This is a genomic window from Tsukamurella sp. PLM1 (assembly GCF_023168325.1).
In the GTDB taxonomy this organism is placed as follows: domain Bacteria; phylum Actinomycetota; class Actinomycetes; order Mycobacteriales; family Mycobacteriaceae; genus Tsukamurella.
The window spans coordinates 2,160,131-2,214,895 of the sequence record NZ_AP025688.1 but is presented as its reverse complement, the minus strand read 5'-3'; the positions used below and the strand labels follow the sequence as shown (position 1 = coordinate 2,214,895).

Annotated in this window: 50 protein-coding genes, 1 tRNA gene and 14 pseudogenes (2 of these 65 only partly in view); 20 read left to right on the top strand and 45 right to left on the bottom strand. The window is 70.7% G+C overall.

Annotation, left to right across the window (positions count from 1 at the left end):
* Together cbiE and MTP03_RS11520 are read right to left on the bottom strand one after the other, a co-directional pair.
* On the bottom strand, nt 1-276 hold the beginning of the coding sequence (cbiE, locus tag MTP03_RS11525) for a precorrin-6y C5,15-methyltransferase (decarboxylating) subunit CbiE (RefSeq protein ID WP_248488468.1). Its footprint begins 864 nt before the window's first position; 276 of the gene's 1,140 nt are visible here — the first part of the coding sequence; it begins with the start codon at nt 274-276; its stop codon lies off the left edge, out of view.
* Nucleotides 273-1,066, bottom strand: a pseudogene (locus MTP03_RS11520) (SDR family NAD(P)-dependent oxidoreductase). Before MTP03_RS11520 ends, cbiE begins: the two are co-directional and overlap by 4 nt.
* A 37-nt stretch (nt 1,067-1,103) precedes the next feature.
* On the opposite strand from MTP03_RS11520, the gene MTP03_RS11515 reads away from it, so the two are divergent.
* On the top strand, nt 1,104-1,493 hold the full coding sequence (locus MTP03_RS11515; RefSeq protein WP_248488467.1) for a pyridoxamine 5'-phosphate oxidase family protein: 390 nt from the start codon (nt 1,104-1,106) through the stop codon (nt 1,491-1,493).
* Here MTP03_RS11515 and MTP03_RS11510 read toward each other — a convergent pair.
* Nucleotides 1,490-2,932, bottom strand: a complete 1,443-nt coding sequence (locus MTP03_RS11510; RefSeq protein ID WP_248488466.1) for a sugar porter family MFS transporter — start codon at nt 2,930-2,932, stop codon at nt 1,490-1,492. The genes MTP03_RS11515 and MTP03_RS11510 overlap by 4 nt on opposite strands.
* A 19-nt stretch (nt 2,933-2,951) precedes the next feature.
* On the bottom strand, nt 2,952-4,067 hold the full coding sequence (locus MTP03_RS11505; RefSeq protein WP_248488465.1) for a Xaa-Pro peptidase family protein: 1,116 nt from the start codon (nt 4,065-4,067) through the stop codon (nt 2,952-2,954).
* Nucleotides 4,068-4,129: 62 nt separating this feature from the next.
* Here MTP03_RS11505 and MTP03_RS11500 point away from each other — a divergent pair, with 62 nt between their 5' ends.
* Complete coding sequence (locus tag MTP03_RS11500; RefSeq protein ID WP_248492134.1) at nt 4,130-5,050, top strand: 5'-3' exonuclease; 921 nt, start codon at nt 4,130-4,132, stop codon at nt 5,048-5,050.
* Nucleotides 5,051-5,079: 29 nt separating this feature from the next.
* Here MTP03_RS11500 and MTP03_RS23120 read toward each other — a convergent pair whose 3' ends face one another.
* The 9 genes and pseudogenes from MTP03_RS23120 to MTP03_RS23675 form a co-directional block, all read right to left on the bottom strand.
* Nucleotides 5,080-5,769 (bottom strand): DUF4333 domain-containing protein, encoded by a 690-nt coding sequence (locus MTP03_RS23120; RefSeq protein ID WP_305852758.1) that lies wholly within the window; start codon nt 5,767-5,769, stop codon nt 5,080-5,082.
* 67 nt (nt 5,770-5,836) lie between these two features.
* Nucleotides 5,837-8,581: pseudogene (locus MTP03_RS11490) on the bottom strand (DEAD/DEAH box helicase).
* Nucleotides 8,568-9,572 (bottom strand): twin-arginine translocase subunit TatC, encoded by a 1,005-nt coding sequence (gene tatC, locus MTP03_RS11485; RefSeq protein WP_248488464.1) that lies wholly within the window; start codon nt 9,570-9,572, stop codon nt 8,568-8,570. The pseudogene MTP03_RS11490 and the gene tatC overlap by 14 nt, the downstream one beginning before the upstream one ends.
* Before the next feature lie 13 nt (nt 9,573-9,585).
* Nucleotides 9,586-9,837 (bottom strand): Sec-independent protein translocase subunit TatA, encoded by a 252-nt coding sequence (tatA, locus tag MTP03_RS11480; protein ID WP_248488463.1) that lies wholly within the window; start codon nt 9,835-9,837, stop codon nt 9,586-9,588.
* Nucleotides 9,838-9,932: 95 nt separating this feature from the next.
* A complete protein-coding gene (locus MTP03_RS11475) occupies nt 9,933-10,910 on the bottom strand; it encodes a YafY family protein (protein WP_248488462.1) in 978 nt (325 codons plus the stop codon).
* Nucleotides 10,907-11,875 carry a YafY family protein gene (locus MTP03_RS11470; protein ID WP_248488461.1) on the bottom strand — a complete coding sequence of 323 codons (969 nt, stop codon included), beginning with the start codon at nt 11,873-11,875 and terminating at the stop codon, nt 10,907-10,909. The genes MTP03_RS11475 and MTP03_RS11470 overlap by 4 nt, the downstream gene beginning before the upstream one ends.
* An 81-nt stretch (nt 11,876-11,956) precedes the next feature.
* Nucleotides 11,957-13,313, bottom strand: a pseudogene (pafA, locus tag MTP03_RS11465) (Pup--protein ligase).
* A gap of 25 nt (nt 13,314-13,338) precedes the next feature.
* Nucleotides 13,339-13,665: a hypothetical protein gene (locus MTP03_RS23680; protein ID WP_371820734.1), complete on the bottom strand. Its 327-nt coding sequence runs from the start codon at nt 13,663-13,665 to the stop codon at nt 13,339-13,341.
* Nucleotides 13,666-13,787: 122 nt separating this feature from the next.
* Nucleotides 13,788-13,904: pseudogene (locus tag MTP03_RS23675) on the bottom strand (TetR family transcriptional regulator); the annotation flags it as partial.
* Nucleotides 13,905-14,018: 114 nt separating this feature from the next.
* Here MTP03_RS23675 and MTP03_RS11455 point away from each other — a divergent pair.
* Nucleotides 14,019-14,522 (top strand): SDR family NAD(P)-dependent oxidoreductase, encoded by a 504-nt coding sequence (locus tag MTP03_RS11455; RefSeq protein WP_248488459.1) that lies wholly within the window; start codon nt 14,019-14,021, stop codon nt 14,520-14,522.
* Nucleotides 14,519-14,677 carry a hypothetical protein gene (locus tag MTP03_RS11450; RefSeq protein ID WP_248488458.1) on the top strand — a complete coding sequence of 53 codons (159 nt, stop codon included), beginning with the start codon at nt 14,519-14,521 and terminating at the stop codon, nt 14,675-14,677. Before MTP03_RS11455 ends, MTP03_RS11450 begins: the two co-directional genes overlap by 4 nt.
* Before the next feature lie 3 nt (nt 14,678-14,680).
* On the opposite strand, the gene MTP03_RS11445 is transcribed toward MTP03_RS11450, so the two are convergent.
* From MTP03_RS11445 to MTP03_RS11415, 7 genes and pseudogenes are all read right to left on the bottom strand, one after another.
* Nucleotides 14,681-14,794: a methionine/alanine import family NSS transporter small subunit gene (locus MTP03_RS11445; RefSeq protein WP_248488457.1), complete on the bottom strand. Its 114-nt coding sequence runs from the start codon at nt 14,792-14,794 to the stop codon at nt 14,681-14,683.
* Nucleotides 14,791-16,344: a sodium-dependent transporter gene (locus tag MTP03_RS11440; protein ID WP_248488456.1), complete on the bottom strand. Its 1,554-nt coding sequence runs from the start codon at nt 16,342-16,344 to the stop codon at nt 14,791-14,793. Before MTP03_RS11440 ends, MTP03_RS11445 begins: the two co-directional genes overlap by 4 nt.
* 28 nt (nt 16,345-16,372) lie before the next feature.
* Nucleotides 16,373-16,870 carry a CPBP family intramembrane glutamic endopeptidase gene (locus MTP03_RS11435; RefSeq protein WP_248488455.1) on the bottom strand — a complete coding sequence of 166 codons (498 nt, stop codon included), beginning with the start codon at nt 16,868-16,870 and terminating at the stop codon, nt 16,373-16,375.
* Complete coding sequence (locus tag MTP03_RS11430; protein WP_248488454.1) at nt 16,870-17,238, bottom strand: hypothetical protein; 369 nt, start codon at nt 17,236-17,238, stop codon at nt 16,870-16,872. The genes MTP03_RS11435 and MTP03_RS11430 overlap by 1 nt, the downstream gene beginning before the upstream one ends.
* Before the next feature lie 70 nt (nt 17,239-17,308).
* Nucleotides 17,309-17,992 (bottom strand): proteasome subunit alpha, encoded by a 684-nt coding sequence (gene prcA / locus MTP03_RS11425; protein ID WP_248488453.1) that lies wholly within the window; start codon nt 17,990-17,992, stop codon nt 17,309-17,311.
* Nucleotides 17,988-18,758, bottom strand: a pseudogene (prcB, locus tag MTP03_RS11420) (proteasome subunit beta); the annotation flags it as partial. The gene prcA and the pseudogene prcB, both read right to left, overlap by 5 nt.
* Entirely contained in the window at nt 18,755-18,949 is a 195-nt protein-coding gene (locus MTP03_RS11415) for a ubiquitin-like protein Pup (RefSeq protein WP_068569600.1), read from the bottom strand. The gene MTP03_RS11415 and the pseudogene prcB, both read right to left, overlap by 4 nt.
* A gap of 72 nt (nt 18,950-19,021) precedes the next feature.
* Between MTP03_RS11415 and MTP03_RS11410 the strand changes: the two genes are divergently transcribed.
* Entirely contained in the window at nt 19,022-19,408 is a 387-nt protein-coding gene (locus MTP03_RS11410) for a hypothetical protein (protein WP_248492005.1), read from the top strand.
* Nucleotides 19,409-19,512: 104 nt separating this feature from the next.
* Here the strand turns inward: MTP03_RS11410 and MTP03_RS11405 are convergent, their stop codons facing one another.
* The 8 genes and pseudogenes from MTP03_RS11405 to MTP03_RS11365 all read right to left on the bottom strand — a co-directional run bounded on the left by MTP03_RS11405 (nt 19,513) and on the right by MTP03_RS11365 (nt 28,195).
* Nucleotides 19,513-20,202: a hypothetical protein gene (locus MTP03_RS11405; protein WP_248492003.1), complete on the bottom strand. Its 690-nt coding sequence runs from the start codon at nt 20,200-20,202 to the stop codon at nt 19,513-19,515.
* A 43-nt stretch (nt 20,203-20,245) separates the two neighbouring features.
* Nucleotides 20,246-20,703 (bottom strand): annotated as a pseudogene (locus MTP03_RS11400) (nitroreductase/quinone reductase family protein).
* 11 nt (nt 20,704-20,714) lie between these two features.
* Nucleotides 20,715-21,098 carry a type II toxin-antitoxin system VapC family toxin gene (locus tag MTP03_RS11395; protein ID WP_248491999.1) on the bottom strand — a complete coding sequence of 128 codons (384 nt, stop codon included), beginning with the start codon at nt 21,096-21,098 and terminating at the stop codon, nt 20,715-20,717.
* Nucleotides 21,095-21,331 (bottom strand): type II toxin-antitoxin system Phd/YefM family antitoxin, encoded by a 237-nt coding sequence (locus MTP03_RS11390; RefSeq protein WP_248491995.1) that lies wholly within the window; start codon nt 21,329-21,331, stop codon nt 21,095-21,097. The genes MTP03_RS11395 and MTP03_RS11390 overlap by 4 nt, the downstream gene beginning before the upstream one ends.
* Nucleotides 21,332-21,376: 45 nt before the next feature.
* Nucleotides 21,377-22,867, bottom strand: coding sequence for a depupylase/deamidase Dop (gene dop, locus MTP03_RS11385; protein WP_248491994.1), 1,491 nt, complete (start codon nt 22,865-22,867; stop codon nt 21,377-21,379).
* Nucleotides 22,868-22,920: 53 nt separating this feature from the next.
* Nucleotides 22,921-25,531, bottom strand: a pseudogene (locus MTP03_RS23670) (ATP-binding cassette domain-containing protein).
* Nucleotides 25,532-25,608: 77 nt separating this feature from the next.
* Nucleotides 25,609-27,256, bottom strand: a pseudogene (arc, locus tag MTP03_RS11370) (proteasome ATPase).
* A gap of 111 nt (nt 27,257-27,367) precedes the next feature.
* A complete protein-coding gene (locus MTP03_RS11365) occupies nt 27,368-28,195 on the bottom strand; it encodes a tRNA (adenine-N1)-methyltransferase (protein ID WP_248491993.1) in 828 nt (275 codons plus the stop codon).
* Between the two features lie 64 nt (nt 28,196-28,259).
* Between MTP03_RS11365 and MTP03_RS11360 the strand changes: the two genes are divergently transcribed.
* The gene (locus MTP03_RS11360) at nt 28,260-29,090 is read left to right on the top strand and encodes a thioesterase family protein (protein ID WP_248491992.1); all 831 of its coding nucleotides are present in this window, start codon (nt 28,260-28,262) and stop codon (nt 29,088-29,090) included.
* A 19-nt stretch (nt 29,091-29,109) separates the two neighbouring features.
* Here the strand turns inward: MTP03_RS11360 and hisG are convergent, their stop codons facing one another.
* Nucleotides 29,110-29,955, bottom strand: coding sequence for an ATP phosphoribosyltransferase (hisG, locus tag MTP03_RS11355; RefSeq protein WP_248491991.1), 846 nt, complete (start codon nt 29,953-29,955; stop codon nt 29,110-29,112).
* A gap of 23 nt (nt 29,956-29,978) precedes the next feature.
* Nucleotides 29,979-30,242 (bottom strand): phosphoribosyl-ATP diphosphatase, encoded by a 264-nt coding sequence (locus MTP03_RS11350; RefSeq protein ID WP_248491989.1) that lies wholly within the window; start codon nt 30,240-30,242, stop codon nt 29,979-29,981.
* 293 nt (nt 30,243-30,535) lie between these two features.
* Between MTP03_RS11350 and MTP03_RS11345 the strand changes: the two are divergent.
* Both MTP03_RS11345 and MTP03_RS11340 read left to right on the top strand, forming a co-directional pair.
* Nucleotides 30,536-30,643 (top strand): annotated as a pseudogene (locus MTP03_RS11345) (alpha/beta-hydrolase N-terminal domain-containing protein); the annotation flags it as partial.
* 67 nt (nt 30,644-30,710) lie between these two features.
* Complete coding sequence (locus MTP03_RS11340; protein WP_248491987.1) at nt 30,711-32,156, top strand: alpha/beta-hydrolase family protein; 1,446 nt, start codon at nt 30,711-30,713, stop codon at nt 32,154-32,156.
* 503 nt (nt 32,157-32,659) lie between these two features.
* On the opposite strand, the gene MTP03_RS11335 is transcribed toward MTP03_RS11340, so the two are convergent.
* Nucleotides 32,660-33,313 carry an HAD family phosphatase gene (locus MTP03_RS11335; RefSeq protein ID WP_248491986.1) on the bottom strand — a complete coding sequence of 218 codons (654 nt, stop codon included), beginning with the start codon at nt 33,311-33,313 and terminating at the stop codon, nt 32,660-32,662.
* A gap of 122 nt (nt 33,314-33,435) precedes the next feature.
* Here MTP03_RS11335 and MTP03_RS11330 point away from each other — a divergent pair, with 122 nt between their 5' ends.
* On the top strand, nt 33,436-35,151 hold the full coding sequence (locus tag MTP03_RS11330) for a bifunctional UDP-sugar hydrolase/5'-nucleotidase (protein WP_248491985.1): 1,716 nt from the start codon (nt 33,436-33,438) through the stop codon (nt 35,149-35,151).
* A gap of 129 nt (nt 35,152-35,280) precedes the next feature.
* On the opposite strand, the gene MTP03_RS11325 is transcribed toward MTP03_RS11330, so the two are convergent.
* The 4 genes and pseudogenes from MTP03_RS11325 to metH form a co-directional block, all read right to left on the bottom strand.
* The gene (locus MTP03_RS11325) at nt 35,281-35,466 is read right to left on the bottom strand and encodes a hypothetical protein (RefSeq protein WP_248491983.1); all 186 of its coding nucleotides are present in this window, start codon (nt 35,464-35,466) and stop codon (nt 35,281-35,283) included.
* Entirely contained in the window at nt 35,463-35,747 is a 285-nt protein-coding gene (locus MTP03_RS11320; RefSeq protein ID WP_371820967.1) for a methyltransferase, read from the bottom strand. Before MTP03_RS11320 ends, MTP03_RS11325 begins: the two co-directional genes overlap by 4 nt.
* Nucleotides 35,675-35,890, bottom strand: a complete 216-nt coding sequence (locus MTP03_RS23665; RefSeq protein ID WP_371820946.1) for a hypothetical protein — start codon at nt 35,888-35,890, stop codon at nt 35,675-35,677. The genes MTP03_RS11320 and MTP03_RS23665 overlap by 73 nt, the downstream gene beginning before the upstream one ends.
* A gap of 40 nt (nt 35,891-35,930) precedes the next feature.
* Nucleotides 35,931-39,531: pseudogene (gene metH / locus MTP03_RS11315) on the bottom strand (methionine synthase).
* Between the two features lie 26 nt (nt 39,532-39,557).
* Here metH and MTP03_RS11310 point away from each other — a divergent pair.
* Nucleotides 39,558-40,443, top strand: a pseudogene (locus tag MTP03_RS11310) (PAC2 family protein).
* Between the two features lie 44 nt (nt 40,444-40,487).
* On the opposite strand, the gene MTP03_RS11305 reads toward MTP03_RS11310, so the two are convergent.
* Both MTP03_RS11305 and mshC read right to left on the bottom strand, forming a co-directional pair.
* Nucleotides 40,488-40,799 (bottom strand): hypothetical protein, encoded by a 312-nt coding sequence (locus MTP03_RS11305; RefSeq protein ID WP_248491982.1) that lies wholly within the window; start codon nt 40,797-40,799, stop codon nt 40,488-40,490.
* Nucleotides 40,800-40,824: 25 nt separating this feature from the next.
* Nucleotides 40,825-42,069 carry a cysteine--1-D-myo-inosityl 2-amino-2-deoxy-alpha-D-glucopyranoside ligase gene (gene mshC / locus MTP03_RS11300; RefSeq protein WP_248491981.1) on the bottom strand — a complete coding sequence of 415 codons (1,245 nt, stop codon included), beginning with the start codon at nt 42,067-42,069 and terminating at the stop codon, nt 40,825-40,827.
* Between the two features lie 272 nt (nt 42,070-42,341).
* On the opposite strand from mshC, the gene MTP03_RS11295 reads away from it, so the two are divergent.
* From MTP03_RS11295 to MTP03_RS11275, 5 genes are all read left to right on the top strand, one after another.
* Nucleotides 42,342-43,235: a TIGR04222 domain-containing membrane protein gene (locus MTP03_RS11295; RefSeq protein ID WP_248491980.1), complete on the top strand. Its 894-nt coding sequence runs from the start codon at nt 42,342-42,344 to the stop codon at nt 43,233-43,235.
* 109 nt (nt 43,236-43,344) lie between these two features.
* The gene (locus MTP03_RS11290; RefSeq protein WP_248492391.1) at nt 43,345-43,581 is read left to right on the top strand and encodes a hypothetical protein; all 237 of its coding nucleotides are present in this window, start codon (nt 43,345-43,347) and stop codon (nt 43,579-43,581) included.
* Entirely contained in the window at nt 43,509-44,258 is a 750-nt protein-coding gene (locus MTP03_RS11285) for a TIGR04222 domain-containing membrane protein (protein ID WP_248492131.1), read from the top strand. Before MTP03_RS11290 ends, MTP03_RS11285 begins: the two co-directional genes overlap by 73 nt.
* Entirely contained in the window at nt 44,255-45,136 is an 882-nt protein-coding gene (locus MTP03_RS11280; RefSeq protein ID WP_371820945.1) for a DUF692 domain-containing protein, read from the top strand. Before MTP03_RS11285 ends, MTP03_RS11280 begins: the two co-directional genes overlap by 4 nt.
* Nucleotides 45,133-45,324 carry a hypothetical protein gene (locus tag MTP03_RS11275; protein WP_248491978.1) on the top strand — a complete coding sequence of 64 codons (192 nt, stop codon included), beginning with the start codon at nt 45,133-45,135 and terminating at the stop codon, nt 45,322-45,324. The genes MTP03_RS11280 and MTP03_RS11275 overlap by 4 nt, the downstream gene beginning before the upstream one ends.
* On the opposite strand, the gene MTP03_RS11270 is transcribed toward MTP03_RS11275, so the two are convergent.
* The 4 genes from MTP03_RS11270 to dapA form a co-directional block, all read right to left on the bottom strand.
* Nucleotides 45,283-46,068 carry an SCO1664 family protein gene (locus MTP03_RS11270; protein ID WP_248491976.1) on the bottom strand — a complete coding sequence of 262 codons (786 nt, stop codon included), beginning with the start codon at nt 46,066-46,068 and terminating at the stop codon, nt 45,283-45,285. The genes MTP03_RS11275 and MTP03_RS11270 overlap by 42 nt on opposite strands.
* Nucleotides 46,068-46,652 (bottom strand): DUF3090 domain-containing protein, encoded by a 585-nt coding sequence (locus MTP03_RS11265; RefSeq protein WP_248491975.1) that lies wholly within the window; start codon nt 46,650-46,652, stop codon nt 46,068-46,070. The genes MTP03_RS11270 and MTP03_RS11265 overlap by 1 nt, the downstream gene beginning before the upstream one ends.
* Nucleotides 46,649-47,308, bottom strand: coding sequence for a histidine phosphatase family protein (locus MTP03_RS11260; RefSeq protein WP_248491974.1), 660 nt, complete (start codon nt 47,306-47,308; stop codon nt 46,649-46,651). The genes MTP03_RS11265 and MTP03_RS11260 overlap by 4 nt, the downstream gene beginning before the upstream one ends.
* A 97-nt stretch (nt 47,309-47,405) precedes the next feature.
* On the bottom strand, nt 47,406-48,290 hold the full coding sequence (dapA, locus tag MTP03_RS11255; RefSeq protein ID WP_248491973.1) for a 4-hydroxy-tetrahydrodipicolinate synthase: 885 nt from the start codon (nt 48,288-48,290) through the stop codon (nt 47,406-47,408).
* 70 nt (nt 48,291-48,360) lie between these two features.
* Here dapA and MTP03_RS11250 point away from each other — a divergent pair, with 70 nt between their 5' ends.
* On the top strand, nt 48,361-49,224 hold the full coding sequence (locus MTP03_RS11250; RefSeq protein WP_248491972.1) for a LysR family transcriptional regulator: 864 nt from the start codon (nt 48,361-48,363) through the stop codon (nt 49,222-49,224).
* On the opposite strand, the pseudogene MTP03_RS11245 reads toward MTP03_RS11250, so the two are convergent.
* Nucleotides 49,211-50,040: pseudogene (locus MTP03_RS11245) on the bottom strand (undecaprenyl-diphosphate phosphatase). The gene MTP03_RS11250 and the pseudogene MTP03_RS11245 sit on opposite strands and share 14 nt — an antisense overlap.
* 62 nt (nt 50,041-50,102) lie before the next feature.
* Here MTP03_RS11245 and MTP03_RS11240 point away from each other — a divergent pair.
* From MTP03_RS11240 to MTP03_RS11230, 3 genes and pseudogenes are all read left to right on the top strand, one after another.
* Nucleotides 50,103-51,113: a hypothetical protein gene (locus MTP03_RS11240; RefSeq protein ID WP_248491970.1), complete on the top strand. Its 1,011-nt coding sequence runs from the start codon at nt 50,103-50,105 to the stop codon at nt 51,111-51,113.
* A gap of 8 nt (nt 51,114-51,121) precedes the next feature.
* Nucleotides 51,122-51,376, top strand: coding sequence for a DUF5703 family protein (locus MTP03_RS11235; protein ID WP_248491969.1), 255 nt, complete (start codon nt 51,122-51,124; stop codon nt 51,374-51,376).
* Nucleotides 51,377-52,449: pseudogene (locus MTP03_RS11230) on the top strand (quinone-dependent dihydroorotate dehydrogenase).
* Here MTP03_RS11230 and MTP03_RS11225 read toward each other — a convergent pair.
* Together MTP03_RS11225 and MTP03_RS11220 are read right to left on the bottom strand one after the other, a co-directional pair.
* Nucleotides 52,446-52,982, bottom strand: coding sequence for a YbhB/YbcL family Raf kinase inhibitor-like protein (locus tag MTP03_RS11225; RefSeq protein ID WP_248491967.1), 537 nt, complete (start codon nt 52,980-52,982; stop codon nt 52,446-52,448). The pseudogene MTP03_RS11230 and the gene MTP03_RS11225 overlap by 4 nt on opposite strands.
* 26 nt (nt 52,983-53,008) lie before the next feature.
* A pseudogene (locus tag MTP03_RS11220) lies at nt 53,009-54,348 on the bottom strand (M20/M25/M40 family metallo-hydrolase).
* A 103-nt stretch (nt 54,349-54,451) separates the two neighbouring features.
* Between MTP03_RS11220 and MTP03_RS11215 the strand changes: the two are divergent.
* Nucleotides 54,452-54,537 (top strand) — tRNA-Leu (locus tag MTP03_RS11215).
* Nucleotides 54,538-54,576: 39 nt separating this feature from the next.
* Here the strand turns inward: MTP03_RS11215 and MTP03_RS11210 are convergent.
* Nucleotides 54,577-54,765, bottom strand: partial view of a hypothetical protein gene (locus tag MTP03_RS11210; RefSeq protein ID WP_248491966.1) — the 3' portion only. The gene runs 66 nt beyond the window's last position; only the last 189 of its 255 coding nucleotides appear in the window; its start codon lies beyond the right edge, outside the window; its stop codon occupies nt 54,577-54,579.

Sequence of the window (54,765 nt, the reverse complement as noted above, 5' to 3'; positions counted from 1 at the left end):
GTCGAGATCGGGTCGCCTGCGGGCAATGGTCGCGCCGACGCCGTAGAACATGGGGTCCCCGCTCGCGAGCACGTGCACCCCGTCGGCGAGCGCGTCGATAGCGGGCAGCAGCGGCGACGGCCACTCGCGGGCGTTCTCGGCGATGCCCTTGGGTAGGTAGTCCAGCTGGCGCCGCGCGCCCAGGATCACCGTCGCGTCGTCCATCAGCGCGCGCCGGGCGCGGTCGGTCAGGCCCGGCCAGCCGTCGGCGCCGATGCCGACCACGGTCACCGTCATCGCGGCATCCTGCGCCAGACGGGCTGCGGCACGAACCGCAGCGCGGCATAGAGCGGACGCAGGACCTGCGGGATCCACACGGTGCGGCGGCCGCGCCGCAGCGCCTGGACCGTGGCCTCGGCGACCTCGGGCGCGGTCCGGCTGAACGGTGCGGGTGTCACCCCGGAGGCCATGAGCTCGCGCGTCATCGCCCCTACGATGAACCCCGGTCGCGCCAGCAGCACCTGGATCCCGGTGCCGTGCAACGAATCGGTGAACCCCTGTACGAACCCGTCGAGGCCGGCCTTGGTACTGCCGTAGACGAAGTTCGCCTTGCGGACCCGCACCCCGGCCACCGAGGAGAAGGCGACGATCGCGCCCCGTCGGGCACGCCGGCCGGGCCCGCGTCCTGGGCGCGCAACAGCTTCGCCAGGCCCAGGAGGATGGAGACCTGCGCGACGTAGTCGGTCTGGGCGATCTGCACGGCGTGCGCCGGATCGGCCTCGGCGCGGGCCTGATCGCCGAGGATCCCGAAGGCCACGATCGCGACCCCGACCCGCCCGAACCTGTCCGCGACCTCCGCGAGGAACCGGCCGTGCTCGGCGGTCACGTCGGCGTCGAACTCGACCGGGAACACCCCGGTCGCGCCGGCGTCGCGGAGGACCGCGGTCTGGGCCGCGAGGTCCGTGGACCGCCGCGCCGCGAGGACCACGTCGCGGCCCGGCGCCAGCCGGCGCGCCACCTCCATGCCGACCTCGCTCCGGCCGCCCAGAAGGAGCACCGCGCCGTCGGGGATCCTGTCCGCACTCACCGGTTCAGCCTAGTGCCCGCCGTTCTAGGCTGGCGGCATGCCCGTCCTCACCGTCGCCGCGCGCGAATTCGTCACCGAGCGTCACCTCGCCACCCTGAGCACCGTTCGCCCCGACGGCACGCCGCACACCGTGGCCATCGCGTTCACCTACGACGCCGAGACCGGCATCGCCCGCGTCATCACCTCGGGTGACAGCCAGAAGGCGCGCAACGCGGGCAGGGGCGGGTACGCCGCGCTCACCCAGGTCGACGGTGCGCGGTGGCTCACTCTGGAAGGGCCGGCGCGGTTGCGCACGGACCAGGAGTCCGTGCGAGACGCCGAGGCCCGTTACGCGGTGCGGTACCGCCCGCCGCGGGAGAACCCGAAGCGCGTGGTCATCGAGATCGAGGTGCGCCGGGTGCTGGGGTCGAGCGCGATGCGCGGCTAGCGCGCGAGGCTGCCGTCCATGTCCTCGAGGGTTCTGCCCTTCGTCTCGGGGACGAACCGCGCCACGAAGATCAGCGAGAGCAGGGCGAACGTCGCGTACAGGCCGTAGGCCAGCGTGAGGTTGCCCTCCATCTTCGGGAACGTGACCGTGATGGCCCAGTTCGCCGCCCACTGCGCGGCCGCGGCGAGCGACAGGGCGGCGCCGCGGATCCGGTTCGGGAACATCTCGCCCAGCAGCACCCAGACCACCGGTCCCCAGCTGACGCCGAAGAAGATGACGAAGAGGTTGGCCGCGATCAGTGCGATGACACCGGCGGCGCCGGCCAGTTCCGGCTTGCCGTCGACGATCTCGGCGGTGCTGAAGCAGACGGCCATCGTCGCGAGCGAGACCGTCATGCCGATCGAGCCGATCAGCAGGAGCGGGCGGCGGCCGATCCGGTCGACGAGCAGGATCGCGACGATCGTGACGAGCACGTTGACGATGGACGTGAACACGCTGATCTGATTGGACTGCGACTCCTCGAAGCCGACGGCCTGCCAGAGCATGTTCGAGTAGTAGAAGATCACGTTGATGCCCACGGCCTGCTGGAAGATCGACAGCAGCAGGCCCACCCAGACGATCGGATAGATGCCGCCGCCGGGTCGCACCAGGTCCTTCCAGGAGTGCTTCTCCTCGCCCGCGAGGCTCTCCTCGATCCGGGTGACGGTGATGTCGAGGTTCTTCTCGCCGAGGAGCGCGGTGAGCACCTTGCGGGCTTCGGGAATGCGGTGCCTGGCCACGAGGTAGCGGGGCGACTCGGGAATCAACGTGGACGCCACGCCGTAGACGATCGCTGGGATCGCCATGACCAGGAACATCCACCGCCAGGCCTCCATGCCCAGCCATAGGTCGTTCGACGCGCCGCCGGCCAGGGACGCGAGCAGCCAATCCACCAGCAGCGACAGGAAGATTCCCAGCACGATCGCCATCTGCTGCAGGGAACCCAGCCGCCCGCGGATCCGGGCCGGCGACACCTCCGCGATGTACGCCGGAGCGATCACCGACGCCACGCCCACGCCGACGCCGCCGACCACGCGGAACAGGATCAGGATCCAGGTGTGGGTGGCGAACGCGCAGCCCACCGCACTGAGGAAGAACAGCACCGCCGCGATCTGCATGACGCGCAACCGGCCTATCCGGTCGGCGATCCGGCCCGCGGTCATCGCGCCCGCGGCGGCGCCCAGCAGCGCCGACGCGACGGCGAAGCCCAGCGCGTAGCCATGGATACCGAACCTGCCCTCGATCGCCTTCGTGGCGCCGTTGATCACGGCGCTGTCGTAGCCGAAGAGCAGGCCTCCCATCGCGGCCACGATCGCGATCTGGACGACGCGGCCGCTGTTGCCCTCGCCCTCCGCGTAGAGCGAAGGACCGTCGGAGATAGTGCCGCCGCCGTGCGCCATGAGGCCTCCCGGATTGTGCCTAGAGGATCGTCAGCCCGTGCGGTCTGGTATTGACCGGCGCACAACCGTCCTCGGTGACGACGACGATATCCTCGATCCGCGCTCCCCACAGCCCACTGAAGTAGATTCCCGGCTCGATCGAGAACGCCATGCCCGGCTCGACCGGAAGATCGTTGCCCGCAACGATGTACGGCTCCTCGTGCACCGACAGCCCGATGCCGTGGCCGGTGCGGTGGAGGAAGTACTCGCCCAGCCCGGCGGCGGCGAGCACGTCGCGCCCCGCCGCGTCGATCGCCTCCGCGGTCGCGCCGGGGCGCACCGCGTCGACGGACGCCCGCTGAGCCCGTTCGAGGACCGCGTACTGCTCGGCGAGGTCCGCGGCCGGCTCGCCCATCGAATACGTGCGGGTGCAGTCCGAGTTGTAGCCCGACGGCAGCGGTCCGCCGATGTCCACCACCACGATGTCGCCCTGCTCGATCACGCGGTCCGACACCTCGTGGTGCGGGTCGGCGCCGTGCGGGCCCGAGCCCACGATGACGAACGCCGCCGCGGTGTGGCCCTCCTCGACGATCGCGGCCGCGATGTCGTCGGCCACCGCGCGCTCGGTGCGGCCGACCCTGAGGATCTCGGGCACTCGGGCGTGCACGCGGTCGATCGCGGCGCCCGCGGCGCGCAACTCCTCGATCTCCGCCTCGTCCTTGAGCATTCGCAGCCGGCGCAGCACCCCGGAGGCGAGCTGCACGCCGAGGCCGCGGTCCAGCAGCGGCACCAGGTGCAGGGCGGGCACTGCGTCGGCGACCGCCACCGTCGACGCCCCCGACAGCAGGCCGAGAACCAGCGCGTAGGGGTCGTCACCGTCGACCCAGTCGCGGACGGTGAGCTCCACGCCCGCCCCGGAGAGGCCCGGGACCGCGGAGTCCTTGAGGATCGCCAGTTCGAGCCGCGGGAGGACGAGACCGAAGCCGGCCTCGGTGATCACGAGCGCGGTGAGGCGTTCGAAGGATTCGCTGACGATGCCCGTCAGATACGCCAGGTCGGGTCCGGGGGTGATGACGAGCGGGGTCCCCGCTGCGACGGCGAGCTGCTGGGCCTTGGTGAGACGGTTCGCGTACACCGGGGCGGGAAAGGAAGTCATGCCGAGATCATAGTGACTCGTGTGACACGATCGTCGGCGTGACGAACGACGCTCGCCCGCTGATGCTGCTGGACTCCGCGGGGCTCTGGTTCCGCGCGTACTACGCGATCCCGGACAAGGTGAAGGCGGCCGACGGCCGGTCCGTGAACGCGCTCCGCGGCTTCCTGGACATGACCTCGCAGCTCATCACCACGCACCGTCCGGGCCGTCTGGTGGCCTGCCTGGACCTGGACTGGCGGCCCGCCTTCCGGGTGGAGCTACTGCCCACGTACAAGACCCACCGGGTGGCCGAGGACGGCGACGGCAGCGCGGAGGAGGTCCCCGACACGCTCTCGCCGCAGGTGGACATGATCCTCGAGGTCCTGGATGCCGTCGGGATCGCGACGGGCGGGGCCGTGGGGCTCGAGGCCGACGACGTGCTCGGCACGCTGGCCGCCCGGGAGACGGCCGATCCGGTGATCGTCGTGTCCGGCGACCGCGATCTGCTGCAAGTGGCCGACGATACGGCGCCGGGCGTGCGCTGCCTGTACATCGGCCGGGGCATCGCCAAGGCGGAGATGTTCTCGCCGGCCGAAGTCGCCGAGAAGTACGGGCTGCCGGCGGACCGCGCCGGCGCGGCGTACGCGGAGCTGGCGCTGCTGCGCGGCGACCCGTCCGACGGGCTGCCGGGCGTGCCGGGGATCGGCGAGAAGACGGCGTCGAAGCTGCTGCTGCAGTACGGCTCGCTGGCCGCGATCCGGTCCGCCGCCGCGCAGGAACCGTCGCCGCTCGCGCCGCGTGCAGCGGCGTCGATCACCGCGTCCGCCGACTACCTGGACGCCGCGTGGGACGTGGTGTGGGTGCAGCGCGACGCGGACGTCGCACTCTCGGGGCCCGACGAACTGCCGCGGAATGCACGCGATCCGCAACGCCTGGCCGAATTGGCACAGGAGCTGCGGATCGAAGCGCAGGTGGAGCGCCTACTCGCCGCGCTCCGCGGCTGAGCCGGCGTCACCGGCCGGAACCACCCGGGTCAGGACGGCGCGCCCACCTGGTACTTGCCCTCATCGTCGAGGACCTTGACGGTGACGGTCTTCTGCTTGCCGCCGACGGTCGCGTCGCAGGTGAAGGTCTCGTCGGCCTTGACCTTGACGCCGTCGGTACGGCATGAGACGTCCTTGACGTCCGACTCGTTGTAGTTCTCCTTGAGGACCGTGGCGACGCCCTCGTTGACCTTGGCGTTGTCGAACTTCTTGCCGAAGAACGCCCCGGTGAAGTAGCCGATGAGCAGTACCAGCGCCACGATCACGATGATCGCGCCGGCGGCCAAGCCGATGATGAGGCCGGTCCTGGACTTCTTCGGGCCGCCGGGGACGGGCTGCTGCCCGAACTGCTGGCCCGCGAACTGGGCCGGCTGTCCGGGCAGACCGAACTGCGGCTGACCGGGCTGCGGCTGCCCCGGCTGTTGACCGAACTGCGGCTGCCCCGGCTGCTGCGGCGCCTGGTACCCGCCGAACGGCTGGCCGGGCTGCCCCTGCTGGGACTGCTGCTGACCGGGCCACTGGCCCTGGTACTGCGGTGAGATCTGGGTCTGATCACCCGACGCGGCATACGGTTGCTGGCCGCCGTACTGGGGCGAGATCTGCGTCTGGTCCTCCTGGGACTGCCCCGGCTGCTGCCAGCCCTGCTGCGCCCACTGGTTCGGGTCCTGCGGGTTGCTCATGAATTCACTCCTCCCCTGCCGCCGGCCAGCGACCCGCGACGTACGCTTATGCGCTCAAGATACCCGATCATGCACCTGATTCAGCGACCACGCCGCGCCGGACGGCGGCGATGGCGGCGGTCGCCACAGTGGCGAGCCCTGGGGCGGTCTCGAACGACGTCTGCTTGATCTGGTCCAGCAGGTCGATCACCTGGCGACACCACCGGACGAAGTCCCCGGCCGGTAGTGGGCGTCCGCGCTCGCCGGCGGCCAACAGGACCGCGGCCAGCGTTCCGCCGCTCGCCCACTGATGGAGCGGGGCCACGAACCCGACGTCCGGCTCCCGGCTCGGCTCGAGGCGGTGGGCGGCCTCGGCTGCCACGATGTCGGTCCAGCGGTCGGCGACGTCGCGGACCGCGGACCGGACCGCGCCCGGCACCTTCTCCCCGGTGAGCACGGCGCCACCGCGTTCGCCGCGCGATTCGAAGACCATCGTCGAGACGACGGCGGCCAGTCCGGCGGGATCGAGGCCATCGAACACGCCGTCCTCGATGCACTCGCACACCAGCAGATCGGATTCGCTGTACACACGGGCCAGACGGTGCCCGGACTCCGTGAGTTCGGAGGCGCCGTCGACGGTGTCGATGTACCCGCGGTCGCCGAGCAGCGCGACGATCCGCTCGAACGTGACGGCGAGCGACGACGTCGTCGCGCGAACCGTCGCCGCCGAGGCCGTGACCTCGCGCTCCAGTCGCGCGTACCGCTCGGCCGTGCGGTCCAGCTCGGGTGCGCGCTGCCCGGTGTGCGCCGGGTGCGCGCGCATCCGGGCGCGCAGGTCGGCGAGCTGCGCGTCGGACGCGGCCGGACGGTGCGCCTTCGCCTGCTGCCGCGGGGCCGAGATGGCGCTGTTGCGGAGGGTGGACGCCAGGTCGCGCTTGCCGCGTCCCGAGCGGTAGTCGGCGTTCTTCGGGACCCGCAGCGTGCCGAGCACCTGGATCTCCCCGACGAAGTCGGCGGCGCCGACCCTGCCCGACCAACTGCTCTCGGTGACCACGACGGGCTTGGGGTCGCGGCGGTCGCCCGAGGGTTCCACGACCAGGGCCAGGCCCCGGCGTCGGCCACCCGTCACCGCGATGACGTCGCCGCGGCGCAGTTCCGCGAGCGCGGTGGCGGCCCCGTCGCGGCGGTCGGCGAGGTGCTCGCGGCGCAGCGACCGTTCTCGTGCGGACGGCCTCGCGCAGGCGCACGTACTCGAGGTAGTCCGCGCCGCCGGCGGCCTCGGTCAGCTCCGTGCGGAGCGCGGCCAGCTCCTTCTCTCCGCGCTCCACCCGCTTCGCCAGGCCCACCACGGACCGGTCCGCCTGGAACTGGGCGAAGCTGGCCTCCAACAGGCGTTCGGCCCCGTCGCGGCCGAGACGGTCGAGCAGGTTGATCGACATGTTGTAGCCGGGCGTGAACGAGCTGATCAGCGGGAACGTGCGGGCCCCGGCCAGCCCCGCCACCTCCTGCGGGCGCACACCGGACTGCCACAGCACCACGGCGTGGCCCTCGATGTCGATGCCGCGGCGGCCCGCGCGGCCGGTGAGCTGCGTGTACTCGCCGGGCGTGAGCTCGACGTGGGATTCGCCGTTGTACTTGACCAGCCGCTCCAGGACCACGGTCCTGGCCGGCATGTTGATCCCCAGCGCCAGCGTCTCCGTCGCGAACACCGCGCGGACCAGGCCCTTGACGAACAGCTCCTCGACGGCGTGCCGGAACGCGGGGAGCATGCCGGCGTGGTGCGCCGCGAACCCGCGCAGCAGCGCCGCGCGCCACTCCTCGTAGCCGAGCAGGTCCAGATCGGCCGGCGAGAACTCCGCCACGTGCTTGTCCACGATGCGGCCGATCTCGTCGGCCTGCTCGGCGGTGGTCAGCACCACCGGCGACCGGAGGCACTGCGTGAGCGCCTGCTCGCAGCCGGACCGGGAGAAGACGAAGGTGATCGCGGGGAGCAGTCCCTCGCCGTCGAGCAGCGCGATCACATCGGGGCGCGGGATGGGCCGGCGTGTGATCTGCGGGCGCCCGCGCCCGGCGCGGCGTCCGGTGCGGCTGACGATCCCAGGGTCGTGGCTGCGGTCGAGCGATTCGCGTTGCTTGACGTACCGCACCAGGTCGGCGTCGAGCACCAGGTTCTTCGCGCCACCGTCGCCCTTCGCGAGGGCCTTCGTGTCGAACAGGTCGAACAGCTTGCGACCGACCAGCATGTGCTGCCACAGCGGAACCGGGCGGTGCTCGTCGACGATCACCGTGGTGTGCCCGCGGACCTCGGTGATCCACGCGCCGAACTCCTCGGCGTTGGAGACGGTCGCCGAGAGGCTCACCAGTCGCACGTCCTGCGGGAGGTGCAGGATGACCTCCTCCCACACGGCGCCGCGGAAGCGGTCGGCGAGGTAGTGCACCTCATCCATCACCACGTGGCTGAGCCCGTCGAGGGTGGCCGAGTCGGCGTACAGCATGTTGCGCAGCACCTCGGTCGTCATCACGACCACGGGCGCGTGCGAGTTGATCGACGTGTCGCCGGTCAGCAGGCCCACGTTGTGCGCGCCGTACCGGGCCGTCAGCTCGGCGTGCTTCTGGTTCGAGAGCGCCTTGATCGGCGTGGTGTAGAAGCACTTGGTGCCGCCCGCGAGCGCCGGTGCACCGCGAACTCGCCGACGACGGTCTTGCCCGCGCCGGTCGGCGCGCACACCAGCACGCCCCGGCCGGCCTCGAGGGCTTCACAGCCCTGGATCTGGAAGGGGTCCAGGACGAAGTCGAGGTCGGCGGTGAACTTCTCCAGCTCAGAGGACGTCATCGAACCCCGAACGCGGGATCGACGTGCGCATCAGCTTCTCGGGCTGTCCGACCGGCGTCGCGGGCCCGACGGTGCCGCTCCCCGGGCTCGCGCTCGCTCCGACCGGCTGCGGGGCCGACGGTGCCGGGGACGCCGTCTCGTCGTCCAACTCGCCTTCCCAGGCGTCGTCCCCGTTCTTGCGGCGCCTTCGGTTGTCGTTCCACCGCGCGAACTGGATTGAGAGCTCGAGCAGGACGGCGAGCGCAGCGCCCAGAGTCAGCATGGTGAACGGGTCGCCGGTCGGGGTCAGGAACGCCGCGAATATGAACATCGAGAGCAGCAGACCGCGCCGCCACTGCTTGAGCTTGGCGTATTTGAGGACCCCGACGAGGTTGAGCGCGATGATGAACAGCGGAAGCTCGAAACTGATCCCGAAGATCGCCATGACGTTCAGCACGAAGCTGAAGTAATCCGGCCCCTGCAACGCGGTCACCTGGGTCTCGTTGCCCACCGATAGGAAGAAGTTGAACGCGCTGGTGATCATCAGGTAGCCCAGAACCGCGCCGCTGATGAACAGGATGCCACCGAGCGCCACGAACGTCGCGGTGTAGCGCTTCTCGTTGCGGTGGAGGGCGGGCACGATGAACGCCCAGATCTGGTAGAGCCACACCGGGCAGGCCATCAACACCCCGGTAGCGACGGCCACCTTCAGGCGCAGGTTGAACTGGTCGAAGACGCCGGTCGCAAGGAGCCGGCACTCGCCGTCGCGCGTGATCGCGGCGCGCGAGGTGGCGGGCAGGTCACAGTAGGGGCCCGTGAGGAGGTGTCCGGTGGACGGCAGACCGAACGGCCCGTGGCTGTACCACCAGAAGCCGACGATCGAGGTGAGCACGATGGCGAACAGCGACCAGAGCAGTCGTGTGCGGAGCTCGTAGAGGTGCTCCACGATCGACATCGTGCCGTCGGGGTTGACGACGGCACGACGACGACGCGGATCGAACGGGATCTTCAAAGGGAGGGTGGGACTACGCCGACTTGCGATCGGCCTCGGACGGCTGCACCGTCTGGACATCGATCGGAGCGTCCGTGACCTGCGCCTGCGGCTGCTCGGTCCGCGCCTTCGTCTCGCCCTCGGTCTTCATCTCGTCCATCTCGCTCTTGAAGATGCGCATGGAGCGGCCCAGGCCACGCGCCGCGTCGGGCAGCTTCTTGCCGCCGAACAGGATCAGCAGGACCACCGCGGCGATGATCCAGAACGTCGGGGTATGCCAGCCCATGATGATGCCTCACTTACTTCGCGAATATCTCTATTGAGACTACCGGACCGCGTCCACCAGGATCGCCCGGCGAAGCCCCGTCGGACATGTCCACTTCATGAATAGTTGGCGAGCCCGGCCGCGGCGCGACGGGCCACCGCGTCCGCCAGCGACTGCGGGCCGCGCACCGTCAGCTCCCCGCCGAAACTGAGCACGAACCGCACCATCCACGCCTCGGTAGCGTATTGCATGCTCGCGGTGACCGGGCCGCCCTCCAGGGCACCGTCCGAGAGCACGGTGAACGGGTGGTACTCCAGGGCCCAGGCGGCGCCGGGCCCCACCTCCAGGACGGCGGTGGTCAGGTCGTCGGGGGCGGCACCGTCGAACAACCCGGCCGCGGGCTCGACGTGTTCCGGCACCACGGCCGGCTCGTCGAGGACCCGCACGTCGTCGATGCGGTCGAGTCGGAACATGCGCAGCCCCTCGCTGCGCCGGCACCACGCCTGCAGGTAGGAATTCCCGGCGAAGGTGTCCAGCGAGATCGGGTCGACGTCGCGCTCGGTCGCGGCGTCCCGCGTCGCCGAGTAGTAGCGCAGGTGCAGGGCGCGGCCGTCGCTGATCGCCGTCCGGACGGTGCGCGCGACGGCGCTGTCGGCCGCCTCATCGACGCCGTCGATCGCGGCGATCGTCTCGCGGCCGGCCCCGGCCACGGCGGCCTCGACCTTGGCGATGGCGCGCAGGACCGCCGCCGGGTCGGCGACGCCCGGCGAGTCCGCCAGGCCGCGCAGCGCGAGCAGCAGCGACGCCGCCTCCGCCCCGGTGAGCTTGAGCGGCCGGTCCAGGTTGGCGCTGAAGTCGATGTCGACGCCGGTCTCGTCGTAGTCGATCTCGATGAGATCGCCGGGGAACATGCCGGGCAGGCCGCACATCGTGAGCCCCGAGATGTCCTTACGCAGCTGCGCGACGGTGATCCCGAGGTCCGCCGCCGCACGGTCCAGATCGGCATCCGGGTGCGAGCGGAAGTACGGGATCACGTTGAGCCAGCGGGCCAGGCGCTGCATCTGCCGGCTGGGCTGTTTCGACGGTGCGCTCATCCGGCCACCGCCGTCAGCCGGTCGATCACGGCCCGGCGCAGCTCTGGCGGCTCGAACACCACTGCGTCGGGGCCGAGGCCCGTGACCTCGCGGGCCAGCGCGTCCACGGACCGCACCTCGACGATGAGCTCGGTGCCGGCCCGGCCGCCGAAGACACCGTCGGACTGGGCGGACGCGAGCCTGCGGAGCCCGTCGCCCCGGCCCTGCGCGACCCAGACCCGGGCGGTGCCGACCGGGTCGCGCTCGGCGATCGTGGAGACCACGTGGGCGTGCAGGTCGAAGCCCTCGGGCGGCCGGACGGTGGCCGCCGCGGGCAGCACCGCGCCGCCCCGCACGCGGGAGAGCTTGAAGGTGCGCACGGCGTTCCGCGCGACGTCGTGCCCCACGGCGTAGGCGTTGCCGCGGAACGTGACCACGCCCCACGGGTGCAGCGTCCGGTCGAGGTAGGGCTGCGCCGGGTTGGCGCGGTGCTCGAACGTGACCTGGCGGCGACGATCGATGCCCTCGAGCATCGCCAGCAACGCCCCCTCGGCGCCGTGGTCCGGCGCGATCGCCGGGCCCACGCCCGCGCCCGGGCCCGTGACGTCCATGCCGCCGGCGCGCAGCTTCTGCACCGCGGACTGCGCCGCGGACGACAGCTCCGGCGACTGCCACAGCGAGGACGCGACCGCGACCGCCATCGCTTCGTCGGCGTCCAGGTCGATCTCGCCGAGCGCGTACTCGTCGAGCGCGATGCGGTACCCGGTCGCGGAGTTGATCCGGGACACCGGGGCGACCTCGATGGGTACGCCGAGTTCCCGCAGGTCCGCCTTGTCGCGCTCGAACATGCGCTCGAAAGCATCGTCATCCGAGTGCGGGTCGTACCCGAACACGTTCGCCCTGATGTAATCCCGATCCAGCGGACGTTGCGTGTACAGGAGGCAGATCACCAAGTTGGTGAGCCGCTCGATACGCGAAGTTGCCACGTCTCGATCTTACGTTCTATGCGCGTGCGCGTCTCACATCGACGCGATGACGCGCGGCTACATCGACGCGATATCGCGCGGCTACATCGACGCGATCAATCGCTCCACGCGCTCGTCGACGTTGCGGAACGGGTCCTTGCACAGCACGGTGCGCTGCGCCTGGTCGTTGAGCTTGAGATGCACCCAGTCGACGGTGAAGTCCCGTCCGGCAGCCTGTGCGGCGGTGATGAATTCGCCCCGGAGCTTCGCGCGGGTCGTCTCCGGCGGATTCTTCACCGCGGCGTCGACGGCCTCGTCGGAGGTGACCCGCGCGGCCATCCCGCGGCGCTGCAGCACATCGAACACGCCGCGGCCGCGCTTGATGTCGTGGTACGCGAGGTCGAGCTGCGCGATCTTGGGGTCCGCGAGGTCCATCGAGTACTTGTCGAGGTACCGCTGGAAGAGCTTGCGCTTGATCACCCAGTCGATCTCGGTGTCGACCCCGGAGAAGTCCTGCGTCTCGACCGCGTCGAGCGTGCGGCCCACAGGTCGACGACCCTGCTGAGCTGCTCATCGGGCTCGCGCGTGGCGAGGTAGTCGACCGCCTTGGCGTAGTACTCGCGCTGGATGTCCAGGGCGCCCGCCTGCCGTCCGCCCGCGAGCCGCACCTCGTGCCGACCCGTGGTGTCGTGGCTGACCTCGCGGATGGCGCGGATCGGGTTGTCCAGCGAGAAGTCCCGGAATTGGACGCCCGCCTCGATCATCTCGAGCACCAGGTGCGCGGTGCCCACCTTGAGCATCGTCGTCGTCTCGGACATGTTCGAGTCGCCCACGATCACGTGAAGCCGCCGGTACTTCTCGGCGTCGGCGTGCGGCTCGTCGCGGGTGTTGATGATGGGCCGGCTCCGCGTGGTGGCACTCGAGACGCCCTCCCAGATGTGCTCGGCGCGCTGGCTCAGGCAGTACGTCGCGTTCTTCGGCGTCAGCAGCACCTTCCCCGCGCCGCAGATCAGCTGCCGGGTCACCAGGAACGGGAGCAGCACATCGGCGATGCGGGAGAACTCGCCCACGCGGCCCACCAGGTAGTTCTCGTGGCAGCCGTACGAGTTGCCCGCCGAATCGGTGTTGTTCTTGAACAGGTAGATGTCGCCGCCGATGCCCTCGTCCTGCAGCCGCTGCTCCGCGTCGAGCAGCAGGTCCTCCAGGACGCGCTCCCCCGCCTTGTCATGGGTGACGAGCTGGAGCACCGAATCGCACTCCGCGGTCGCGTACTCCGGGTGGCTGCCGACGTCGAGGTACAGGCGCGACCCGTTCTGCAGGAACACGTTCGAACTGCGCCCCAGGACACGACGCGCCGGAACAGGTACCGGGCGATCTCGTCGGGGCTCAGTCGGCGGTGCCCGTGGAACGTACACGTGACACCGAACTCGGTCTCGATACCCATGATTCGCCGCTGCACGACTCGAACATACCCTCCGGTGTCATCAGCGTTCGGCGGCCCGGGGATTACGGACACCGTCGAGCACGAAGCCGAGGTGGCGGCGCCACGCGACATCGTCGCCCGGGTTCAGCGCGATCACGTTCGCCACCGCGACCATGAGCGTCGCGAGGTCGTCGAAGCCGAAGTCCGGGCGAACGACCCCGGCGGTGTGCGCGCGGTCGAGGACGGCGAGGACGGCGCCGCCGGCGCGCCCGCACTCGGCGACGATGTCGACCTCGCCGACGGCTCCCTGGCCACTGCCTCGTTGACGGTGCGGTCGCTGGCCTGTGCCGCGATCAGGGCGTCGAGGAAGCCCTCGAACGCCGTCCACGGATCGGGTTCCGCGTCCGCCGCGGCGGCGAGTGCGTCGAGGTATGCGAGACGATCGGGCAGGACCGCATCCACCAGTTCGCCGCGGTCGGCGAAGTGGTTGTACAGGGTTCCGATGCTCACGCCCGCGCGTTTGGCGATCCGTTCGAGCGACACGTCGACGCCGTGTTCGGAGAACGATTCGCGCGCGGCGTCGACCAACTTCTGCCGGTTCCGTACCGCATCGGCTCGGGGAGACATGACTCCCAGCATACCGATCTTGAGGACGTACTCAACTTCTGGTACTAAGTTGAGTATGACCTCAACTAACTCCTCCCCGTCCTGCTCGTCCTCGGTGCGGGCCCCGGGCTCGGGATGTCCGTCGCCCGGGCCTTCGGCCGCCGCGGCTACCGCGTCGCGCTCGTCTCGCGTTCCGTGGGCCGCCATCCGGGTTATCTCGACGAGCTCCGTGCACTCGGCATCGACGCCGCCGCGTTCGCAGTGGACGTCTCCCGCCCCGGCGCGGTCGCGGGCGTCGTGGACGCGGTCCGTGAGCGTTTCGGCCGGATCGATACCGCCTACTTCGGGACCGGCACGCCCGTCGCCCTCGCACCGATCACGGAGCTGGAACCGGCCGAGGCCACGGAGGCGCTCTCCGGTGTGGCACCTGTCGTCGAGTTCGCGACCGCGGTGCTGCCCGAACTGCGGGCGCACGGCGGCGCGTTCCTCGTGGTGGGCGGTCTGAGCAGTGTGGTGCCCATGCCACATCTCGGCGCGCTGACCCTCGTCGCTTCGGCCTACCGTGCGTACGCGCTCAACCTGCACGCCGCGCTCGCGCCGAAGGCGTGTACGCCGGCACCCTCACCGTGGGCGGCATGATCGCCGGGGGCGACATCGCCGCCGCGATGGCGGATTCCATGCCCCCGGCGGATCTCGCCGCGATCACGCTGCGGCCGGACGACCTGGCCGAGACCGTGTGGCGCCTGGTCGACGAGCGGTCGGCACCGGAGGCCGTGATCGATGTGATCAGCTGACGGTCACTCGTCGCCGTCGAGCTCGGGGTGGCGGCGGAAGTTCACCACCGCGCCGACGAGTCCACCCCACAGGATCATCGTCGAGACGACCAGCATGATGATCGCGGATGCGGTCACGACACCCTCTCCTTCGCGTCTTCTCCGTCGCCGACGAGCGCGTCCTCGGCATCGGCCTTCTTGTTGGGCAGAGCAGCCATGACGACGCCGAACAGGAGGGCCGCCGCCGCGACGCCCCACCCGAGGGTGAGCAGGTAGCCGATCGGGTAGCTGCCGCCGCCGTAGTTCTCGGACAGTTCCGACTGCAGGCTGCGGAACATCATGAACACCAGCATGACCGGGGTGAGGACGCCGATCAGGAAGATCCACACCCGGCCCATCTTGACGCTGGACACGCCGTCCACGTGGCGCTGCAGCATCGGGAGCTTGCCGAGCACGCCCGCCACGACCACGGCGACGAGCGCGGCCAGCAGGATGCCGTATTGGTTGATCCAGTGGTCCGCCACGTCGAGGATGTACAGCCCGTTGCGCGTCGGGAACAGCGCGATGGAAACCAGGCCGGTGGCCCCGCCGACCAGCGCGACCGCCGCGACCCGGCCGATACCCAGGCGGTCCTGGACCGCCGCGACGATCACCTGCACGATGCTGATCAGGGACGTGAGCCCGGCGAGCACCAAGGAGCCGAAGAACAGGACGCCGAACAGGGCGGACCCGCTGCTGAGCTCCGAGATGATCTGGGGGAAGGCCACGAACGCCAGGCCGGGCCCGCCGGAAACCACATCGCTGATCGGCTGCGAGGTCTGCGCCGCCATGAAGCCCAGCGTGGCGAACACGCCGATGCCCGCGAGGATCTCGAACGAGCTGTTGGCGAATCCGGCGACCATGGCCGAGCCGGTCAGGTCGGCCTTCTTCTTCAGGTACGAGGCGTACGTGACCATGATCGCGAAGCCGACCGACAGCGAGAAGAAGATTTGGCCGTAGGCGGCGGTCCAGACGGTGCCGTCGAGGATCCGCGACCAGTCCGGCGTGAAGAATGCGTTGAGGCCCTCCATCGCGCCGGGCAGGAACAGCGCCCGCACGACCAGGATCAGGAACAGGACCACCAGCAACGGGATGAAGATCTTGTTGGCGATCTCGATGCCGCGCTTGACGCCGATCGCGAGCACGCCGAGCGTGATCACCCACACGGCGATCAACGGGACCAGCACGCCGGGAACGAACGCCGCGAAGATCCCCGGCGACTCGTTGACATGCAGGAACTCGTTGTTGAAGAAGCCCTCAGGATCCGCTCCCCACCGCTTGTCGAGCGAGAATCCGATGTACCGGATCGACCACGCCACGATCACCGCGTAGTAGGTGGCGATCACGAAGCAGATCGCCACCTGCCACCAGGCGACCGCCTCGAACGGACGCCACAACCGGCGGTACGCCCGCGGCGCACTCTTGCGTGCCCGGTGCCCCACCGCGTACTCGAAGACCAGCAACGGGATGCCCGCAGTGAGGAGGGCGATGAGGTACGGAACGAGGAACGCCCCGCCGCCGTTGTCGTAAGCCTCCTTGGGGAAGCGCCAGATGTTGCCGAGACCCACCGCCGAGCCGATGGCCGCCAACAGGAATCCCGTTCGCGTCCCCCACTGCTCCCGCGGTTTGTCGCCAATGCCCTCCGTCACCACAATCCTCCGCGTACCGTTCGTCGGTTCAGTTGTTGGCGACGCTAGCGGTAATTCGCCCGGATTCGGCCGATTCCGCTGAATCCGTGTGTCGAGCGCGGACCAGGATCACCGCGACGACGGGGACCAGCGCCACCGACGGTACGACGAAGGCCGCGACGAGCGCCTCCTCCGGCAGGAACGCTCCGAGCGTCGCGCTGAACACAAGGTTGAAACCGGCATGCGCCACCGACGTCGTCCAGATGGTTCCGGAGCCGTACCACAGTGCGCTCCAGGCGATCTCCAGCAACATCGACATGATCACCCAGAGCGGAATCAGGAGCAGCACATCGCGCACCGGCGGCGTGAACCCGAAGTAGCCCACCGACGCCAGCGGCCAGTGCCACGCGCCCCACACCGCGCCGGTGGTCGCCGCAGCCAGCGTCGGACGCGCCCGGAACGCCCGCAGGTCCGCTAGCGCGCCCCGCAGGTACGCCGTCCAGCCGAACTCCTCGCCGAAGTAGATCGGCGCGAGGGCCACCATCATCAGCGGGCCGAACAGCAGCGTCGGGAGGGGCGCACCGTCGGGCGGGAGGACGCGACGCCCGAGAGCAGGCCGACCGGGATCGCCACCGCCAACAGCACGAACGGCACCGCCAGCGCGGCGAGGTACCACCGCCACGAGGCGCGCAGCCGCAGCCGCAGGCCCGCGTCGGCGAAGCCCTGCCGCGTGACGAACAGGCGCACCGCGCACGCCGCGATCGCCGGCAGGAACGCGCCCGTGAGCAGTTGGATCACCGGATCGACGAGCGGATGACCGAGCGCGTACGCGAGCAGCCACAGCCCCCACGACGGTAGGAACGTCAGCGCCAGGAACCACGGAATACCACGCCGGTGCACGGAGGTTTCGTTCATACCTCCAGCACACCGGTTCGACGGTGCGCCGTCACGGGCCCCGGCGCCCCTTCTCGCGGTAGTGCCAGGGCTACCCGAGCAGCTCGGCGACCCGCTCGTCCGACATCCGCTTGAAGGCGCGGCGCGGGCGGGTGTGATCGAGGATCGCCACCTCGAGCTCCGTTGCGGTGAACGACTTGTCGTCGGCCTGGGCCTTGAGCCCGGAAACGGCGAGGGTGAACGCGGCCGGCAGGTCGAGACCGTCCGCGTAGCCCTCGGTGAGGACCGGCGTGATCGACTCGGTCTGCCCGCCCATCACGACGAAGCCCTTCTCGTCGGCCACGGAACCGTCGTAGCCCACCCGGTAGAGCTTCGACGCGGGCGACTCCGGACTGCCCACCTCCGCGACCGTGAGCTCGACCTCGTAGGGCTTCGGCTGCTCCGTGAACACCGTGCCCAGCGTGGACGCATAGGCGTTCGTGAGCGACCAGCCCGTGACGTCGCGCCGCGAGTACTGATAACCGCGGGTATCGGCGAACTGAATGCCCGCCCGGCGCAGCGACTCGAACTCGTTGTACTTGCCCACCGCGGCGAAGCCGATGCGGTCGTAGATCTCGCTGATCTTGTTGAGCGAGCTGGGGTTGTCGGCCACGAACAGCACGCCGTCGGCGTACTTGAGCACGACCACACTGCGGCCGCGGGCGATGCCCTTGCGCGCCAGCTCCGAGCGATCGCGCATGATCTGCTCGGCGGAGGCGTAGTACGGGAACGTCATCGCGCACCCCTCGCGCGGCGATCACTCGATCCGTCGCGGCGGCCACGTCCTGCTCGGCGATCTCGGCCGCGCCGTCGGCCGTGACCACGATGGCCGTCGGGTACAGGCCGCGCAGTGCGTCCGGCCCGCCGGTGGCGGTGTCGTCGTCGGCGGCGTCGAACAGGGCCTCGGCGGCGACGTCGAGCGCCCCGTCGGTATCGAGATCCGCGCGGTAGCGCTTCTTGATGGACGACTTGGCCCACGCCGAGCCGGAGCCGATCGCGTGATAATCCACCTCGTCGTGCCAGTCCCCCGTCACGTCGTACGAGACGATGCGGCCGCGGTCGCCGTCGAATCCGACCAGCAGCGGCACCGCCACCAGGCCCTGCAGCGCGGCGCCGAAGTTGCCGCGCACCATGCCGGCCAGGCGGTTCGCCTTGCCGTCGAAGGTGAGCGGGACGCCCTCGATCTTCTCGTAGTGCTCGAGCTCGACGGTGAACAGCTTCACGATCTGCTTGGCGATGCCCGCGGTGCCGGCGATGCCGACGGCCGTCAGCTCGTCGGTGACGAAGGTCTTGACGATGTCGCGCTGGGCGATGAGGTTGCCCATCGTGGCGCGGCGATCGCCGGCGAGCAGCACGCCCCCCGTGAAGGCGACCGCGACGATAGTGGTGCCGTGCGGGACGTCCGGCGCACCGTCGTTCCCGGCGGCCCGGCCCGGCAGGGCCTCCGGGGCCACCGCGGCCAGGTGCTCCACGAACGACGACCCGCCGGACAGCGGCGTCACTGGCCGCCCTTCTGCACGTACGCGCGCACGAAGTCCTCGGCGTTCTCCTCGAGCACGTCGTCGATCTCGTCGAGGAGGTCGTCCGTCTCGTCGGTCAGCTTCTCGATGCGCTCCTGGCCGGCTCCGGACGGTGCGCCCGCGAGATCCTCGTCGTCTCCGCCGCCACCACGCTTGACCTGCTCCTGCGCCATCTCGCTGCCTCCTTAGCGACCAACCGAGCCGCACGACCCGATGACTCAACCCTACCGGCCTAGACTGCACTCGTGGATCCGTACACGCCGCTCAACCTGCCTGAACCCGTGCTCGTGAGCATCGGTGACATCCATTGCACCCGCACGGAAGTGATCACCCCTGTCGGCACGTTCCCGATCGCGGGTTCCCAGTGGACGGTCAACGATCACACCCTGACCACGCGCAGCACGCCCACCTGGGCGACGGTGCTGGCGATCGTCGGTGTGTTCGTGGTGTGCATCTTCTCGCTGTTCCTGCTGCTGGTGAAAGAGGACCAGACGCAGGGGTTCGTTCAGGTGACCGTGATCGGGCTGGAGGGCCGTTCCTTCACCACCAGCGTCCCGGCGTACTCCTTGGGGACGGTGCAGGACACGTACAACCGCGTCGCCTACGCCCGGAACCTCGCCATCGGCATGTAGGCCGACGGTCCGCCGCACTCCCGAGGGGGTCCTTCACCGAGCCGCGGGTTGCAGCCCGCTGATCAGTGAAGAACACCCGCGCGAGCCGTTCAACGCCGTCGCGCTCAGCGCTTGCGCACATGCGGCGCCCTCCGGGCGATCTCTCTCGTGATCTCATCCGGGCTCGGACGTAGGTCCACCGGTGTGCGGACGGATTCTCCATCGAACCGCCACACGAGGTGGTGCCGGATATCGCGCCCGATGGTCGGGACGAACACGGCCTCCGGGGTCACCATCCACCCGGACACGTCGTCCCAACGTGCGTACGCCGGTGAGTCGGTCGCGGTCGCGGTGCTCACACCTTCGTCGCCGATCGACAGGAGCACCATGCGGCTCGCGCGATACATCCCGACCGCGTGGCCGACGAAGAAGACGTCGATCATCAGGGTGAATCCGGCGAGAGTCAGCGCCGTCGGAAGGGACGTCCGGTCGCCCGGTTCAACGAGCACGTCGATCACGTTCGCCACCGTGACCGTCACGAGGACGCTGTGCAGGAGTGCGACGATCGCGACCGCGACGAACCGCGGACCGAGTCGCCCTCGGACGTCCGTGCCGCCGACCAGGCGAAGCGCACCGTGCCTCGGTACCGGCAGAGAGGAGACCAGCCACGCCACCACCACCCCACCCACGCCGAAGAACAGGCCGCCGACCACGTTGATGAACCAATCTGATCGGGTTCCGTGGATCGCGCCCACGGCGCCGAGGATCGCCGCCGTCAGAAACATCGCCGCGCTACAGAGCAGTCCGAACACCATCGGGCCGAACCTGCGCGGCGTCGACCGCGCGTGCCGCGCCATCTCAGACCGGGCGGAGGCGTACGACCGGTATCGGTCGGGTGGTCTTGCGCTGGTACGCGGCGTACCGGCCGCCGTTGTTCGCGTCGGCGAGGTCCCAGAGCCGCTGGTAGTCGGCGGCGCCCGGGCGGAGCGCTTCGACGATGGCCGGGAAACGGTCGGTACCCACCTGTACGTCGACGGTGCCGGCCTTCACCATGTTGTGGAACCACGCGGGATTGCGGGGCGCGCCGCCCTTCGACGCCACCACCACGTAGTCGGCGCCGTCCTTCGCGTAGGTGAGCACGGTGGTGCGCGGCTCCCCGACTTCGCCCCGACGGTGCGGACGATCAGGCTCGGCACCCCGAACAGCAGCTTGTGCCCGATGCGCCCGCCCGAGCGGACGTACAGCTCGCCGTGTGCCTTGAGCACCTCCGGAAACGCCTTGGCATACAGCTTGTTCAGTTCACGTGCGAGGTCCATGAGTGTTCCTGTCAGACGGTGGAATCGACGATGAAGTCCCGGTCGAGATCGAGGAGAACCCGGTCCGAGGTCAAGAACAACAGCTGTTCGACCCGTGCTTGGGCGATGAGCAGCCGATCGAACGGGTCGTGCCGCAGCAGCTCGGGAAACTCACGGATCCCCTCGGCGTGCTCCGCCTCCACGTTCAGCAGCCGCAGTCCCTCCGCTTCGACGAGCGCCCCGAAGTCCGCCGGCACCGAGAGTTTCCCGAGCATCGACTTGATCGTCAGTTCCCACACCGTCGCCACGGACACGTACACCTCGGCCGAGTCCCCGATGCGAGTCCTCGCCGACTCCCCGAGTCGCGGGCTGTCGTCCAGAACCCACAGCGCGGTCTGACTGTCGAGCAGGATCATTTGTCGTCCGAGCCGTAGAACATGCGCTGGATGTCCTCGTCCACATCGAACGCGGCATCGTCGTACTCGAGCCGCCCGGCGAGACCGCCGAACCGCACGGGCGCGGGCCGGTGCGGGACCAGATCGGCGATCGGGCGGCCGGCCTTGGAGATCACGATGCGCTCCCCGGCTGCGACGCGTTCCAGGAGCCGCGACAGGTGCGTCTTCGCTTCGTGGATGTTCACCGACGTCATGCCACCAAGGTACTGACTTAGTCAGACTTAGTCCATAGAAAGGTGCTAGCCCCGCAGCGAGTCGACGAGCTCGCGGGCGGAGGAGGCACCGTCGAGCAGGGCGCCGACATGCTCCTTCGTCCCCCGCAACGGCTCGAGCGTGGGGATCCGCACCAGGGAATCCGCACCCACGTCGAAGATCACCGAATCCCAGCTGGCCGCGGCGATCTCGGTGCCGAAGCGGCGCATGCACTCGCCGCGGAAGTACGCACGGGTGGACTCGGGCGGGGTGCTGACGGCATCCATCACCTGTTGCTCGGTGACGAGGCGCTTCATCGAGCCGCGCGCGACGAGGCGGTTGTAGAGGCCCTTGTCCAGCCGGACGTCCGAGTACTGCAGGTCCACCAGCTGCAGCTTCGACGCGCCCCAGCCCAGACCCTCGCGCTGGCGGATCCCCTCGAGCAACCGGAGTTTCGCGGGCCAGTCCAGCTCGTCGGCGAGCCGCAGCGGGTCGTCGGACAGGGTGTCGAGCACCCGCACCCACTGGGCGTGCACGTCCAGGGCACGGGCATCGTCGGAGCCCTCCAAGAACCGGCCCACCCGGTCGGCGTACTCGCGCTGGATGTCCAGCGCCGTCATCGTGCGGCCGTCGGCCAGCTCGAGGACACCGCGCAGCGTCAGGTCCCGCGAGACCTGGTGCACGGCCGTCACCGGCGCGGCGAGCGCCAGGTCCGACAGGTCCACACCGGCCTCGATCAGGTCCAGCACCAGCGCCGACGCGCCGACCTTGAGGTACGTGGCCAGCTCGGCCAGGTTCGCGTCGCCGATGATCACGTGCAGCCGGCGGTACTTGTCCGGATCGGCGTGCGGCTCGTCGCGGGTGTTGATGATCCCGCGCTTGAGGGTGGTCTCCAGGCCCACCTCGACCTCGATGTAGTCGGCCCGCTGCGAGAGCTGGAAGCCGGCCTCGTCGCCGCTCGCGCCGATCCCGACCCGGCCGCTGCCGCAGAACACCTGGCGTGTGACGAAGAACGGGGTCAACCCGGACACGATCGAGGCGAACGGCGTCTCCCGGCGGCACAGGTAGTTCTCGTGCGTGCCGTACGAGGCGCCCTTGCCGTCGATGTTGTTCTTGTACAGCTGCAGGGCGGCGGCCCCGGGCACCGTCGACGCGTACCGGGCCGCGGCGTCCATGACGCGCTCCCCCGCCTTGTCCCAGATCACCGCGTCCAGCGGGTCGGTGACCTCGGGCGCGGAGTACTCGGGGTGCGCGTGGTCCACGTACAGCCGCGCGCCGTTGGTGAGGATCATGTTCGCGGCGCCGATCTCGTCGGCGTCGATGATCGGGGCCGGCCCGCCCCTCCCCAGGTCGAACCCGCGGGCGTCCCGCAGCGGCGACTCCAGGTCGTAGTCCCACCGCGTGCGTTTGGCGCGCGGCACCGCCGCGGCGGCCGCGTACGCGAGCACCGCCTGCGTCGAGGTCAGGATCGGGTTGGCCGTGGGGTCCTTCGGCGCCGAGATCCCGTACTCCACCTCTGTGCCGATGATGCGCTCCATGCGGCCAGCCTATCGGTGGCTACGCGGCCCGCTCGCCCGGCTCCCGGCACGGCCTACCCCGACTTGCGCGAGATCCGGAACCACGTCGCGAGCCACAGGATCAGCGCCATCCCGGCGAGAACGCCGATCGCGATGCCCCACTGGGTCGGCGTGGAGTCCCACAGCGGGTCCGCGCTCGACGGTGCCGGTCGCCCCGACACGGGGTCGATCACCTCGGTCACCTTCTGCAGGTCGATCGTCGACGCGCTCGCCGCGAAGCCCCACCGCGACGGGAACAGCCACGACAGTTGTTCCAGGCCCGGGCGGCCGTGCAGGCCGAACAGGCCGCCGCTCATCACCAGCTGCGAGATCACGACCACGACCAGCAGCGGCATCACCTGCTCGGCAGACCTGGCGATCGCCGAGATCAGCAGGCCCACCAGGGTGGAGACGCAGGCGAGCACCGCGATGTCGATGATCAGCTCGACGGGCACGCTGGCCAGGATCGCGCCCTGTTCCGGGACAGCCGTGCCGACCAGGGTGATCCCCACCATGATCGCAGCCTGCAGGGTGGCGGCCACGAAGAAGACGACCGTCTTCGCCGAGGTACGCGCCCGGCCGCAGGCCGACGGCGCGCTCGCGCTGGAAGATGGCCCGCTCGCCCACGAGGTCGCGCGCCGTGAGCGCCGCTCCCATGAAGCAGGCGCCGATCACCAGCAGCACCAGGATCATCTTCGGGGCGGCGATCTCCGAATCCACGGCGTCGGCGAGACCCTTCTCGGCGGGCACGAGCAGCGTGACCGCGCCGAGCACGATCGGCATGAGAATCAGGAAGATCAGGTAGCCGCGATCCGCGAGGATCAGCCGCAGTTGCCGCCTCGCGACCACCGACAGCTGCTTGCGGGTCGAGGTCTTGGGCGCCTTGGTCGGTGTCGGCGGGGCACCCGTCGGAGCGGGCGGCGGCGGGGCGGGATGTGTGGAGCGGTACCGCTGCCAGGCGACGTCGGGCTGCTTGGCGGCGAAGTCGAAGATCTCCGCCCAGTCGCTCGTCCCCATCGCGGCCTTCACACCCTTGGGCGAGCCGCAATACGCGGTCTTGCCGCCGGGCGCGAGCAGGAGCACCTGATCGCACATGTCGATGTGGGTGAGCGAGTGCGTGACCACGATGACCACTCGCCCGGCGTCCGCCAGGCGGCGAAGGGTCTGCATCACCTGCCGGTCCAGGGCGGGGTCGAGGCCCGACGTGGGCTCGTCCAGGATCAGCAGCGACGGCCCCGTGAGCAGTTCCATCGCCACCGAGGCGCGCTTGCGCTGGCCGCCGGACAGCTTGTCGACCCGCGTCTTCTTGTGCTCGGTGAGCTGCAGCTCCGCGAGCACGCCGTCGATCACCTGATCCCGGTCGGCCTTGCTCATGTCCGGCGGCAGGCGCAGCTCGGCGGCGAAGCGCAGCGCCTGCTGCAGGGTGAGTTGCCGGTGCAGTACGTCGTCCTGCGGCACCATGCCGATGCGCGAGCGCAGCGCGTCGAAGTCGCGATGAACGTCGCGTCCCTCGAACTCGACCCGGCCGGCCGTCGGGGTGACGGCGCCGGAGACGACGCGCGACACCGTCGACTTGCCCGCACCCGAGGGGCCGATCACCGCGGTCAGCGTGCCGGGTGCGGCGCGGAAGTCCACGCCGTGCAGCAGCGTCTTGTTGCCGTCGACGGTGAGCGTGATGCCCTGCACCGCGAGCCCGGCCCCGGCGAACTCCTTCGCCTTCGGTCGCTCCAACCGGCCGTTCTCGACGATGAGGTCCGAGTTGCCGACCGTGACCACATCGCCGTCCCGCAGCGCCGTGGCGCCGGCGATGCGGCGGCCGTTGACCTGCGTGCCGTTCGCCGAGCCCAGGTCTTCTATCACGAGCCCCTGCGGCCCGGTGAGCAGGCGGGCGTGCCGCCGTGAGACCAGCATGTCGGCGATCGCGAGATCGTTGTCCGGAGTACGGCCGATCGTGATCTGGCCCGACGCGGTGGGCCGCGCCGGCATCTTCGCCACCTGGTAGAGCCCCGTGTTCCCGGCCATCGCGCGCAGGTGCGGCGCGACCTCGCCGACGGGGCGCGGTGGCCCGGCCGGGGCCTGCTGCGCGGGGATCGGGGCCGACGGTGCCTGCTGCCGCGGCGGGAGTGGCATCGGCCGCGACGGCGGCGCGGGGTTGCTCGTCGCCGGCGCCTGGAAGCCGCCCGACGGCGCCGCGTTCGACTGCGGCGGATTCGGCGGCGCTGCGTTCGGGGGCGCCGGGTTCGGCGGCGTGCGCCGGGTGGTGGGCAGCTGCTGCACCGGCTGCTGCGGCGCGGCGGGCGGTGGGGTCCGCTGCGGCGGCGGGGGCGGGGTATTCGACCGCGGCGCCGCGGAGAACGTCACGGACGCACCCGTGCGCGGGTCGCCGAACATCAGCACCTGGCTGCCGTTGAGCGCGATGTTCGGGCGCCGGACGCCGCCCACGAAGACGCCGTTGGTGCTCCGGTCGGTGAGGATCCACCCCGTCGGGCCTGCGGACGCGACGGCGTGCGTGCGTGAGACCAGCGGATGGTTGATCGTGACGTCGGACTCAAGGGTGCGCCCGAAGGTCACCGTCTTGCCCGGCGCGAATGTCAGCGTCTGCCCGTCCACCGTGACGGTGAGAGCTGCGGTTTCCGTACTCATCACGGATAACTATAGGGAGACGTCGCTTGCGCCGGGCTTGCGCGACGCTTGTCGCGCGAACCCGGCGCCGGCGAGAGGGGCTAGAGGTACTGCCCGGTGTTGTTCTCCGTGTCGATCGCGCGCGACGCACTCGCGTTCTTGCCGGTCACGAGCGTGCGGATGTAGACGATGCGCTCGCCCTTCTTGCCCGAGATCCGCGCCCAATCGTCGGGGTTGGTCGTGTTGGGCAGGTCCTCGTTCTCGGCGAACTCGTCGACGATGGACTCGAGCAGGTGGGTGATCCGCAGGCCGGGCTGCCCGGTTTCCAGGAAGCCCTTGATCGCGTGCTTCTTCGCCCGGTCGACGACGTTCTGGATCATCGCGCCCGAGTTGAAGTCCTTGAAGTACATGACCTCCTTGTCGCCGTTGGCGTAGGTCACCTCCAGGAAGCGGTTGTCGTCGGTCTCCGCGTACATCCGCTCGACCACGCGCTCGATCATCGCCTTCACACAGGCCTCCCGGTCGCCGCCGAACTCCGCGAGGTCCTCCTCGTGGATCGGCAGCTCGGCGGTGAGGTACTTCGAGAAGATGTCGATCGCGCCCTCGGCATCGGGGCGCTCGATCTTGATCTTCACATCGAGGCGGCCGGGCCGCAGGATCGCGGGGTCGATCATGTCCTCGCGGTTCGATGCACCGATCACGATGACGTTCTCGAGGCCCTCGACGCCGTCGATCTCCGACAGCAGCTGCGGGACCACGGTGGTCTCCACGTCGGAGCTGACGCCCGAGCCGCGGGTTCGGAAGATCGAGTCCATCTCGTCGAAGAACACGATGACGGGCGTGCCCTCGGACGCCTTTTCGCGGGCCCGTTGGAAGATCAGGCGGATGTGCCGCTCGGTCTCGCCGACGAACTTGTTGAGCAGCTCGGGGCCCTTGATGTTGAGGAAGTACGACTTGACCTCGCGCGAGTCGTCCCCGCGGACCTCGGCGATCTTCTTCGCGAGCGAGTTCGCGACGGCCTTCGCGATGAGCGTCTTGCCGTTGCCGGGCGGCCCGTACAGCAGCACGCCCTTGGGCGGGCGCAGCGAGTAGTCCTTGAACAGGTCCTTGTGCAGGAACGGCAGTTCCACGGCGTCGCGGATGAGCTCGATCTGCCGGCCCAGGCCGCCGATGTCCGAGTAGTCGACGTCCGGCACCTCCTCCAGCACCAGATCCTCGACCTCGGCCTTGGGGATCCGCTCGAACGCGTAGCCGGCCTTGGTGTCGACGAGCAGCGAATCGCCCACGCGCAGCTTGCGGCGCGCCAGGCCGAACTCGTCCACGCCCGGGTCGTCGGAGGCCTGCAGGGCCAGGGTGCCGCCAGCCGGACCACGCGCTCCTCGTCGGCGTGGCCCACGACCAGGGCGCGGGTACCGTCGTCCAGGATCTCGCGGAGCGTGGAGATCTCGCCCACGTTCTCGAAATCATTGGCCTCGACCACCGTGAGCGCCTCGTTGAGGCGCACCGTCTGACCGGTGGCGAAGGTGGCCACGTCCAGGTTGGGCGAGCAGGTGAGCCGCATCTTGCGGCCCGACGTGAAGACGTCCACCGTGTCGTCCTCGTAGGTGGCCAGCAGCACTCCGTAGCCCGACGGGGCTGCCCGAGCCGCTCGACCTCCTCGCGGAGGGTCAGGAGCTGGTTGCGGGCGTCGCGGAGCGTCTCGAGCAGCTTCGCGTTGCGGGTGGTGAGCGCGTCGACACGCTCGCGCAGCGCGGCCGCGGACGTCGGCTGCGCCGCCGAGCCCGACGATGCCGGCGTCGCCGTGGGCCGGGTCTGATCCGGTTCCGTCACGAGAACTCCCTTCCAGTGGGGTCTTCCACGCTACCCCTTGTTCGATCGCCGCTGGGGACGCGGCGCGACGGTGCCGTCTGCCAACCGCCGGCACGTGATCAGGAACGCCGTGTGGCCCTGCATGCGGTGCGACGGCCGGACCGCCAGCCCGACGACGTGCCACTCGCGCACCAGCGCCTCCCACGACCGCGGCTCGGTCCACATCGCCTGCTCGCGGATCGCCTCGACGACCTTCGACAGCTGGGTGGTGGTGGCGACGTACACGGTGAGCACGCCGCCGGGCACCAACGCCGTGCCGACCGCGTCCAGCACGTCCCAGGGCGCCAGCATGTCGAGCACCACGCGGTCGACCTGCGGACCGTCGTACTCCGCGAGATCGCCGAGCTGCAGCTGCCAGTTCTCGGGACGCCCGCCGAAGAACTCCTCGACGTTCTTGGCCGCGTATTCGGCGTGGTCCTCGCGGACCTCCCAGGACGTCACCGAACCCTCGGGCCCCACGGCGCGCAGCAGCGAGCAGGTGAGCGCCCCCGAGCCGGCACCGGCCTCGAGAACCCGGGCGCCGGGGAAGATGTCGCCCTCGGCCACGATCTGCGCGGCGTCCTTGGGGTAGATCACCTGCGCGCCACGCGGCATGGACAGCACGTAATCGGTGAGCAGGGGGCGCAGCGCCAGGTACGGGGTGCCGTTGACGGCCTTGACCACGCTGCCCTCGGGCGCGCCGATCAGCTCGTCGTGCCGGATCCCGCCCTTGTGCGTGTGGAACTCCTTGCCCGCCTCCAGGTGGACGGTGAACTTCCGGCCCTTCGCATCAGTCAGCTGCACTCGGTCGCCCACCACGAAGGGCCCACTGTTCGCCATGGTGCACCATCTTCCCAGCCACCCCGGTCGCGCCGCGAATCCGACCTATCGGTAGGACTGGTACATGGCCGATGACGCGTTCTTCCATCCCGCAGGGACCCTCGCCGCCGACGGTGTCGAGTACGAGGTCTTCGACCCGGCACCCGCCACCGCCAGCGTGTGGGCGGACACCATGCAGCACGGCGCGCCGCCCGCGGCGATCATGGTGCGTGCCATGGAGAAGCTCGTCGGCGACGGCGCGCGGATCTCCCGCGTGACGGTCGATCTCCTGGGCGTCGTGCCGATCACCCGGACGCGGGTGCGCGCCTGGCACGCCCGCCCCGGGCGCACGATCACGCTGCTCGCCGCCGAGATGGACTGCCTCGACGACACGGGTGCGTACCGCACCGTCGCCCGCGCCCAGGCGTGGGCGCTCGCGGCGTCCGACACCGCCCCGATCGCGCGCGACCTGTCCCCCGCGCTCCCTCCGCCGGGCGAGGTCGACGGTGCCATGCCCGATTTCTTCGAGCACCTCAAAGACCAGGGCTTCCTCGCCGCGTGCGACTGGCGGTTCGTCGACCATCCCGACGGCCCGGATGGCCCCAAGCAGTGCTGGATCCGGGCGAGGATGCCGCTCGTCGCGGGCGAGGCACCGTCGCCCCTGGTGCAGGTGTTCTCCGTGATCGACGCGGCCAACGGCATCTCGGCCTACCTCGACCCCACGTCGGTGACCTGGATGAACATGGACATGACGGTGCACCTGCACCGCTCGCCCGCGCCGGTCGACGGCTGGGTCGGGGTGCTGGGCGATCAGCTCGTGGGCGGCGAGGGCATCGGCACCACCGTCTCGCGGATCTACGACGGTGCCGGTGCGTTCGCCGTGGGCGCCCAGACGCTGCTGATCGCGACGCGGTGAGCCCGCGTCGCGCGCCGCGTCAGAACCGGCAGCTGCGGATGTCGGTCATCAGGATCGCCTTTGCGCCGAGCTCGGCGAGGTCGTCCATGACGCCGTTGGCGTCCTTGCGGAGCACCATCGCGCGGACGGCGACCCAGGCGTCGTCCGCCATCGGGGCCACCGTCGGGGATTCGAGCCCCGGGGTCACGGCGATCGCGCCGTCCAGGAGGGTGCGCGGGCAGTCGTAATCGAGCATCACGTACTGCCGGCCGAAGACCACGCCCTTCAGTCGCGCCGTCAGCTGATCACGCGCACGGTCGGAATCGGCGCCGACGCGCTCGATGAGCACGCCCTCCGAGTCGCACAGCGACTCGCCGAAGGCGACCAGGTTGTTCTGGCGCAGCGAGCGGCCGGATTCGACGACGTCGGCGATCAGGTCGGCCACACCGAGCTGGATCGAGATCTCCACGGCGCCGTCGAGGCGGATCACCTCGGCGTCGAGGCCCCGGGCGGCCAGGTCGCGCCGCACCAGATTGGGGTACGACGTGGCGACCCGCTTGCCGTTCAGATCGGCGACGGACCAGTCCCGCCCGGCGGGGCCGGCGTACCGGAAGGTCGAGCGGCCGAAGCCGAGCGCCAGGCGCTCGGTGAATTCCGCGCCCGAGTCCAGCGCGAGGTCGCGGCCGGTGATGCCCATGTCGAGCTCGCCCGAGCCCACATACAGGGCGATGTCCTTGGGGCGGAGGAAGAAGAACTCCACTTCGTTGCCGTTGTCGAGGACCGTGAGGTCCTTGGAGTCCGAGCGGCGGCGGTAGCCGGCCTCGCTCAGGATGGCGGCGGCGGCCTCGGAGAGCGCGCCCTTGTTCGGTACGGCGACCCGCAACATGTTTCGAGGAATCCTTCGGGAAGTCAGAGGTAGGAGTAGACGTCGTCGAGCGTCAGACCGCGCTTGACCAGCAGCACCTGCAACCAGTACAGCAGCTGCGAAGCCTCCTCGGCCAGCTCGCCGTCGGTCTGGTACTCGGCGGCGATCCAGACCTCACCGGCCTCTTCGATGACCTTCTTGCCCAGGAAGTGGATACCGCGGTCCAGCGCCTCGACGGTCCCGCTCCCGGCGGGCCGCTCCTCGGCCTTGGCGGCCAACTCCGCGAACAGCGTCTCCATGGTCTTCACGCACATATTGTTTCACGGCAACTACAGTGCTCGGTGTGGAGGGCTCGGCGACGGAGGACACGGCACCGTCGACCCCGCCCGCGCAGGGCGCGCTGGTGAAGGGCTCCGCGCAGTACGGGTACGCCCGGGCACTGATCCGGGCCCGGCTCCGGGTGGTGCGGGCCGCGCGCGACCCCGACCGGTTCCTGCGGGAGAACTACGACGAGTTCGCGGCCAAGCACCCGGTCCTCGCGTGGGCGTGGAGCCTGCTCCACCTGGACTTCGCCGGCCTGTTCGTGGGCGGCCTGTTCCTGATGAGCAGCCTGACCGCGTCGCTGCTCCCCCGGTCCTGGTTCTTCCAGGGCGTGGTGTCCGGGATCAACGCGGTGATCGGGTACGGGATCGGCGTGCTGCTCAAGTGGGTGATCGTGGACCTGCTGGTGCGCGCGCACCCGATCCGGGACGATCCGGCGCGCCCGGTGGGTCCCCGTGTGGCGCGCGCTCATCGTGTTCGGCGTGATCGGCGGCGGGCTGTCGATGATGGTCGCGGCGAAGCGCTGGCAGGACGGGGTGCGGGCGCTGATGGACATGCGACCCGGCTCGAATCTGTGGTACGTGTTGACACCGGTCGTCGCGTTCGTGGTGGCCGCGCTCCTCATCTCAGCGGTGCGCGTGCTCCGGGACCTGGCATTGCTCGCGGGGCGGCGCGCCAACCGGTTCCTGAAGATCCCGCTGCCCGCCGCCAAAGTGCTCGGCTTCATCTGGATCGCGCTGCTGCTGTTCCTGTTCGTCAACGACATCGGCTTCCGGGCGTTCACGGCCGGCGCGAACCGGGTGGCGTCCGCCACGAACGATCAGGAGCTGCCCGAGTTCCCGCAGCCCACGGCGCCGCAGCGGTCGGGGTCGCCGGGGTCGGCCGCGGCGTGGTCCGGACTCGGGAACGAGGGCCGCAAGTTCGTGGCGGGCGGCCTGCGGGCCGCGGACCTGCGGCGGTTCACGACCCGGCCGGTGACGGAGCCGGTCCGGGTGTACGTGGGCCTCGAGAACGCCGACACCCCGACCGAGCGGATCTCGCTGCTGCACCGTGAGCTCGCGCGGACCGGCGCACTGGACCGCAAGCACGTCGTCGTGATCCCCACGACCGGGTCCGGCTGGGTCAATCCGACGGCGGCGCGGGCGGTGGAGCTGATGTACGACGGCGACGTGGCCCTGGTCGCGATGCAGTACTCGTACCTGCCCAGCTGGATCTCGTTCGTCACCGACGGCGAGGCGTCACTCGAATCCGGCAAGCGGCTGATCGACGCAGTGCTCACGGACGTGCGCGCCCGTCCCGCCGAGCACCGACCGAAGCTTCTGGTCATGGGCGAGAGCCTGGGCACGCGGGCCGGCGAGGGCGCGTTCGCCGGCCTGCCCGATATCCGCGAGAAGGTCGACGGTGTCGTCTGGCTCGGCCCGCCCCGCGCCAACCCGATCCATTCGGCGATCACCGACCGCCGCGACCTGGGGACTCCCGAGGTACTGCCCACCTACACGGATGGGCTGATCGTCCGCTTCACGGACGGTCAGCGGTCCCTCGCCGACAGCGGCGGGGCGGAGTGGCTGGCGCCGCACATCGTGTACGTCCAACACCCGTCCGACCCGGTGGTGTGGTGGTCCCCCGAGCTGATGCTGCGGCAGCCCGACTGGCTGCGCGAGCCGCCCGGCCGGGACCGCAGCTCGGCGATGGCCTGGTACCCGTTCGTCACGTTCTGGCAGGTCTCGGCCGACCTCGCGAACGCGGCCGGCGTGCCGGACGGCCACGGCCACAACTACGGCACCGCGGTGGTCGACGCGTTCGCCGCAGTCCTTCCGCCGGAGGGCTGGACAGCCGCCGACACCGAGCGGGTCCGGATGGCAGTCATGGCCAGTGCCGCGATCGACGGTGCCGAGAAGTGACGGCCGAGGCCCGCCTGGCTGGGACGTGACGGCGGTCACCGGGTTCCGGTGATGCTCAGCACTTTCCGTCCTCTGCGGCGAGCAGAGTGGCGACGACACCGTTAGTTTCTGCAGATCATGAACGCGCGTCACATCGCCCTCGCGCTCCTGGCCGTCGCCCCGGTCGCCGGATGCGCCGCCGAACCCGAGGTCCCCGCCGATAGCGCCGTCAGCTTCAGTGCGATCGCGGCGACCGGCACGCCGTCGTCGTCGGTGGCCGCCAGCGGCGCGCACCCGGGCGCCGACCTGGCCGGACCCGGCACGGTCTGCGGCTCAGTGGCCGGGAGCACGGTCGTGGTCCGGGCGGGCGCCGCGAACTGCGTCGACGCGCTTCGGGTGGCCGGGGCCTACGCCGCCGCGGCGGCGCGCGCAGGGGCAGGCGGTCACCGTCGACACCGGCGGCTGGCGCTGCACGGCGCGCGTCACCGATCAGGTGGGCACGTGCCGTTCGGGCGAGAACACCGTCAGCGTCGGCTGAGCGGCGCGAAGTCGGCGACTCCGGCGCCGGTGAGGCCACCGAGGTGGACGGCACCGTCGAGCACCGGCTCCGGGCCGACCGTGAGCACCGTGCACCCCGCGACGAACGCCGAGCGGGCCCCCGTCGGCGAATCCTCCACGGCGACGCAGTCCTGCGGCGCGACGCCGGCGAGCCGCGCGCCGCGCAGGTACGGGTCCGGCGCGGGCTTGGGCTCGGCGACCTCATCGCCGCAGACGGTGGCGACGAACCGCTCGCGGCCGAGCGTGCCCAGCGCGTGCTCGGTCACGTCCCGGATGGTGTTGGTCACCAGGACCAGCGGGACGCCCGCGTCCGCGAGCAGGTCCAGCGCCTCGCGGGCGCCGGGCTGCCACGGGATGCCACCGTCGAACAGCTCGACGACGCGGTTCGAGACCCACCGCTCCGCGCCGGGGTAGTCGCGGTCGGCTTCCGGGACCTGCGCGAAGTCGTAGAGCTTGCGGAGGGCGTCGCCTGTGGCGTTGCCGAGCGTCGATTCCCTGGCCTCCGGGGTGACCTCGTACCCGAGGCCACGAGTGAACTCGGCGACCGCGATGTCCCACAGCTTCTCGGAATCCAGGAGGGTTCCGTCCATGTCGAACAGGACTGCGGCGGGAAGTGTCATGGCCCCAGGCTATGTCAGGGCCGCAGTGTCGCCGCCGTCGGCCGGTGAGTGCACCCACGCGGAATCCGGGTTGTTAATTCATTCGTCACCCGAACGACGATTCGCTGTGCTTGGGTTCCGGCATGCGTCAACGTCACCTCCTTGCCGTCCTCGCCCTGACCGCGTCCGCCACGCTCCTCGCGAGTTGCGGCACCTCGGGGGGCGACGCGGCATCGTCGTCCTCGTCGGCGGCGACGTCCGGCGCGACGGTGGGTTTCACCGTGCCCGGCGTCGACGACCTGCCCGCCGCGACCGCGGAGCAGGTGCACGTGTTCATGATCAACGACCTGCACGGCAACCTGCAGCCGCCCACCGGCTCGACCGGCAGGATCGGCGGCGAGGCCGCGGGAGGCGCCGCATACCTCGCCACCGCACTGCAGCGCCTGCAGAAGGCGTACCCGAACAGCATCACGCTGGGCAACGGCGACCTGGTGAGCGCGAGCCCGCTGGTGTCGGCCCTGTTCCGCGACGAGCCGACGATCAAGTTCCTCAACTCCGTGGGCATGCAGGCGTCGTCGGTGGGCAACCACGAGTTCGACCACGGCACGATCGAGCTGGAACGCCTGCAGAAGGGCGGCTGCGCCCCGCAGGGCTGCGAGCCGGGCGAGCCGTTCACCGGCGCCGCCTACCAGTACCTCGCGGCTAACGTGACCAACGCTCAGGGCCAGCTGCCGCCCGGGACGGTGCCGTGGAAGATGCTCGAGGTGAACGGCAAGAAGATCGCCGTGATCGGCGCCGTCACGCCCGAGACCGCGACCATCGTGGCGCCGGAGGGCGTCCGCGGCTACATGTTCGGCGACGAGGCCGACGCCATCAACAAGTACGTCCCGGAGATGAAGGCCGCGGGCGCGCAGGCGATCGTGGCGGCGGTGCACAACGGCGGCGGCCAGAAGGGCGGCAGCGGCGAGGCCGACCCCAACGCCTGCAAGGACGTCTCGGCCCCCGTCCCGGACCTGGCGAAGCGCGTCGACCCCGCCGTCCAGGTGATCGCGACCGCCCACTCGCACCAGGCCTACGTCTGCTCGATCGAGGGACGCACCGTCACGCAGGGCGCCTCCTACGGCCGGCTCGTCACCGACATCACGCTGGACTTCGGCGCGAACGGCGTCACCTCCAAGGCCGTGAACCGCGTGGTCCGCCCGTCGCTGCCCGCCGACCCGGGCACGCAGCGCCTGATCGACTTCTACGCGAAGGAGGCCAAGCCCCGCGCCGACCGCGTGATCGGCAGGATTCCCGCCGAGCTCAAGCGCGAGGCCTTCCCCGGCGGCGACTCCCCGCTCGGCGACGTGCTGGCCGACGCGATGCTTTTCACCACCCGGCCGCCCGCCGAGGCCGCGGGCCAGATCGCGCTCATGAACCCCGGCGGCGTGCGCGCCGACCTCAAGGCCGGCGACGTGACCTACGGCGACGCGTACACGGTCCAGCCGTTCGGCAACCAGGTGGTCACCGTGTCGCTGACCGGCCAGCAGATCATCGACCTGCTCGAGCAGCAGTGGCAGAACCCCGACAAGACGACGGTGCTGGCACCGTCGGGCATCACCTACAGCTACGACCCGAACGGCGCGCCCGGCCGGAAGGTGGTCCGCGAGAGCGTCACGATCGGCGACCAGCCGGTCAACACCGTCGCGAAGTACCGGGTGACCACGAACAACTTCCTCGCCGCGGGCGGCGACGGGTTCAGCGTGTTCAAGCAGTCCACCGACCTCACGGTGGGCGGCATCGACCTGGACGCGCTGGAGACGTTCCTGCAGGCCACCCCGGACCTGCAGGTGCCCACCAGCCGCATCACGAAGCTGTAGCCGCTGTCGGAGTACGCGGCCGCAGGCATCCGCACTACTGGATCGCGCGTGACTCCTCGTTCGTTCGAAACCGCTCGAATCCTCGGGCAGGATCACCATGCTTCGTCGTGGTCGACCTGAGGGCGGGTTTCAGAACCGACCGCCGAGGTCCAGCTTGCGCGCGACCTCTCGGACGGCCTCGAGCGCACCGTCGAGCGACTCGGACCAGGCGGCCGCGACCTGGAGGCCCGCGGCGTCGTCGAGGCGCCAGAACCAGGCGCCCTCGTCGCCGGGCTCGCCGGCCTGCAGGTGGAGGCGATAGTCGTCCACGCTCACCGGCGCACGTCCAGTTCACGGAGCGGGGATCCGCCGTCGATGAACAGCCGCCCGGTGGGCGTGAGGGCATCCGCGATCCGCCTCAGCGCGATCTCGCCCTCCCGCGGGTGGCGGCCGTCGAGGCAGCCGACCCGCACGGCGAAGGCGAGGTCGAAGGGCTGCTCGCCCGGAAGGAGGGCGAGGTCCTCGACCGCGCACCGTCGAACCGTCAGGCGGCCGGCCGCGATCTGTTCCGCGCACCCCGCCTCGGCCTGCCGGATCGCCGCCGCGGACCGATCGATCGCGAGGACGTGGCCGTCGGCGACCCGATCTGCAACAGCGCGCGCGCCACCCCTGGGCCGCAGCCGATCTCGAGGACCCGCAGCCCCGGCGCGAGGGGCAGCGCGGCGACGATCTCCGCGAGCCGCGCGGACATCTCGGCCATCACCACCTCCTCGCGACGTCGGCCACGCGGTGCCGACCGCTTACGTGTTGAAGTACTTGGCCTCGGGGTGGGTGAGGACGAAGGCGTCGGTGGACTGCTCGGGGTGCAGCTGCAGTTCCTCGGACAGCTCGACACCGATCCGCTCGGGCTGCAGGAGGTCGACCATCTTCGCGCGGTCCTCGAGGTCCGGGCAGGCGCCGTAGCCGAACGAGTACCGGGCGCCGAGGTACTTGAGGTCGAAGAAGTCGGTGACGGCGTGGGGATCCGCGTCCGCGACCTTCCGTCCGCCCGGCAGGATCAGCTCCTGCCGCACCCGCTGATGCCAGTACTCGGCGAGGGCCTCGGTGAGCTGGACACCGATGCCGTGCAGCTCGAGGTACTCGCGGTAGACGTTGGCCGCGAACAGCTCGTTCGCCGCGTCGGCGATCGGCTGTCCCATGGTGACCAACTGGAACGGCAGCACGTCCACCTGACCGCGTGCACGAGCGGTGTCGCGGTCGCGGATGAAGTCCGAGATCGCGAGGAACCGGCCGCGCTGCTGGCGCGGGAACTCGAACGAATGCCGCACCGGCGCATCGGGTTCCGGGACTCCAGCACGTCGATGACGTTCCCGTGACTCACAGCGGGGAAGTAGCCGTAGACCACGGCGGCGTGGTCCAGGATCCGGTCGGCCTTCAACTTGTCGAGCCAGTAGCGCAGCCGGGGGCGTCCCTCGGTCTCCACCAGTTCCTCGTACGACGGTCCCTCTCCTTGCGGGCGCCGCGCAGGCCCACTGCCCGAAGAACAGTGCCCGCTCGTCCATCAGCGGCGCGAACTCGTTGACGGCGACGCCGCGGACGATTCGCGTGCCCCAGAACGGCGGCGCCGCGACCTCGAAGTCGGGTGCCACGTCCGAACGGTCCGGCACCACGATCGGCGCGGCCTCCGCCTTACGCTTCTCGGCGATCCGCTTGCTGCGGGCGTGCCGCTCCTTGCGCTCGCGCGCCTTCTCGGCGGCGGCGATCGCCTCGGGGCTGTTCGGGTCCGGGCCCTCGCCGCGCTTGGTGGCCATGATGTCGTCCATCAGCCGCAGGCCCTCGAACGCGTCGCGGGCGTAGCTGACCTCGCCGGCGTACACCTCGGCCAGGTCGGTCTCGACGTACGCGCGGGTCAGCGCAGCGCCGCCCAGCAGCACCGGGTACTTCTCCCCCAGTCCGCGGGTGTTGAGCTCTTCGAGATTCTCCTTCATCACCACGGTCGACTTCACCAGCAGCCCGGACATGCCGATCACGTCGGCGTGCTTGTCCTCGGCGGCCTCGACGATGGCGGCGATCGGCTGCTTGATGCCGATGTTGACCACTTCGTAGCCGTTGTTGCTCAGGATGATGTCGACGAGGTTCTTGCCGATGTCGTGCACGTCACCCTTGACGGTGGCGAGCACGATCCGACCCTTGCCCGCGTCGTCATCGGACTTCTCCATGTGCGGCTCGAGGTACGCGACGGCCGCCTTCATCACCTCGGCCGACTGCAGCACGAACGGCAGCTGCATCTGGCCGAGCCGAACAGCTCGCCGACCGTCTTCATGCCGGACAGCAGCGTGTCGTTGATGATCGACAGCGCCGGCTTCTCCTGCAGGGCCGCATCGAGATCGGCGTCGAGGCCCTCCCGCTCACCGTCGACGATGCGCCGCTCCAGGCGCTCGAACAGCGGCAGCTTCGCCAGCTCCTGCGCCCGGGTCTCCTTGGCGGAGGCCGCCGAAACGCCCTCGAAGAGTTCCATGAGCCGCGAGAGCGGGTTGTAATCGGCGTCGCCACCGGACTGCAGGCCGGCGGCGCCCGGCGGTCGTACACCAGGTCCAGTGCGGTCTCGCGCTGCTCGGGCTCCATCTTGCTCATCGGCAGGATCTTCGACGCGTGCAGGATCGCCGAGTCGAGCCCGGCCTCCCGCAATTCGTTGAGGAACACCGAGTTCAGGACCTGCCGCGCAGCCGGGTTCAGGCCGAAGCTCACGTTCGACAGCCCGACGGTGAAGTGCAGGCTCGGGTACTTCTCGTGCAGCACCCGCACGGCCTCGATCGTCTCCAGCGCGTCGCGCCGGACCTCCTCCTGGCCCGTCGAGATCGGGAAGACGAGCGGATCGATGATGATGTCGTCGAGCGACAGTCCCCAGTTCCCAGTGAGATCCGCGATCAGGCGCTCGGCGATCCGCACCTTGCCCTCTGCGGTGCGGGCCTGGCCCTCCTCGTCGATGGTCAGCGCGACGACCGCCGCGCCGTGCGCGACCACCTGCTCCATGATCTTCGTGAACCGGGAATCGGGGCCGTCGCCGTCCTCGTAGTTCACGGAGTTCACCGCGCAGCGGCCGCCGAGGTGCTCGAGGCCCGCCTTGATCACCTCGGGCTCCGTGGAGTCGATCATGATCGGCAGCGTCGACGCCGTCGCGAGCCGCGCGGCGAGCGCCGCCATGTCCAGCGCACCGTCGCGGCCCACGTAGTCCACGTTGAGGTCGAGCATGTGCGAGCCGTCGCGGATCTGGTCCTTGGCGATGTCCACACATTTGTCGTGATCGCCCGCGAGCATCGCCTCGCGGAACGCCTTGGAGCCGTTCGAGTTCGTGCGCTCGGCGATCATCAGAATCGACGCGTCCTGCGCGAACGGCACCGACGTGTACAGCGAGCTGATCGAACTCGGTCTGCGGCGCGCGCTGCGCCTGCGCGGTGCCGCGCACGGCCTCCGCCACCTGGCGGATGTGCTCCGGGGTGGTGCCGCAGCAGCCGCCGACGAAGCTCAGCCCGTACTCGGCGACGAAGCCGGACAGGGCCTCCGCCAGCTCGGGCGCCGTCAGCGGGTACTCGGCGCCGTTCTTCCCCAGCACGGGCAGGCCGGCGTTCGGCATCACCGAGACGGGAATCGTGGAGTGCCGCGACAGGTGCCGCAGGTGCTCGCTCATCTCCGCGGGGCCGGTCGCGCAGTTCAGGCCGATCATGTCGATGCCCAACGGCTCCAGCGCGGTCAGCGCGGCGCCGATCTCGACCCCAGGAGCATCGTGCCGGTGGTCTCGACGGTCACGTGCACGATGATCGGGATCCAGTGCGCCTGCTCGCCCATCGCCGCCTGGCAGCCCAGCACCGCGGCCTTCGCCTGCAGGATGTCCTGGCACGTCTCGACCAGGAACGCGTCGGCGCCACCGTCGAGCATCCCGTGCGCGGTCTCGCGATACGCGTCCCGGATCACCGCGAACGAGGTGTGCCCCAGGGTAGGCAGCTTCGTGCCCGGACCGATCGAGCCCAGGACGAACCGCGGCGTACCGTCGGCCTGCTCGAACTCGTCGGCGACGCGCCGGGCGATGGCGGTGCCCTTCTCGGACAGCTCCCGGATTCGGTCCGCGATGTCGTAATCGCCCAGGTTCGACAGGTTGCAGCCGAATGTGTTGGTCTCCACCGCGTCGGCCCCGGCCTCGAAGTAGGCGCGGTGGATGCCCTCGAGCACGTCCGGGCGGGTGTGGTTGAGGATCTCGTTGCAGCCCTCCAGGCCCAGGAAATCGTCCAGAGTCAGGTCCGCTGCCTGCAACATCGTGCCCATCGCACCATCGCCGATCAGAACACGGCTTCGCGCCGCCTCCAGGAACTTCGATTGCAGCGGCTGCTGATGCGTACGGGTCATGTATCCAGGGTAGTGGGTGTTGACAAATCGGCCGGTCGCGCCCGGCGTACGCTGGATCGGTGACGTCCTTGCCCACGCTGGAACGACCGGTCCTCATCGCGGCGTTCGAAGGCTGGAACGACGCCGGCGACGCCGCGTCCGGCGCCGTCGAGCACCTCGAACTGACCTGGGACGCAGACCTGATCACCGAGGTCGACTCCGACGACTTCTACGACTTCCAGGTCAATCGGCCCACGATCAAGCAGATCGACGGGGTGACGCGCGCCGTCGAGTGGCCGTCGACGACGCTGTCGGTGTGCCGGCCGCCCAAGGCGGACCGGGACGTGGTGCTGCTGCGGGGCATCGAGCCCAACTTCCGCTGGCGCGCCTTCTGCGACCAGCTGATCGCCGTGTTCACCGAGCTCAAGATCGACAGCGTGGTGATCCTCGGGTCGCTCCTCGCCGACACGCCGCACACGCGCCCGGTCCCCGTGACCGGGGCCGGGTACGACGCGGACTCCGCCAAGCGGTTCGGGCTCGAGGAGAACCGGTACGAGGGCCCGACGGGGATCACCGGAGTCCTCCAGGACGCCTGCGTCCGCGCCGGCGTGCCGGCGATCTCGTTCTGGGCGGCGGTGCCGCACTACGTGTCCCAGCCCCCGAACCCGAAGGCCACCGTCGCGCTTCTGCAACACGTGGAGCAGGCGCTCGACCTGGCGGTGCCCGGGCGACCTGCCGGTCCGCGCGGAGGAATGGGAGGCGTCGGTCAGCGAGATGACCGAGGACGACGAGGACGTCGCCGCCTACGTCCGCGGGCTCGAGGAGCGCGGGGACGCCGAGGCGAAGAACGTCGAGCAGCACATCGACGCCGACGCGCTCGCCGAGGAGTTCGAGAAGTACCTGCGGCGCCGCGACCCGGGGACCGGGCCGTAACGCCGGACTCGTGGCGCCGGCCTGCGGCGCTGGGCCGGTCGGCCTCAGCCGATCCGTTCGATCGACACGACGGGCGTGGTGATGCGCCACGTCCGCACATCGGGGTCATCGGCGGCGCGGACCCAGAACTGCGCCGACTCGCCGACCCGGCAGCTCTTGATGCCCAGCAGCGGGATGTCCTCCGAGTCGCGGCGCAGCGCGCTGATGCTCCACTGCTCGTCCTCGGAGTTCCCGCCGATGCCCGGGGCGCGCATGAGCGTCATCTCCCCCAGGTCCAGCACGTACGTGGACGTGCGGGTCTGAACGGTCCACACGCCCTCGGTCAGATCCGGGGCCAGCTCGCTGACGGTCCTCACAGGCGCAATATAGCGTGTCGAACTGTCAGGCTGCTGGAGGTACGCCGAGCAGCGCGTCGACGGCGCCCGCGACCGCGGCCGGTGCACCGGCGTCGGGACCGCCCGTGGTGAGGGTCTTCTCGGCCCACGCGTCGATCGCGGCCAGCGCGTGCGGAGTGTCGAGATCGTCCGCGAGGTAGCGGCGCACGCGGCTGATCAGCTCGGCACCGTCGGGGCCCGACGGTGCCGCGAAGGCCCGGCGCCACCGGTCCAGTCGCGCCTGCGCGCGCTCGAGCACCGCGTCGGACCACGGCCGGTCCTGCCGGTAGTGCCCCTCGAACAGGCCCAGGCGGATCGCCGCCGGGTCCACGCCGGAGCGGCGGAGCTTCGAGACGAAGACGAGATTGCCGCGGCTCTTGGACATCTTCTCGCCGTCCAGGCCGATCATGGCCGCGTGCACGTAGTGTCGGGCGAAGCGGCGCTCGCCGGTGGCCGCCTCGACGTGGGCGGCGGAGTACTCGTGGTGCGGGAAGATCAGGTCGCTGCCGCCGCCCTGGATGTCGAAGGTCGCGCCGAGGCGGTTCGCGGCGATGGCCGCGCATTCGATGTGCCAGCCGGGGCGACCCGCCCCCTGCGGCGACGGCCACGACGGTTCGCCGGGGCGCTGCACGCGCCACAGGAGCGGATCGATGCTGTCGTGCTTGCCCGCGCGCTCGGGATCGCCGCCGCGCTCGGCGAAGAACTTCTCCATCGTGGCCCGGTCGTAGCCGGACTCGTAGCCGAACTGCTCGGTCGCGTCGGCGCGGTAGTACACGTCCGGGTACTCGGCGTCGTCCAGCACGTACGCCGAGCCGTTGGCCAGCAGCTTCCCGACGTACTCGACGACCTCGTCGATGGACTCCACGGCGCCGATGTAGTCGCGGGGAGGCAGCACGCGCAGCGCCTCCATGTCCTCGCGGAACAGGTCGATCTCGCGCGCGCCCAGGTCGCGCCAGTCGATCCCGTCGCGGTCGGCGCGTTCGAACAGCGGATCGTCCACGTCGGTGATGTTCTGCACGTAGCGCACCTCGTGCCCGTTGTCCCGGAGCACCCGATTCACCAGGTCGAAGGCCAGGTAGGTAGCGGCGTGCCCCAGGTGGGTCGCGTCGTACGGGGTGATGCCGCAGACGTACATACCCGCGACCGGACCGGGGTTCACCGGGCGAACCGCCTGGTCGGAGGTGTCGTAGAGCCGCAGCGGCACGGATGGGCCGGCGAGGGCGGGGACTTCGGGGGACGGCCACGAACGCATACCCACACCCTATTCGTCCCCGGTGCGGTCCGGATTCCGGCCCGGACCGGGCACCGTCGGCGCCCTGCCGGGGCCGAATCCCAACCGGGAACGACGCACGGACGCGGCACGTGGTCGATCAGGACGCCGCCGGGCACCCGCTCTGACAAGGGACGACGCTGTGCCGCAGGAACTCTCAGGAAACTCTTGCCCGCCATTACTGGCCAGTACGCCGATCTACCGCCATGCTTTACCCAATCTTGAAGATCGGTTCGTTCCAGGAGGTGAACGTCATGTCCCCCAACACATTCGAAAACGCCTGGTTCCTGTGCGCACTGATCGGGGCGGCGGCGTTCGCGGCGGCCTGGCGGTTCGTGGTGACGCCGCGTCGCGCGGTGGTCTCCACACCGCCGCTGACGGTGCCCCAGATCGCCTGCCTGCGCTCGTGGCGGGCACCGCTGGTGGCGGCGATGGCGCAGCTGCGGGCCGACGGGCACCTGGACGCCGACGGCCGGTTGGACCCGGCCAAGCCGCTCCCACCCGGGACCGACGCCTTCACGCGCCACATGCTGCGGCGGCTCGACCGCTCCGTGTTCTCGGTCGACCAGCTCCTGTACGACGAGCTGGCGCCGCTCGGCGCGCTCGAGGACGAGCTCGCGCGGCGCGGGTACCTGCACACGTCCGCCGAGAAGTGGCGGATCCGGTTCGGCGCGGCACCGCTGACCGCGCTGTGCGTCGCGGGCGTCCTCGCGGCCCCGATCGTGCTCGCGGCGCGCGGTGTCCCCGCCGACCGGGCGATCGTCGGGTTCACCGTGCCGGCGGTCGTCGCCGCGGTGGTGGTGCTCCCCTGGCTCTGGCACGCGCCGCGCACCACCGCCGCGGGTCAGCGCGCGTTCGCCGAACAGCGCGAGCGCGCCGCCTACCTCGCGCCCCGCACGCGGCCTGCGTTCACGACCTACGGCGCAGGCGCCGTGGGCCTGTCGGTGGCGCTGTTCGGCACGGCGGCGCTCTGGCAGTTCGACCCCCGCTACGCCGCGGCGATGGCCGTGGCCGGCGGTTCCGGCGACGGCGGGGCCGGAGGGTCCTGCGGCAGCGCCTTCACCTGCGGCGGCGACTCCGGCGGCTGCGGCTCGTCGTGCGGTTCGTCCTGCGGCGGGGGCGGCGGCGGAGGCGGCTGCGGCGGCTGAGCCGCCCCCGATCCACGATTCCCACCCCACGGGTCCTTCAGCAGCGAGGGCCCCGTTCCCGCTACCCGAAATCCCGAACACACCGATCCGTCACCAGGAGGTGATCGTCATGCCCCTCGATCTCGCCCACACCGCCCTCGACATCCTGCTGCCCGCGGACAGCAGGTGGTTCATCTACCTGCTGCTCGCAGGAATCGCCCTCGCCCTGCTCTGGCGGATCGTGGCGGCGAGTCACCGCCCGGTGATCGCCGATCCCCGCTCGCGCCCACCGAACTGGCGTGCGTCCGCTCGCGGCAGGCGCCGGTGGTGGCGGCGCTCGCACGGCTCCGGGCGGACGACGTGGTGAGCTCCGTGCGCCAGATGAATCCCGCACGGCCGCTCGGGCCCGACGCCGACGCGTTCACCAGGGCGGTCCACGCGTACTGCGACGGCCTGTCGTCGTACACGGTCAACGAGATCACCGTCGCGCTCTCGGATGAGCTCGACGCCCTCGAGGAGCGGGTCGCCGCCCGCGGCTACCTGCGCACCGACACCGATCGCTGGCGGATGCGCCTCGGCGCCGCTCCCGTGACCGCGGCGGCGGTCGGCGGCGGGGTCACGGCGTTCGTGCAGCTCGTGGTGTTCGACCGGCACGAGATCCCGCTCGTCACATCGGTGCTCCTCCCGGCGATGCTGACGCTGATCGTGATCGCGCCGCACCTGTGGACCGTCGCCCGCGACACGCGTGCCGGCAAGCGGCTGATCAAGGCCGAGGCCAAGCGCCTCGACTACCTCGCCCCGTCGCGCAAGCCGGCCTGGGCCACGTACGGCGCGGCCGCGGTGGGGCTGTCGGTCGCCGTGTTCGGCACGGCGGCGCTCTGGCAACTCGACGGTGACTTCGCCGGCAACGTCGAGCTGGCCGGCAGCGCGGAGGCGTCCGGAGACGGCGGCTCGTGCGGTGGTGCCTCCTGCGGCGGCGACGGCGGCGGGGGCGGGTGCGGCGGCTGCGGGGGTTGTGGCGGCTGCGGCGGGTGCGGAGGATGAGCACCGTGGCACCGATCGGACGCGCCCCCGGAGCCGCCGCCCTCGGCCCCCTCGGCCTGGGCTGGCGTCGCGAGATCGCCGGCGTCATCGCCGACCTGACCCCGGGCTTCTGCGAGGTGATCGCCGAGTCGGTGCGGATCACGCGGGGGCGGGCGCAGCCCGACCCGCTGGTGGCGGGCCTCGTCGAGCGCGGGGCGCCGGTCGTCCCGCACGGCGTCGCCCTCTCGCTCGGCGGGGTCGATCCGCTCGAGCCGGACCGGGTGCATCGTCTGGCGGCCTGCGCCCGGGCACTGCGCTCCCCGCTGGTCAGCGAGCACATCGCGTTCGTCCGGGCGGGCGGTATCGAGGCGGGACACCTCCTGCCGGTCCCCAGGACCCGCGAGGCACTGGACGTCCTGGTGCGCAACATCAGCCGGATGCAGGACGCGCTGGAGGTGCCGTTGGCCGTGGAGAACATCGCGGCCTTCCTGCGCTGGCCCGAGGACGAGCTCACCGAGGCGCAGTTCCTCGCCGAGCTCCTCGACCGCACCGGCGCGCTGCTCGTACTGGACGTCGCGAACGTCTACGCGAACGCGCGCAACCGCGGCCTGGACCCGCAGGCCGAGCTGGCGCGGCTGCCCGTCGACCGGATCGCGTACAGCCACGTTGCGGGCGGCAGCGAGGGCGGCGGCCGGTATCACGACACGCACACCGACCCGGTCAACACCGGAGTGTTGGAACTGGTCACGGCGTTGCGCGAGCGGGCGGACGTCCCGTTCATGCTGGAACGCGACGGCCGGTACCCGCCGGCCGCGGAACTGTTCGACGAGCTGGACGCGATCGCCGCCGCCGCGGGCTGCGCCCCGATCACGTCCCGAGCGAGGGAGGTCTGGACATGAGCTTGCGCGAACGCCAGGAGGCCCTGGTGGGGGCCCTCGTCGCCGACGGTGCCGTCCCCGACGGCTTCGATCCCGACGAGGTCGCGGCCGCGGGCGCCGTGTGCCGGCACAAGCGCGACGCGCACGCCGGGCACGGCGTCAACCGATCAGAACGGCGGCCATGGGATCGGGTGACGCGCCGACGGTAGCGGCATCCGGCCGAGCTCGGTCAGGAGCCGGGCGCGGTCCACCAGCGCCGTGCGCTCGCGCACACTGATCAGGCCGGACAGATCGGGCGGGGCCGCGATGAGCCGCTCGACGGCGGCGAGCAGTTCGTCCGGCACGGCGCTGCCCGCCCAGCCCCACAGGACCGTCCGGAGCTTGTCGTCCGCGTGCAGGCAGATCCCGTGGTCCACGCCGTACACGCGGCCGTCCGGCCCGGTGAGGATGTGGCCGCCCTTGCGGTCGGCGTTGTTGATGAGCACGTCGAGCACGGCCATGCGGCGCAGCTGCGGGTCGTCGGCGTGGGCGAGCGCCACTTCGGCGATCCCGTCGGGGGCGTCGGTGTCCTCGACGTAGCCGGTGAACACCTGCCGGTACCCGGCGGGGACCGCGCCCAGCGGGAACAGGTCGACGAGGTCGGGCGCACCGTCGGGCCCGTCGGCTCCCGCCTCCGGCTCCGCGACCCAGCGTTGCACCATGCCGGGCCCGAGCGGGCCGTCGCGCAGGACGGTCTCGGGGATCAGGCCCCAGCCGAGCGCCTGCGACACCCGGTACGAGGCCACCTCCCGTCCCGCGAGGGTGCCGTCGGGGAAGTCCCACAGCGGCACCTCGCCGCGCACGGGCTTGTAGACGGCGCGCTCCCCCGTCTCCCCGAGTTCGCACAGCAGTGTGGCGTTCGACGCGCTCGCGATCCGCCCGAGGATCGTCAGTTCGGCGGTCTCGAGGTCCACTACTCCTCCGGCTCGGACCCGAACGCCGCGCCGCGGCGGTAGCCGTTGAGGCGCACGCACATGTGGCCGTCGGTGTCGAGCGGCTCTCCGCACAGCGGGCAGGCCGGGCGACCGGCGCCGAGCACGCGCTCGGACCGGTTGGCGAACTCGCGGGCAGCGACCGGAGTGAGAAAGACGCGGACCGCGTCGGGCCCCTCCTCGGCGTCGTCGGCGAGCACCACCGACTCGTCGAGCTCCTGGTCGGTGATCGCGAGCAGCTCGATCACCACCGAACTGGCCTCCGAGTCCCAACCGAGGCCCATCGTCCCGACACGGAACTCGGCATCGACGGGCATGACCAGCGGCTGCAGGTCGCTCACCGGGGCGTCCGCGGACGGAACGTCCGCGCCGAAACGGCGCGCCACCTCGTCGAGGAGCGCGCCGATGCGCTCGGCCAGGACCTGGACCTGTTGCTTCTCGAGCAGCACGGAGACGATGCGCGACTCGTGGACCGCCTGCAGGTAGAACGCGCGGTCGCCGGGCTGCCCGACGGTGCCCACGACGAACCGGTCGGGCGTGCGGAAAACGTGGACGGAGCGGCTCATGCCTCGCCTCCCACCGTGGCCTCCTTGGCTGGACGTTTCGGCAGCGTGACGCTACCGGACGAGTTGACGCACTGCACGAGCGGGCGCGCGGGACCGTAACTGATCACCGAGACCGACGCGGGCGCGACGAAGATCCGCTGGAACTGGTCGAGGTGGGTACCCAGCGCATCGGCGACCACGGCCTTGATCACGTCACCGTGGCTGCAGGCGATCCACGCCGCCGCCGGCCCGAATTCGTCGGTGATCCGGCGGTCGTGCTCGCGGATCGCCATGACCGCCCGGGCCTGCACCTCGGCGAGCGATTCCCCCTCGGGGAACCGCGCGGCGGACGGTTGCTCCTGGACCACTTTCCACAGGGGTTCCTCCAGGAGGTCGTTGATCGCCCGGCCGGTCCACGCGCCGTAGTCGACCTCCGCGAGCCGGTCGTCGACCAGCGGTGACACGTCGTGCGCAGCCGCGAGCGGGGCGAGGGTCTGTTCGCATCGCAGCAGTGGGGAGCGGACGGCGGCCACCACGTCGAGGTCGGCGAGGCGGCCGACCAGATCAGCCGCCTGGGCGCGGCCCGTCTCGTCGAGCGCCACGCCCTCGGCCCGGCCCGCCAGCACCCCGGAGGTGTTCGCGGTCGAGCGGCCGTGGCGGAGCAGGATCACGGTCATGGTCCCGAGTCTATGCGCGCGGCCGCCCGGCCCGGTCCGCTGATCGCTCACAGCGGAACCGCCGGGGTCACGGCCGGCACCCTCGACGGTGCCGTCGTCACAGGGCGACGATGGACCGAACCAGGGTGGAGGCCGCGGCGACGGTACCGTCGGACGCGGGGAGCAACGGCAGCCGTACAGCGGGCGTCGCGATCCGTCCCTGGGCGGCGAGGACTCCCTTGATCACCGTCGGGTTGGGCTCGGCGAACAGTGCCGCGGCGAGCTCCGCGAGCGCGCCGCCGATCACCCGGGCCTCCGCGATCCGGCCCTCGCGCCACGCCGCAACGAGAGCCGCGAACTCCCCCGCCGCCACGTTCGCACACGCCGAGATCGCACCGTGGCCGCCGAGCGCCAGCATCGCACCGACGAACGGATCGTCGCCCGCCAGTACGGAGACCCCGTCGGGGACCTGCGCGAGGAGGCGCACCGTCGTCTCCGTGACGCCGCCCGCGGCGTGCTTGAACCCGGCCACTCCGTCGAGTGCGGCGAGGGCCAGCAGGGTGTCCACCGAGAGGGTGCGCCCGGTGCGCTGCGGCACGTCGTAGACGATGACGGGCACCGGGCTCGCCGCCGCGGCGCGCCGGTAGTGCTCGATCACCCCCGCCTCCGACGGCCGGGTGTAGTACGGCACCACGACCAGGGCGAAGTGGGCGCGCGGATCCGTCGCCTCCAGGGCGCCGACGGTGCCGTCGGTCGCGTTGGACCCCGTGCCGACCGTGAACACGGCACGGTGTTCGGCGCACACGCCGCCGATCAGGTCGACGACCATGGCCCGCTCGCCGGGCGTCAGGGTCGCGGGCTCGCCGGTGGTTCCGAGCGCGATGAGGCCGTCGGCACCGTCGGACAGGGTGTCGTGCGCGAGGCGCTCGAGCGAGGCGAGGTCGACAGTGCCGTCAACGGCGAAGGGCGTGACGAGCGGGACGTGGAGGCCGGAGAGCTGCATGGATCAAGGATCGCGCCGCCCGGGCATAAGCACCAGCGCGAGATCACGTGGTCGAGCGTAAGCTGAACCGATGCTCGACGTGCACCGCTTGCGCCTGCTCCGCGAACTGTCGCAGCGCGGCACGATCGCTGCCGTGGCGCAGGCGCTGGACTACACGCCGTCGGCCGTCTCCCAACAGCTCGCGACACTGGAACGCGAGGCGGGAAGGCCGCTGCTGGAACGCACCGGACGCAGTGTCCGCCTCACTGAGGCCGGCCGGATCCTGGTCGGCCACGCCGACGCGGTGCTCGAACGCCTCGAGACCGCCCGCGCCGAACTCGACGCCCTCGGCACGGAGGTCAGCGGCGAACTGCGGATCGGGGCGTTCGGCTCGGCCATGCGCACCGTCGTCACCCCGGCCCTGGTGCGGCTGTCGGCCGCGCATCCTCGGCTGCGCGTCCGCGTGACCGAGATCGACCCCGCGACGGCGCCCGAGGAACTGCGCAGCCGCCGGCTCGACGTGGCACTGCTGCAGCGCTACGACTGCCTGCCCGCGCGCGACGATCCGTCGCTCGGCACCGAGCCGCTGTTCGACGAGGCCGTCTACCTCGCGACCCGCCGCGACCGCCGGCGGGCGCTGCGCGACTGCCGGGATGAGCGCTGGGTCTCCGGGACGGTCGGCACCATGTGCGACGACGCGACCGTGCGGACCTGTGAGAACGCGGGCTTCACGCCCACGATCCGGCACCGGACCGACGATTTCGCGGCGGTACTGGCCCTGGTCGAGGCCGGGCAGGGCGTGGCAGTGGTGCCCGAGCTCGCGGCTGTCGGCGTGCCGGATCACGTGGCCCTCACCCCGCTCGAGGTGGTGCGCCACACCTCCCTGGCGTACCGGCGCGGCGCCGACCGCGACCCGCTCGTCGGGGCCGCGCGGGACGCCCTCACGTCGCGCTGATGACCCCGCCCCACAGCAGGCCCAGGACGACGAAGCCGAGCACGATCCGGTAGCCCGCGAACCAGTTCAACGAGTGCTTGCCGACGAAGTCCAGCAGCCACGCGACCGCGGCGTAGCCCACGACGAAGGCGATCAGCGTGGCGACGAGCAGCTGCGGCCCGCTCGCGTGCAGGCCGGGCCCGCCCGTCTGGAACGCGTCGGGCAGGCTGAACAGGCCCGATGCGGTGACCGCGGGAATCGCGAGCAGGAACGACAGCTCGACCGCCGCGCGCCGCTCGAGGCCGAGGAACAGGCCCGCGCTGGACGTGGCACCGGACCGCGACACCCCGGGGACCAGGGCCAGGCACTGAGCGAGGCCCATCACCACGGCGTCCCGCGCCGTCATCTTCTCGATCGAACGGACCTTCCGGCCGTACCGCTCGGCGGCGACGATCACGAGCGAGAAGACGATGAGCATCGACGCGACGAGCCAGAGGTTGCGGGCGCCGGTGCGGATCTGATCCTTGAACACGTAGCCGATGACGCCGATCGGGACGGTGCCGATGATCACGTACCAGCCCATCCGGTAGTCGAGCCCCGCTTCTCGGGGCGCGCCAGGCCGACGAACCACGCCTTGGCGATCCGGTAGATCTTTGTCGCGAAGTACAGCAGGACCGCCGCTTCGGTACCCAGCTGCGTGACCGCGGTGAACGACGCCCCCGCGTCGTCGCCGAACCAGAGCTCCGAGACGATCCGCAGGTGCCCGGAGGACGAGACGGGGAGGAACTCCGTCAACCCCTGCACCAACCCCAGCACGATCGCCTGCAACCACGTCATGTCCACCCGGGCAGGCTACCGGCCGGAGCCGGGAACCGTCGGACCGGTAACTTCGAGGCATCATGACCCGCACATTCACCTCCCGGATCGCCGCCGTCGCCCTCGCAGCCACTCTCGCGCTGGCCGGGTGCTCGTCCACCCCGGCACGGGAGGACCGGCCCACGATCACCCCTGCGCAGCCCGCCGTGGCCCCCGAGCCGGCGGTACCGCCCGCCGGGCAGGTGACACCCGCCGGTGCGGGCCAAGGCCTCGCCTTCGATGCGAAGAACCGTCGCCTCGCCGCAGTGACCGACGGTGCCGTCGTGGTCTTCTCCGTCGACGGAGGACTGAAGGAGATCGCGCGGGTCCGCACCGAGGGGCACGCGAATCAAGTCGCCGCGTACGGCGCGGGCGGCGGATTCCTCGTCGCGACGAACAACGCGGTCCTCGTGGTCGGCGACGATCCGGCGGCCGAGCCGCGTCGCATCGAGGTCGACGGCGACGTCCTGTCTGTCGCGGCGTACACCGGGTCGGGGCCGGACGTCCTCGCGGGTCTGGCGGACGGACGGATCCTGGGACTGCACACCTCGCCCCCGCCGAACCCGGACACCATCACCGGCCCCGTCGAGGCCAGCACCCTGCTGGTGCACGACGGCGCTGTCGCCGTCGTCGACCGGCTGCAGGCCTCCATCACGGAAGTCGACGTGGCCGGGGGCAAGGCCGGCAAGGGCCTGCGGGTGGGACGCGGTGTCACGAACGCCACGATCGACCCGTACGGCCGCATCTTCGCCGTCGACACGGGCAGGAACCAGGTGATCGGATACACGATCACACCGTTCATGGAACGCTTCCTCTACCCGGTGCCGGACTCGCCGTGGGCCGTGACCTACGACGAGACGGCCAAGCTGATGTGGGTCACCAAGACGGCGACCAACCAGGTGGTCGGGTACGCGCTGGGCTCCGGCATGCCCGAGCAGCGCAAGCAGTTCCCGACGGTGCGCCAGCCCAACGCCGTTGCCGTCGACGCGCAGACGGGCACGGTGTACGTGCAGTCGGCCACGGGCGGCGGCATCCAGGCGATTCCGGCGACGTAGGAGGCCCGATGACGGCGAGCGCCACCCCGCGGGACACCGATCCGGGCTTCTCGAACGAGGAGTACGATTTCCTGCCGCTGCGGTTGCCGCGGGAGGTCTCGCGGGTGACGGCGGCGATGCGCCTGGCCATCGAGGCCGAGTTCGGCGGATGGGAGCTCAGCCGCGTGCGGTTGTACACCGACGGTTCGCGCCGGGTCCTGCTCCGCCGCAAGCGCACGAAAACGTCCGGGCTCCTGCCGCCGGACGCCACGAAGGGGTTGTAGATGTACGGGTTACTGCTGCGCGTGATGTTCCTGCTCTCACCGGAGCGGATCCATCACCTCGTGTTCGGCCTGATCCGCGGGACCACCGCGGTACCTCCCGTCCGGGCCGTGATCCGACGGTGCCTCGCCGGCCGGGACCCGATCCTGGAGCAGGAGGTGTTCGGGGTGCGCTTCCCCGCGCCGGTCGGGCTCGCGGCCGGGTTCGACAAGAACGCGCGCGCCGTCAACGGCTGGGGCGCCCTCGGCTTCGGCTTCGCGGAGATCGGCACCGTCACCGCCCACCCGCAGCCCGGCAACCCGACGCCCCGCCTGTTCCGTCTCCCGGCCGACAAGGCCCTTGTCAACCGGATGGGCTTCAACAACTACGGCTCCGGCGCCGCGGCGAACGAGCTGCGCAAGCGCGAGCCGGGCGCCGCAGCCGTCCCGATCGGCGCCAACATCGGCAAGACGAAGGTGACGCCGCTCGAGGGTGCGGCCGACGACTATCGGATCAGCGCGATGTTGCTGGGGCCTCTGGCCGATTTCATCGTGGTCAACGTCTCCTCGCCGAACACGCCGGGCCTGCGGGATCTGCAGGCCACGGAGTCGCTGCGGCCGGTGCTGCAGGCGGTGCTCGACACCGTCACGGTGCCGGTGCTGGTGAAGATCGCCCCCGATCTCGCGGACGAGGACGTGGACGCGGTCGCGGACCTGGCCGTGGAGCTGGGCCTCGCGGGCATCGTGGCCACCAACACGACCATCAGCCGCGCGGGCCTGCACTCCCCGGCGCCGAGGTCGAAGCGATCGGCTCGGGCGGGCTCTCGGGCAACCCGCTCAAGGCACGGTCGCTGGAGGTGCTCCGTCGTCTCGCGGCGCGGGTCGGGGACGACCTCGTGCTGGTCTCAGTGGGCGGCATCGAGAGCGTCGACGACGTGTACGAGCGCATCCGCGCGGGCGCGTCGCTCGTGCAGGTGTACACGCAGTTCATCTACGGCGGGCCGCTGTGGACCCGCTCAGTGCACAAGCAACTCGCCGCGCGGCTGCGCGCAGACGGCTTCGGTTCGATCACCGAAGCCGTCGGCGTCGACCGCTAGACCTGGGCGTACGTCGCGGTGATCGAGCCGCGCGCGATGGCGGCGCCGAACAGGTTGAACCCCAGGTAGGCGGGCGTCGCCGTGGCGGGAAGGTCCAGCTTCGCCACACCGAGGGCGTGGACGACGAAGATGTACCGGTGCGGCCCGTGGCCGGCCGGCGGTGCGGCGCCGATGAAGCGCGGGAGACTCGCGTCGTTGTTCAGGGTCAACGCGCCGTCCGGGAGCGAGCCGGGCGCACCGTCGCCCGCGCCCTCCGCGAGCGAGGTGACGGAGGCGGGGATGTTCGCAACGGCCCAGTGCCAGAACCCCGAAGCGGTGGGCGCGTCCGGGTCGTAGCAGGTCACCGCGTACGACTGGGTGCCCTCCGGCGCGCCGCTCCAGGACAGCTGGGGCGAGACGTCCTGGCCGCCCGCGCCCATGATCCCGCTGCGCTGCGAGACCGGGAGCTCGGCCCCGTCGACGATCGTGCTGGAAGTGACGGTCAGCTTCGGTAGCGCGGGCAGGCCCGCGTACGGGTCGAACGATGCGGTCATGTGGTCGTCCCTTTCTCTGTCTGTGGTCACGAATTCATCAGGAAGTGCTCGAACACGCGCGTCCCGAACTCGAGCGCGGCGACGGGCACCCGCTCGTCGACGCCGTGGAACAGCGCCGCGAAGTCGAGGTCCTCGGGCAGCTGCAGCGGGGCGAACCCGAAGCAGCGGATGCCGAGCTTGGCGAACGCCTTCGCGTCCGTCCCGCCCGAGAGCATGTACGGCACCGTCCGGCCGTCGGCGTCGAACGCCAGGATCGCCTCGTTCATGGCGTCCACGAGGTCGCCGTCGAACTGGGTCTCGTACGGGTCGAGCTTGGTGATCCATTCGCGTTCGATGTCAGGGCCGAGGATCTCGTCGAGCTCTCGCTCGAACGCGGCCTGCCGGCCGGGCAGCACGCGGCAGTCCACGACGGCCTCCGCCGTCTGCGGGATCACGTTGGCCTTGTAGCCGGCGCGCAGCATCGTCGGGTTCGCGGTGTCCCGGAGCGTCGCGCCGACGATGCGGGCCAGACCGCCGATCTTGGCGAGCCGGCCCTCCAAGTCCGGGCTGTCGACGTCGATGTCGATCGTCGACTCGCGGTCCAGCACGCGCAGGAACTGGACCACCGTGTCGGTGAGGACCAGGGGGAACTTGTGCCGACCCAGCCGTGCGACCGCCTCCGCGAGCACCGTGACAGCGTTGTCCTCGTGGACGAACGAGCCGTGACCCGCGCGCGCCTTGGCCGTCAGCCGCATCCAGCACATGCTCTTCTCGGCGGACTCCACGAGGTACAGCCGCTTCTTGTCGCCCGACGGGGTGTCGACGGTGAGCGAGAAGCCGCCGACCTCGCCCACGGCCTCCGTGACGCCCGTGAACAGCTCCGGCCGGTGCTGCACCAACCAGTGCGATCCCCACGTGCCTCCGGCCTCCTCATCGGCCAGGAACGCGAACATGATGTCGCGGGGCGGGACGGTGCCGGTCGACTTCAACTGCCGCGCCAGCGCGAGCATGATGCCGCACATGTCCTTCATGTCGACCGCGCCGCGGCCCCACACGTAGCCGTCCTCGACGGCGCCGGAGAACGGGTGCACGCTCCAATCGGCGGGCTCCGCGGGCACCACGTCGAGGTGGCCGTGCACGAGCAGCGTGCCGCGCTTCGGCTCGGCGCCCTTGAGCGTGGCGAAGACGTTGCCGCGACCGGGCTGCCCGGACTCGACGTAGACCGTCTCGTAGCCGACCTCCTCGAGCTGCGCCCGACCCACCGGGCGCACTCGGCCTCGCCCCGGGTGGTCTCGGCCTCACCGGTGTTGGAGGTGTCGAATCGGATGAGGGCGCTCACGGTCTCGACGACCTCGTCGAGCGCGTTCACTGCAGTAGCCACACCCATATGAGTACCACGGCGGGGCAGCCGCATCGTCGCGTGCGCGGGTGTCTCGACGTGCCGATTTGGATTCGCGGGCGACCGTGGATTACTGTGAACGAGCTTCCCAGCGCGGGTGGCGGAATGGCAGACGCGCTAGCTTGAGGTGCTAGTGTCCTATTAACGGACGTGGGGGTTCAAGTCCCCCTCCGCGCACAGAAACGAGAACCCCGGCCCCGGCCGGGGTTCTCGCGTTCAGCGGGCTTCCCGCACCGGTTGCGGCGCCAGCTCGATGCGGTGCGACGGCTCCCACCGCACGTCGTCGTGCAGTGAGAGGAAGCTGTACATCGTGGCCTCCGACGCCCCGTCGCCCACCGGCCGCAGCCCACCCAGGTGCCCGGCCGCCACCAGACGCCCCGCCTCGTCGTAGATCCGCGCATCGCG

What these genes read in the sequence shown, in the direction of transcription:
- MTP03_RS23665 (WP_371820946.1), bottom strand. Translation starts at nt 35,890, where the DNA reads ATGGCCGAGATGTCCGCGCGGCTCGCGGAGATCGTCGCCGCGCTGCCC.
- MTP03_RS23120 (WP_305852758.1), bottom strand. Translation starts at nt 5,769, where the DNA reads ATGAGCAACCCGCAGGACCCGAACCAGTGGGCGCAGCAGGGCTGGCAG.
- MTP03_RS11415 (WP_068569600.1), bottom strand. Translation starts at nt 18,949, where the DNA reads ATGGCGCAGGAGCAGGTCAAGCGTGGTGGCGGCGGAGACGACGAGGAT.
- MTP03_RS11275 (WP_248491978.1), top strand. Translation starts at nt 45,133, where the DNA reads ATGAGCTTGCGCGAACGCCAGGAGGCCCTGGTGGGGGCCCTCGTCGCC.
- MTP03_RS11430 (WP_248488454.1), bottom strand. Translation starts at nt 17,238, where the DNA reads ATGAACGAAACCTCCGTGCACCGGCGTGGTATTCCGTGGTTCCTGGCG.
- MTP03_RS11505 (WP_248488465.1), bottom strand. Translation starts at nt 4,067, where the DNA reads ATGACTTCCTTTCCCGCCCCGGTGTACGCGAACCGTCTCACCAAGGCC.
- MTP03_RS11330 (WP_248491985.1), top strand. Translation starts at nt 33,436, where the DNA reads ATGCGTCAACGTCACCTCCTTGCCGTCCTCGCCCTGACCGCGTCCGCC.
- MTP03_RS11225 (WP_248491967.1), bottom strand. Translation starts at nt 52,982, where the DNA reads ATGACCGCATCGTTCGACCCGTACGCGGGCCTGCCCGCGCTACCGAAG.
- MTP03_RS11360 (WP_248491992.1), top strand. Translation starts at nt 28,260, where the DNA reads ATGGCCGATGACGCGTTCTTCCATCCCGCAGGGACCCTCGCCGCCGAC.
- MTP03_RS11335 (WP_248491986.1), bottom strand. Translation starts at nt 33,313, where the DNA reads ATGACACTTCCCGCCGCAGTCCTGTTCGACATGGACGGAACCCTCCTG.
- MTP03_RS11395 (WP_248491999.1), bottom strand. Translation starts at nt 21,098, where the DNA reads ATGATCCTGCTCGACAGTCAGACCGCGCTGTGGGTTCTGGACGACAGC.
- hisG (WP_248491991.1), bottom strand. Translation starts at nt 29,955, where the DNA reads ATGTTGCGGGTCGCCGTACCGAACAAGGGCGCGCTCTCCGAGGCCGCC.
- MTP03_RS11510 (WP_248488466.1), bottom strand. Translation starts at nt 2,932, where the DNA reads ATGGCGCACGGCGGCGGCACTATCTCCGACGGTCCTTCGCTCTACGCG.
- MTP03_RS11435 (WP_248488455.1), bottom strand. Translation starts at nt 16,870, where the DNA reads ATGATGGTGGCCCTCGCGCCGATCTACTTCGGCGAGGAGTTCGGCTGG.
- MTP03_RS11405 (WP_248492003.1), bottom strand. Translation starts at nt 20,202, where the DNA reads ATGGTGTTCGGACTGCTCTGTAGCGCGGCGATGTTTCTGACGGCGGCG.
- dapA (WP_248491973.1), bottom strand. Translation starts at nt 48,290, where the DNA reads ATGCAGCTCTCCGGCCTCCACGTCCCGCTCGTCACGCCCTTCGCCGTT.
- MTP03_RS11290 (WP_248492391.1), top strand. Translation starts at nt 43,345, where the DNA reads ATGCCCCTCGATCTCGCCCACACCGCCCTCGACATCCTGCTGCCCGCG.
- MTP03_RS11280 (WP_371820945.1), top strand. Translation starts at nt 44,255, where the DNA reads ATGAGCACCGTGGCACCGATCGGACGCGCCCCCGGAGCCGCCGCCCTC.
- MTP03_RS11450 (WP_248488458.1), top strand. Translation starts at nt 14,519, where the DNA reads ATGATCGCCGGGGGCGACATCGCCGCCGCGATGGCGGATTCCATGCCC.
- MTP03_RS11455 (WP_248488459.1), top strand. Translation starts at nt 14,019, where the DNA reads ATGTCCGTCGCCCGGGCCTTCGGCCGCCGCGGCTACCGCGTCGCGCTC.
- dop (WP_248491994.1), bottom strand. Translation starts at nt 22,867, where the DNA reads ATGGAGCGCATCATCGGCACAGAGGTGGAGTACGGGATCTCGGCGCCG.
- MTP03_RS11295 (WP_248491980.1), top strand. Translation starts at nt 42,342, where the DNA reads ATGTCCCCCAACACATTCGAAAACGCCTGGTTCCTGTGCGCACTGATC.
- MTP03_RS11475 (WP_248488462.1), bottom strand. Translation starts at nt 10,910, where the DNA reads ATGAGCGCACCGTCGAAACAGCCCAGCCGGCAGATGCAGCGCCTGGCC.
- MTP03_RS11500 (WP_248492134.1), top strand. Translation starts at nt 4,130, where the DNA reads ATGCTGCTGGACTCCGCGGGGCTCTGGTTCCGCGCGTACTACGCGATC.
- MTP03_RS11515 (WP_248488467.1), top strand. Translation starts at nt 1,104, where the DNA reads ATGCCCGTCCTCACCGTCGCCGCGCGCGAATTCGTCACCGAGCGTCAC.
- MTP03_RS11235 (WP_248491969.1), top strand. Translation starts at nt 51,122, where the DNA reads ATGACGGCGAGCGCCACCCCGCGGGACACCGATCCGGGCTTCTCGAAC.
- MTP03_RS11390 (WP_248491995.1), bottom strand. Translation starts at nt 21,331, where the DNA reads ATGACGTCGGTGAACATCCACGAAGCGAAGACGCACCTGTCGCGGCTC.
- MTP03_RS11250 (WP_248491972.1), top strand. Translation starts at nt 48,361, where the DNA reads ATGCTCGACGTGCACCGCTTGCGCCTGCTCCGCGAACTGTCGCAGCGC.
- MTP03_RS11240 (WP_248491970.1), top strand. Translation starts at nt 50,103, where the DNA reads ATGACCCGCACATTCACCTCCCGGATCGCCGCCGTCGCCCTCGCAGCC.
- tatA (WP_248488463.1), bottom strand. Translation starts at nt 9,837, where the DNA reads ATGGGCTGGCATACCCCGACGTTCTGGATCATCGCCGCGGTGGTCCTG.
- prcA (WP_248488453.1), bottom strand. Translation starts at nt 17,992, where the DNA reads ATGACGTTCCCGTACTACGCCTCCGCCGAGCAGATCATGCGCGATCGC.
- MTP03_RS11260 (WP_248491974.1), bottom strand. Translation starts at nt 47,308, where the DNA reads ATGACCGTGATCCTGCTCCGCCACGGCCGCTCGACCGCGAACACCTCC.
- mshC (WP_248491981.1), bottom strand. Translation starts at nt 42,069, where the DNA reads ATGCGTTCGTGGCCGTCCCCCGAAGTCCCCGCCCTCGCCGGCCCATCC.
- MTP03_RS11265 (WP_248491975.1), bottom strand. Translation starts at nt 46,652, where the DNA reads ATGAGCCGCTCCGTCCACGTTTTCCGCACGCCCGACCGGTTCGTCGTG.
- MTP03_RS11365 (WP_248491993.1), bottom strand. Translation starts at nt 28,195, where the DNA reads ATGGCGAACAGTGGGCCCTTCGTGGTGGGCGACCGAGTGCAGCTGACT.